This is a genomic window from Desulforamulus aeronauticus DSM 10349, from assembly GCF_900142375.1.
GTDB classification, from domain to species: domain Bacteria; phylum Bacillota; class Desulfotomaculia; order Desulfotomaculales; family Desulfotomaculaceae; genus Desulfotomaculum; species Desulfotomaculum aeronauticum.
The window spans coordinates 173,015-230,685 of record NZ_FRAR01000004.1; the positions used below are offsets into that span (position 1 = coordinate 173,015).

Annotated in this window: 54 protein-coding genes and 1 CRISPR repeat array (2 of these 55 running past the window's edge); of the genes, 7 read left to right on the forward strand and 47 right to left on the reverse strand. The window is 45.4% G+C overall.

The window, feature by feature from the left end:
* From BUA78_RS00805 to dapF, 20 genes are all read right to left on the reverse strand, one after another.
* Window positions 1–49, reverse strand: partial view of a peptidoglycan D,D-transpeptidase FtsI family protein gene (locus BUA78_RS00805; protein WP_072910377.1) — the 5' portion only. The gene continues 1,376 nt to the left of window position 1, outside the view; the window shows 49 of its 1,425 coding nt (coding positions 1–49); its start codon is at window positions 47–49; its stop codon lies beyond the left edge, outside the window.
* On the reverse strand, window positions 33–1,358 hold the full coding sequence (locus BUA78_RS00810; protein WP_072910378.1) for an FtsW/RodA/SpoVE family cell cycle protein: 1,326 nt from the start codon (window positions 1,356–1,358) through the stop codon (window positions 33–35). Before BUA78_RS00810 ends, BUA78_RS00805 begins: the two co-directional genes overlap by 17 nt.
* A 17-nt stretch (window positions 1,359–1,375) precedes the next feature.
* Entirely contained in the window at window positions 1,376–2,092 is a 717-nt protein-coding gene (locus tag BUA78_RS00815) for a Stp1/IreP family PP2C-type Ser/Thr phosphatase (RefSeq protein WP_072910379.1), read from the reverse strand.
* The gene (locus BUA78_RS00820) at window positions 2,070–2,564 is read right to left on the reverse strand and encodes an FHA domain-containing protein (RefSeq protein WP_072910380.1); all 495 of its coding nucleotides are present in this window, start codon (window positions 2,562–2,564) and stop codon (window positions 2,070–2,072) included. Before BUA78_RS00820 ends, BUA78_RS00815 begins: the two co-directional genes overlap by 23 nt.
* 1 nt (window position 2,565) lies before the next feature.
* A complete protein-coding gene (locus tag BUA78_RS00825; RefSeq protein ID WP_072910381.1) occupies window positions 2,566–3,357 on the reverse strand; it encodes an FhaA domain-containing protein in 792 nt (263 codons plus the stop codon).
* A 251-nt stretch (window positions 3,358–3,608) separates the two neighbouring features.
* On the reverse strand, window positions 3,609–4,670 hold the full coding sequence (gene rlmN, locus BUA78_RS00830) for a dual-specificity RNA methyltransferase RlmN (RefSeq protein ID WP_072910382.1): 1,062 nt from the start codon (window positions 4,668–4,670) through the stop codon (window positions 3,609–3,611).
* 2 nt (window positions 4,671–4,672) lie between these two features.
* Window positions 4,673–6,034 (reverse strand): 16S rRNA (cytosine(967)-C(5))-methyltransferase RsmB, encoded by a 1,362-nt coding sequence (gene rsmB, locus BUA78_RS00835; protein ID WP_072910383.1) that lies wholly within the window; start codon window positions 6,032–6,034, stop codon window positions 4,673–4,675.
* Entirely contained in the window at window positions 6,031–6,840 is an 810-nt protein-coding gene (locus tag BUA78_RS00840; RefSeq protein WP_072910384.1) for a DUF116 domain-containing protein, read from the reverse strand. The genes rsmB and BUA78_RS00840 overlap by 4 nt, the downstream gene beginning before the upstream one ends.
* Window positions 6,837–7,793, reverse strand: a complete 957-nt coding sequence (fmt, locus tag BUA78_RS00845; protein WP_072910385.1) for a methionyl-tRNA formyltransferase — start codon at window positions 7,791–7,793, stop codon at window positions 6,837–6,839. The genes BUA78_RS00840 and fmt overlap by 4 nt, the downstream gene beginning before the upstream one ends.
* Before the next feature lie 37 nt (window positions 7,794–7,830).
* The gene (def, locus tag BUA78_RS00850; RefSeq protein WP_072910386.1) at window positions 7,831–8,286 is read right to left on the reverse strand and encodes a peptide deformylase; all 456 of its coding nucleotides are present in this window, start codon (window positions 8,284–8,286) and stop codon (window positions 7,831–7,833) included.
* A gap of 97 nt (window positions 8,287–8,383) precedes the next feature.
* A complete protein-coding gene (gene priA, locus BUA78_RS00855; RefSeq protein ID WP_072910387.1) occupies window positions 8,384–10,576 on the reverse strand; it encodes a primosomal protein N' in 2,193 nt (730 codons plus the stop codon).
* A gap of 2 nt (window positions 10,577–10,578) precedes the next feature.
* Window positions 10,579–11,787: a bifunctional phosphopantothenoylcysteine decarboxylase/phosphopantothenate--cysteine ligase CoaBC gene (gene coaBC, locus BUA78_RS00860; RefSeq protein ID WP_072910479.1), complete on the reverse strand. Its 1,209-nt coding sequence runs from the start codon at window positions 11,785–11,787 to the stop codon at window positions 10,579–10,581.
* A gap of 16 nt (window positions 11,788–11,803) precedes the next feature.
* Window positions 11,804–12,013, reverse strand: a complete 210-nt coding sequence (gene rpoZ / locus BUA78_RS00865; protein ID WP_072910388.1) for a DNA-directed RNA polymerase subunit omega — start codon at window positions 12,011–12,013, stop codon at window positions 11,804–11,806.
* 14 nt (window positions 12,014–12,027) lie between these two features.
* Window positions 12,028–12,630: a guanylate kinase gene (gene gmk / locus BUA78_RS00870; RefSeq protein ID WP_072910389.1), complete on the reverse strand. Its 603-nt coding sequence runs from the start codon at window positions 12,628–12,630 to the stop codon at window positions 12,028–12,030.
* An 11-nt stretch (window positions 12,631–12,641) separates the two neighbouring features.
* A complete protein-coding gene (remA, locus tag BUA78_RS00875) occupies window positions 12,642–12,914 on the reverse strand; it encodes an extracellular matrix/biofilm regulator RemA (protein ID WP_072910390.1) in 273 nt (90 codons plus the stop codon).
* A gap of 20 nt (window positions 12,915–12,934) precedes the next feature.
* Entirely contained in the window at window positions 12,935–13,816 is an 882-nt protein-coding gene (locus BUA78_RS00880) for a YicC/YloC family endoribonuclease (protein WP_072910391.1), read from the reverse strand.
* A gap of 234 nt (window positions 13,817–14,050) precedes the next feature.
* Window positions 14,051–14,749 carry a TraR/DksA C4-type zinc finger protein gene (locus tag BUA78_RS00885; RefSeq protein WP_072910392.1) on the reverse strand — a complete coding sequence of 233 codons (699 nt, stop codon included), beginning with the start codon at window positions 14,747–14,749 and terminating at the stop codon, window positions 14,051–14,053.
* 343 nt (window positions 14,750–15,092) lie between these two features.
* Window positions 15,093–16,286 carry a pyridoxal phosphate-dependent aminotransferase gene (locus BUA78_RS00890; protein WP_072910393.1) on the reverse strand — a complete coding sequence of 398 codons (1,194 nt, stop codon included), beginning with the start codon at window positions 16,284–16,286 and terminating at the stop codon, window positions 15,093–15,095.
* Between the two features lie 97 nt (window positions 16,287–16,383).
* On the reverse strand, window positions 16,384–17,562 hold the full coding sequence (locus BUA78_RS00895) for an LL-diaminopimelate aminotransferase (RefSeq protein ID WP_072910394.1): 1,179 nt from the start codon (window positions 17,560–17,562) through the stop codon (window positions 16,384–16,386).
* Window positions 17,563–17,627: 65 nt separating this feature from the next.
* Window positions 17,628–18,473 carry a diaminopimelate epimerase gene (dapF, locus tag BUA78_RS00900; RefSeq protein ID WP_072910395.1) on the reverse strand — a complete coding sequence of 282 codons (846 nt, stop codon included), beginning with the start codon at window positions 18,471–18,473 and terminating at the stop codon, window positions 17,628–17,630.
* Window positions 18,474–18,752: 279 nt separating this feature from the next.
* Here dapF and BUA78_RS00905 point away from each other — a divergent pair, with 279 nt between their 5' ends.
* A complete protein-coding gene (locus BUA78_RS00905) occupies window positions 18,753–20,543 on the forward strand; it encodes a methyl-accepting chemotaxis protein (protein ID WP_072910396.1) in 1,791 nt (596 codons plus the stop codon).
* Window positions 20,544–21,048: 505 nt separating this feature from the next.
* Here BUA78_RS00905 and BUA78_RS00915 read toward each other — a convergent pair.
* The 5 genes from BUA78_RS00915 to BUA78_RS00935 form a co-directional block, all read right to left on the reverse strand.
* Window positions 21,049–21,525, reverse strand: a complete 477-nt coding sequence (locus BUA78_RS00915) for an SAM-dependent methyltransferase (protein WP_072910397.1) — start codon at window positions 21,523–21,525, stop codon at window positions 21,049–21,051.
* A gap of 108 nt (window positions 21,526–21,633) precedes the next feature.
* A complete protein-coding gene (locus BUA78_RS00920) occupies window positions 21,634–22,449 on the reverse strand; it encodes a MerR family transcriptional regulator (RefSeq protein WP_072910398.1) in 816 nt (271 codons plus the stop codon).
* A 214-nt stretch (window positions 22,450–22,663) separates the two neighbouring features.
* Window positions 22,664–23,137, reverse strand: coding sequence for a GNAT family N-acetyltransferase (locus BUA78_RS00925; RefSeq protein ID WP_072910399.1), 474 nt, complete (start codon window positions 23,135–23,137; stop codon window positions 22,664–22,666).
* Between the two features lie 371 nt (window positions 23,138–23,508).
* Entirely contained in the window at window positions 23,509–23,892 is a 384-nt protein-coding gene (locus BUA78_RS00930; RefSeq protein ID WP_072910400.1) for a DUF4275 family protein, read from the reverse strand.
* Window positions 23,893–24,170: 278 nt separating this feature from the next.
* Window positions 24,171–26,921 (reverse strand): calcium-translocating P-type ATPase, SERCA-type, encoded by a 2,751-nt coding sequence (locus tag BUA78_RS00935; protein WP_072910401.1) that lies wholly within the window; start codon window positions 26,919–26,921, stop codon window positions 24,171–24,173.
* A gap of 154 nt (window positions 26,922–27,075) precedes the next feature.
* Here BUA78_RS00935 and BUA78_RS00940 point away from each other — a divergent pair, with 154 nt between their 5' ends.
* Window positions 27,076–28,854 carry an Rqc2 family fibronectin-binding protein gene (locus BUA78_RS00940; RefSeq protein WP_072910402.1) on the forward strand — a complete coding sequence of 593 codons (1,779 nt, stop codon included), beginning with the start codon at window positions 27,076–27,078 and terminating at the stop codon, window positions 28,852–28,854.
* A gap of 62 nt (window positions 28,855–28,916) precedes the next feature.
* Window positions 28,917–30,542, forward strand: coding sequence for a DUF5050 domain-containing protein (locus BUA78_RS00945; protein ID WP_072910403.1), 1,626 nt, complete (start codon window positions 28,917–28,919; stop codon window positions 30,540–30,542).
* On the opposite strand, the gene BUA78_RS00950 is transcribed toward BUA78_RS00945, so the two are convergent.
* From BUA78_RS00950 to BUA78_RS01010, 13 genes are all read right to left on the reverse strand, one after another.
* Entirely contained in the window at window positions 30,523–31,989 is a 1,467-nt protein-coding gene (locus BUA78_RS00950) for an alkaline phosphatase family protein (RefSeq protein ID WP_072910404.1), read from the reverse strand. The genes BUA78_RS00945 and BUA78_RS00950 overlap by 20 nt on opposite strands.
* A 94-nt stretch (window positions 31,990–32,083) precedes the next feature.
* On the reverse strand, window positions 32,084–32,950 hold the full coding sequence (locus BUA78_RS00955; protein ID WP_072910405.1) for an SPL family radical SAM protein: 867 nt from the start codon (window positions 32,948–32,950) through the stop codon (window positions 32,084–32,086).
* A 265-nt stretch (window positions 32,951–33,215) separates the two neighbouring features.
* Window positions 33,216–33,978: direct repeats of the CRISPR family, unit length 32 nt; unit sequence ATTTCAATCCACGCACTCGTGCAGAGTGCGAC.
* A 230-nt stretch (window positions 33,979–34,208) separates the two neighbouring features.
* Window positions 34,209–34,787, reverse strand: a complete 579-nt coding sequence (gene pyrE, locus BUA78_RS00960; protein WP_072910406.1) for an orotate phosphoribosyltransferase — start codon at window positions 34,785–34,787, stop codon at window positions 34,209–34,211.
* Complete coding sequence (gene lspA, locus BUA78_RS00965; protein ID WP_072910407.1) at window positions 34,784–35,242, reverse strand: signal peptidase II; 459 nt, start codon at window positions 35,240–35,242, stop codon at window positions 34,784–34,786. Before lspA ends, pyrE begins: the two co-directional genes overlap by 4 nt.
* Window positions 35,243–35,244: 2 nt before the next feature.
* Window positions 35,245–35,982 carry an orotidine-5'-phosphate decarboxylase gene (gene pyrF, locus BUA78_RS00970; RefSeq protein ID WP_072910480.1) on the reverse strand — a complete coding sequence of 246 codons (738 nt, stop codon included), beginning with the start codon at window positions 35,980–35,982 and terminating at the stop codon, window positions 35,245–35,247.
* A gap of 11 nt (window positions 35,983–35,993) precedes the next feature.
* The gene (locus BUA78_RS00975; protein WP_072910408.1) at window positions 35,994–36,908 is read right to left on the reverse strand and encodes a dihydroorotate dehydrogenase; all 915 of its coding nucleotides are present in this window, start codon (window positions 36,906–36,908) and stop codon (window positions 35,994–35,996) included.
* A complete protein-coding gene (locus tag BUA78_RS00980; RefSeq protein ID WP_072910409.1) occupies window positions 36,905–37,693 on the reverse strand; it encodes a dihydroorotate dehydrogenase electron transfer subunit in 789 nt (262 codons plus the stop codon). The genes BUA78_RS00975 and BUA78_RS00980 overlap by 4 nt, the downstream gene beginning before the upstream one ends.
* 93 nt (window positions 37,694–37,786) lie before the next feature.
* The gene (gene carB / locus BUA78_RS00985) at window positions 37,787–40,993 is read right to left on the reverse strand and encodes a carbamoyl-phosphate synthase large subunit (RefSeq protein ID WP_072910410.1); all 3,207 of its coding nucleotides are present in this window, start codon (window positions 40,991–40,993) and stop codon (window positions 37,787–37,789) included.
* 10 nt (window positions 40,994–41,003) lie between these two features.
* A complete protein-coding gene (carA, locus tag BUA78_RS00990; protein WP_072910411.1) occupies window positions 41,004–42,086 on the reverse strand; it encodes a glutamine-hydrolyzing carbamoyl-phosphate synthase small subunit in 1,083 nt (360 codons plus the stop codon).
* Between the two features lie 79 nt (window positions 42,087–42,165).
* Window positions 42,166–43,455 carry a dihydroorotase gene (locus BUA78_RS00995; protein WP_072910412.1) on the reverse strand — a complete coding sequence of 430 codons (1,290 nt, stop codon included), beginning with the start codon at window positions 43,453–43,455 and terminating at the stop codon, window positions 42,166–42,168.
* Window positions 43,439–44,377 carry an aspartate carbamoyltransferase catalytic subunit gene (locus BUA78_RS01000; protein WP_072910413.1) on the reverse strand — a complete coding sequence of 313 codons (939 nt, stop codon included), beginning with the start codon at window positions 44,375–44,377 and terminating at the stop codon, window positions 43,439–43,441. Before BUA78_RS01000 ends, BUA78_RS00995 begins: the two co-directional genes overlap by 17 nt.
* Window positions 44,378–44,578: 201 nt before the next feature.
* A complete protein-coding gene (gene pyrR / locus BUA78_RS01005; protein ID WP_072910414.1) occupies window positions 44,579–45,136 on the reverse strand; it encodes a bifunctional pyr operon transcriptional regulator/uracil phosphoribosyltransferase PyrR in 558 nt (185 codons plus the stop codon).
* A 178-nt stretch (window positions 45,137–45,314) separates the two neighbouring features.
* The gene (locus tag BUA78_RS01010; RefSeq protein ID WP_072910415.1) at window positions 45,315–45,590 is read right to left on the reverse strand and encodes a YqhV family protein; all 276 of its coding nucleotides are present in this window, start codon (window positions 45,588–45,590) and stop codon (window positions 45,315–45,317) included.
* Window positions 45,591–45,813: 223 nt separating this feature from the next.
* Between BUA78_RS01010 and BUA78_RS01015 the strand changes: the two genes are divergently transcribed.
* The 3 genes from BUA78_RS01015 to BUA78_RS01025 all read left to right on the forward strand — a co-directional run bounded on the left by BUA78_RS01015 (window position 45,814) and on the right by BUA78_RS01025 (window position 48,857).
* Window positions 45,814–47,232, forward strand: coding sequence for an MFS transporter (locus BUA78_RS01015; RefSeq protein ID WP_072910416.1), 1,419 nt, complete (start codon window positions 45,814–45,816; stop codon window positions 47,230–47,232).
* Between the two features lie 137 nt (window positions 47,233–47,369).
* Window positions 47,370–48,179, forward strand: coding sequence for a phosphosulfolactate synthase (comA, locus tag BUA78_RS01020; protein WP_072910481.1), 810 nt, complete (start codon window positions 47,370–47,372; stop codon window positions 48,177–48,179).
* Between the two features lie 222 nt (window positions 48,180–48,401).
* Window positions 48,402–48,857, forward strand: a complete 456-nt coding sequence (locus tag BUA78_RS01025; protein WP_072910417.1) for a DUF441 domain-containing protein — start codon at window positions 48,402–48,404, stop codon at window positions 48,855–48,857.
* Between the two features lie 5 nt (window positions 48,858–48,862).
* Here BUA78_RS01025 and BUA78_RS01030 read toward each other — a convergent pair whose 3' ends face one another.
* A complete protein-coding gene (locus BUA78_RS01030; protein WP_072910418.1) occupies window positions 48,863–49,153 on the reverse strand; it encodes a DUF5665 domain-containing protein in 291 nt (96 codons plus the stop codon).
* A gap of 128 nt (window positions 49,154–49,281) precedes the next feature.
* Here BUA78_RS01030 and BUA78_RS01035 point away from each other — a divergent pair, with 128 nt between their 5' ends.
* On the forward strand, window positions 49,282–50,448 hold the full coding sequence (locus tag BUA78_RS01035; RefSeq protein WP_072910419.1) for an NAD(P)/FAD-dependent oxidoreductase: 1,167 nt from the start codon (window positions 49,282–49,284) through the stop codon (window positions 50,446–50,448).
* Here the strand turns inward: BUA78_RS01035 and BUA78_RS01040 are convergent.
* From BUA78_RS01040 to tgt, 8 genes are all read right to left on the reverse strand, one after another.
* A complete protein-coding gene (locus BUA78_RS01040) occupies window positions 50,440–51,354 on the reverse strand; it encodes an RluA family pseudouridine synthase (RefSeq protein WP_072910420.1) in 915 nt (304 codons plus the stop codon). The genes BUA78_RS01035 and BUA78_RS01040 overlap by 9 nt on opposite strands.
* 151 nt (window positions 51,355–51,505) lie before the next feature.
* Window positions 51,506–52,864 (reverse strand): PFL family protein, encoded by a 1,359-nt coding sequence (locus tag BUA78_RS01045; RefSeq protein WP_072910421.1) that lies wholly within the window; start codon window positions 52,862–52,864, stop codon window positions 51,506–51,508.
* Window positions 52,865–52,873: 9 nt separating this feature from the next.
* A complete protein-coding gene (locus tag BUA78_RS01050; RefSeq protein ID WP_072910422.1) occupies window positions 52,874–53,176 on the reverse strand; it encodes an ACT domain-containing protein in 303 nt (100 codons plus the stop codon).
* A gap of 163 nt (window positions 53,177–53,339) precedes the next feature.
* The gene (secF, locus tag BUA78_RS01055; protein WP_072910423.1) at window positions 53,340–54,218 is read right to left on the reverse strand and encodes a protein translocase subunit SecF; all 879 of its coding nucleotides are present in this window, start codon (window positions 54,216–54,218) and stop codon (window positions 53,340–53,342) included.
* A 15-nt stretch (window positions 54,219–54,233) separates the two neighbouring features.
* Complete coding sequence (gene secD / locus BUA78_RS01060) at window positions 54,234–55,466, reverse strand: protein translocase subunit SecD (RefSeq protein WP_072910482.1); 1,233 nt, start codon at window positions 55,464–55,466, stop codon at window positions 54,234–54,236.
* 90 nt (window positions 55,467–55,556) lie between these two features.
* Window positions 55,557–56,219 carry an HD domain-containing protein gene (locus BUA78_RS01065; RefSeq protein WP_072910424.1) on the reverse strand — a complete coding sequence of 221 codons (663 nt, stop codon included), beginning with the start codon at window positions 56,217–56,219 and terminating at the stop codon, window positions 55,557–55,559.
* Between the two features lie 59 nt (window positions 56,220–56,278).
* A complete protein-coding gene (gene yajC / locus BUA78_RS01070) occupies window positions 56,279–56,563 on the reverse strand; it encodes a preprotein translocase subunit YajC (protein WP_072910425.1) in 285 nt (94 codons plus the stop codon).
* 75 nt (window positions 56,564–56,638) lie between these two features.
* Window positions 56,639–57,671, reverse strand: the 3' portion of a protein-coding gene (tgt, locus tag BUA78_RS01075) for a tRNA guanosine(34) transglycosylase Tgt (RefSeq protein WP_072910426.1). 80 nt of this gene lie beyond the right edge of the window; the window shows 1,033 of its 1,113 coding nt (coding positions 81–1,113); the start codon falls outside the window, past its right edge; the stop codon is at window positions 56,639–56,641.

The following is a 57,671-nucleotide window of genomic DNA, read 5'->3' on the forward strand; positions in this document are numbered from 1 at the left end:
CAAAGGTTGATAATAGAAAGTAACTTAGCTTTTTAATATTCTGTTTCATTTCCTTGATTTACCTCGTGGGAAATGTTCAGCAGCATCCCTAATAATACAAAATTAGCCACCAGTGAGCTGCCGCCGTAACTAATAAAGGGTAGTGTTACCCCTGTCATGGGTAACAACTTAATAACACCCGAAATAATAATAAAGGTTTGTAAGCCCATCAGAGCTGTAAACCCCGTGGCCAGGAGTGCCGTAAAATCATTACGGGCAGTTAGGGCAATCATGAAACCCCGAAAAATAAAACACATGTACAAAACCAAAACGGCGCAGCCGCCTACCAAACCTAACTCTTCCACAATGGCGGAAAAAATAAAATCGGTGTGAACTGCCGGTATTAAGCCAGGAAGCCCTTGACCCAACCCACTGCCAAAAAGTCCTCCAGAACCAAGGGCAAACAATGACTGAACAATCTGGTACCCTTTGCCGCTACTATAAGCCCACGGATCCAACCAGATGTCAACCCTAGCTTGCACATGATCAAAAATATAGTAAGCTACGGTACCACCGAGAGAGAATAAGAGCAGTCCCGCCAGTACATAGAACATGCGAGCTGTTGCTGCATAAACCATCGCCAAAAATGTACAGAAATAAATAAGTGCTGTTCCTAAATCCTTTTGAAAAACCAGTATTAACAAAGAGATCCCCCACATGACAACCAAAGGGCCATATTCCCGGATACCAGGAATACTAATACCCAAAAGTTGATCACTACCGGCAGACAGCACTCTGCGGTTTTCGGATAGAAAACTGGCCAGAAACATCACCAGTAATAGTTTAACAAATTCAGAGGACTGCAGTTGAAACAACCCTAAGTCCAACCAACTACGGGCACCATATTGTTCTCTGCCAAAGAAGATGGGTAACACCAACAGAATCACACCAGCTGCCACATAAATATATTTATAGTCCTCTAACCAGTCCATTTTTCGGAGCAGCGTGGTGATGATAACCAGAGCCAAGAGGCCAAATAATAACCAGACAAATTGCCTCTCCGCATACTGCGGTCGTAGTCGAAATAAAAATATTAATCCCAGAGCCGTTAGCGATGCCGTAATAGGCATTAAGTATGGGTCACATTTAAAACCAGCAATCCGCCAGTAGGCACTAATTAGCCAAAAACCAGCCATTGTACCCATACTAAGGATCACCACAAACCACCAGAAGGGCAACTTATAGCCACTGCCTAACGCTAGTTCATAAACAGTATTAAATTCTGGTTGTCCTAAGTAAAGAACCAGTACACCCACCGCCAAAAAGGCTGTGATATAGTACAATAGACTGCGTTCTTCCTTACGCAGGTTTGCCAGCAAGTTGACACCTCCGAGAATTACTCTATCTCCACCATGACCATTGCAATATTATCTAACCCTCCCCGCCCCAGAGCGGTCTCTAATAAAACCTCCAAACATCTGTCCAACTCGGGTTGAGACTCAGCAATTAACCGAATTTCCTCCGGTCTCAGATGATTAGTCAAGCCGTCTGTACAAAGAAGGATTCTATCTCGGGGTTCTAATTGTAAATGATAAAAATCAAACTTCATGGTAGGAGCAGTACCCATAGCACGGGTTAAAATATTTCGTTGAGGATGGTTTAGCGCCTGTTCCTCGGTAATCCCACCCTGGCGAAGCATTTCACCCACCAGTGAATGATCATCCGTGAGTTGGCTAATAGCCTCTCCCCTTAGGAGATAGGCCCTGGAATCTCCTATATGTGCCAGGTAAAAATCTTTTTCAATAATGAGACCCGCTGTTACGGTAGTGCCCATTCCTTTGTACTCAGCAAACTCGGAAGACATCCGATAAATCCGGTAATTGGCTTCTTGCATAATCCGCTGTAAGGAGACCGCTACCTCAGAGTTGGTCTTTAGAGCATCTCTGAGGTTCTCTTCCAGGTAATTGAGAGCGGTGCTGCTGGCAATTTCGCCTGCTTTGTGACCACCCATCCCGTCCGCCACGGCAAATAGACCAATGTCCGGGCAGGCGCACATACTATCTTCATTGCCGGAACGAACCTTTCCGACATCAGTTATCTGACTCCATTTCATACGCCCACCTCACAAAACGAAAAATTACTTCCCCTATACGAAGTCGATCCCCGTTAGCCAAAACGATCTCCTTGGTAACAGGTACTTCGTTTAAGAATGTATGATTCAAACTTCCCAAATCCTCCAGCCAGTATTGTCCTTGTTTAAAGGTGATACGGGCATGCTCCTGGGAAGCATAATGACCGGATAGGTGAATATGATTTCCTCGCCCACGACCAATTTGGGTTATATCCCCTAGAGGGAAGGATTCCCCTGGGACAATAACTTCCTCACCGGAAGATATTACCTGTAAAGATGCACCGTCTCCGCCTGAAGAAAGAAGCCGTGTTTTAAGTAACCCCGGCTGCACTGGCTCTTCTTTGGCAGAAGCTTGCCGTAGCTGATCCAACATACTGACGGTTAATCGAAACAGAAATAGATATAGAAGTATTAAAAATAAACCCCGTAAAATTGACACTCCAAGCGCAAGCACACTAAAACTCCTTAAATATCAGAACTGTATTGCCCACCGTAATGACATCCCCTGTGCTGAGTTCCATCTTGTCAATGGGTAAACCATTGACAAAGGTTCCGTTGGTGCTGTTTAAATCGGTTAGCCAGTACCTTCCACCAATTTTTTCTACCTGAGCATGTCTTCGAGAAACACCTGTATCATTAATAATAATGTCACAGGTGTCCCTGCGTCCAAAGCTAGTACGGAAATCATTTAGGGGGAATTCCTTTCCGGCATCTGCCCCCTCCTCCACCACCAGACTGGCTGCAATTTTTTCTTTTATATTTGGCAGTGGAGCGGTATCGCTTAGGGCTTGATATCCCTTGGGTTGCTGTAAATCTAATTCAGGCTCCAGCGCTTCTTTGGTTGTTGATATTGCCACATCAGCATTTGGTTCCGGTATTTCGTAATTGCTTTCTATAACAAAGTCCCCCGGCTGCAGGTCCTCCTGCTGGGCAAATTCAATGCGAGGACGAGATACTAGAGTAAATTCTTTCTCTGCTGCCTTATTGATCAGGTAATCGGCTAATTCTTCTGCCAGTGGCTGAGTAATAGCTTTTAAACTTTCAAAATCCTCGGAGTTTAATAGCACTGTATAGCTGTTAGGCACATAAATATTAGCTACACTAACCCGCCGTTTGTCGCGCATCGAGCGAGCCAGCTTTTTAGCAATATCATGGGGCTGCACACGAGCCTGAGAACTGAATTTGTCCTTAAAAAACCCCTCGATGTATTTTTCCAAACTATTTTCCAGTCCTGAGAACAGACGCATAAGATCACCTCACTATGGCAGTAAGCCCGAGAATCTTTGATAGTATTGGCCATCCGTTGAAAAATTGGCCTTAATTCCTAGGCTATAGGCCTATGTAGAGTTAATTCTTAAGAGTACTTTGTTGGTACTTTATTACTGATAGATAAAGATAAATACTCAATGTTGCATAACAACAAATATTGCAATCTATGATAAACTTCTTTCTGATTTCCCCAAAAGCTAAAGGTCAATGGCTAATGATTTACAGCCAACTAGCAGGACCTGCGGTCTTCCTCATACCTCCGCCTTAGCTGTCCACAGGCGGCATCAATTTCTGCGCCTAATTCACGGCGTACGGTGACATTTAAACCACCTTTTTCTAGTATAATACGAAACTGTTCCACCCTTTCCGGGGGGGTTCTTGTAAAACCTCTTCCTTGTACGGGATTGGCTGGAATCAAATTAACGTGACACATCAGTCCCTTTACTAGGGAGACCAGCTCTCTTGCCTGATCTTCACCATCGTTCACCCCGGCCAGCAAGGCATATTCAAAGGTAATCCGACGACCAGTGATCTCTATATATTCTTTACAGGCAGATAACAATTCTTGTAAAGGATAACGTCGGTTAATAGGAACCAAATGATTGCGTAATTCATCGTTAGGTGCATGCAGAGATATGGCTAGGGTAATGGGTAGTTTCTTGAGCGCTAATTCCTTAATTTTGGGAACCAAGCCACAACTGGATAAAGTAATATGTCGATAACCTATGTTAAGACCGTATTCAGCATTGATGTTTTCCAGAAACCTTACCACATGATCATAGTTATCCAGGGGTTCGCCAGCCCCCATAATAACAATATGACTCACCCTTTCTCCGCTATCCTGCTGAATTCCCAAAACCTGATCGTACATTTCTCCAGGACTTAGGTTTCTTACTAATCCTTCCATGGTTGAGGCACAGAACATGCAACCCATTCGACATCCCACCTGGGTAGAAACACAGGCAGAGTTACCATAGGAATGCTTCATTAAGACACTTTCCACCCCATGACCATCCGTTAAACCAAAAAGATACTTGACGGTATCTCCTCGGGCAGATTGTTGTTTGGTTAAAATATTGGGGTGGCTTACGGTTGCCACCTCTGCTAAGCGGGACCTTAATTCTTTGGATAGATTACTCATTTGCTCAAAGGAGACAGCTCCTCTGGCAAAAATCCAGTTGGCTACCTGCTCAGCCCGAAAGGACTTCTCACCCAAGGTCTGGAAGAACTGTTTTAATTCCACGAGGTTTAGGTTTTTCAAATTTACTTTATCGTTGCTACTTCTACACATTTTTAATCAAATCCTTTTTTTCTTAAACGTGCAATGAAAAACCCATCCATCCCATGCACATGGGGTAAAAGCTGAAGATAACCCTTTTCCGCTGTGGACTCCTGATCTAACCCTGGGGGTAAGAACTGCCTGAGATCACCCATGATAAATTCCGGGTGTTCTGTTAGAAAGTCTTCTACCACACCAATATTTTCTTCATGGGTTATGGTACAGGTACTGTAAACCAGTACCCCTCCCGGCCTCAGACACTTGGCTGCGGATTGTAAGATCTCTTTTTGCAATCTCACAATACCCGGCAGTTGGCTGGGATCTTTACGCCACCGAGCATCCGGGCGTCTCCTTAATACCCCTAAACCAGAACAAGGGGCGTCTACCAGGACATAATCAGCCCACCCTTGGTATTCCTTATGTACGTCCCGGGCATCCGCTACCTCGACTCGAATGGAGGTAATACCCAGACGTTGGCAATTATCTATAATTAAATCCAGCTTATGGTTATATATATCGAAAGCAACAATTTCACCTGAATTTCTCATGAGTTGTGCAATATGAGTAGTTTTACCGCCAGGTGCCGCAGCCACATCCAATACCCGGGAACCGGTGGCTGGGTTTAATACGTGAGCAACCAACATAGAGCTTTCATCTTGAACCTGGTAAAGTCCTTCTTGAAAGGAAGTAAGAGAACGGTAGGATAAAAAGTTTTTTAGGTTTAACCCTTCCGGTACATACTGGGTTTCCCAAGCCTCCACACCCTCTTCCTTTAAGCGATCCATCAATTCTTCCCTCGAGATTTTCAGGGTATTGGTCCGTACCGTGTTGGGGGCTGGTCGATTGTTAGCCTGACAAAGGGCAACGGTACCATCAAAACCATACTCCTTTAACCACCGTTCCACTAGCCACGTAGGGTGAGAATATTTAAGAGCAATATGGTCAACCGGGTCCTCTTGGGGGTTCGGGTAATCTAAATTGTTCTGTTGTCTTGCCACATTACGCAGAACACCATTAACAAATTTAGCAGCTCCGGCATGGCCAAATTTTTTGGCCAAGTTTACGGATTCATTGCAGGCTGCGGAATCTGGTACCCTGGGCATAAACATGATTTGGTAGGTACCCATGCGTAGGATATTTCGAATCCAAACTGTTTGGGAAGCAAGGGGTTGCTTAAGAAAGTGTGCCAGTACCCAATCTAAAGTATTTAAATTGCGCAGCACCCCATAGACCAATTCCGTGGCAAAAGCCCGGTCTAATTTCCCGGGCTGATATTGTTCTAACACTTTGTTTAGAGCGAGGTTGGCATAAGCACCTTCTTCTTCAACCATTTTACCAACCAACAATGCCAGTTCCCTGGCGGATAGATTGCTCAATGTTTCGTTCCTTCTCCTCTCCCGTGGTTCTGGTTACCTAAGAAAAATTCTATCGCTTTGGTCACTCCCGGGGTAAATACCGCAGTATTAAAACAAGGGCCAAAGGGCCGATCATTTAACACTCCCAGGACCGGAATAGGACTGCAATCCTGAATACCGCTGGCCAAATCTCTTTCACAGGCGATGGCTACAATAGCTTTGGGCCGATATTCCTTGACCAGTTTTCGAGCCAAGGTTCCTCCGGTGGCTACTCCCACCCGAATACCATATTGATCCCGCATGGTTAGTAAATCTGATACCTGACATCTGCCACAACGGTGACAGTTATTAATATCATTGGTTACCTTATGGGGGCAGGTATTTTCTTGAATGCAATGAGGTGCCAACAACAGCACCTGGTCAGGACGTAACTCCAGTGGGTTCGTACGAACCAGTTCATTATTAACACTGATAAATGAATTTTTAATTCTATCAACATCAATATGAAAAATTCTCCCTAACCCTAGAGCAAAGGGAAAAAGTGAACTCATGGCCACTCGTATTAATGGCTGCAACGGCTTAATAGTTTGCGCCAACCAGATGGTTAATACAATACCACCAACACCGAAGGCAAATACCACGATCCCTATAATAATGAAAGCTACAGCGCTAATTAAAATGACTTGATGCATCAATGTAATAGGGTGATAAAGCAGATACCAAATGGTAAAAATTAGAAGACCTACAATAAATAAACTGGCAGCCAATAGACCCACAAATAACCGTTTACGAACGTGTGGCAAATGTGACTCTTCAGGACTAATCACAAGGCTTCAACTCCTTCTTGGCTACCCAGAATCGTCCCGGGGGTCAAGCTTTTTCCCCTGAGAAATTCTTTGACTTCCATTCTCTTGCTTCCCTGGAGTTGTAATTCTTGAACTAAAATCTGTCCCTGACCCGTTTGTATTAGTATACCAGAGGGAGCCTCTTCTAAAACTGTACCCGGTAGAGAATTTATTTCCCGAGCCTTGGGAAGCTCTGTACGCCATATTTTAAGTACTTTATTCTGCCAAAGGGTATAGGTTCCCGGCCAGGGGTCCATACCTCGAACATGATTGTGTATGTCTCCGGCTGCTCTATCCCAATGGATTAATTCGTGCTCTTTTTTCAGCATGGGTGCATAGGTAGCCAACCTGTGGTCCTGGGATGCTCTGGGAACCTCACCTTGTTCCAGTAAATCCATGGTTTCTATCAATAATTCTGCACCTAGCTTGGCTAAACGGTCATGCACCAAACCTACATTGTCCTGGGGGGCAATAGTAAGATATTTTTTTAGGATCATATCCCCGGTATCCATACCCTCATCCATGAACATGGTTGTTACACCGGTCTCCCTTTCGCCGTTCATAACAGACCAGTGAATAGGTGCGGATCCTCGATAATAAGGTAAAAGAGACGCATGAACATTGATACAACCTTTAGGGGGTAATTGCAATACGGCCTGAGGCAATATCTTACCATAGGCCACCACTACAATACATGTCGGTTGTAGCTCCCGTAAAGTTTGCAAAAAATCCTCAGTTTTGATCGTAGCCGGTTGTAGAACCGAGATATTATGTTGCAAAGCCAATACCTTTACGGGAGGTGCTTGTACCTGTTTCCCTCTTCCTTTGGGACGATCCGGCTGCGTAACCACCGCAACAACTTGATGTTTAGAGGCAATTAATGCTTGAAGAGAGGCCGCAGCAAAATCCGGCGTACCCATAAAAACTATTCGCATATCTTTCTCCTCTTACCTGCTCAATCACTTTTATAACCTATTCTGCTTTTCTTAAATTGGCTGCCCGGTCAACGAATACAACACCCTCTAAATGGTCAATTTCATGTTGAAAGGCTCGAGCTAACCATCCTTTAGCCTGGTAAGTCACAGCTTTCCCCTGACGATTGATACCTTTTACGACTAGTTTATCCGCTCTGGCCACTTCACCGATCATTCCGGGTACCGACAGACATCCCTCAGTATCTACAACATTGCCGGATGCCTCTACAATCTCAGGATTGATTAGTTCAACCAACCCCTCACCTACATCAATTACGATTACCCGCTTCGATACTCCAATCTGCGGTGCCGCTAAACCCACACCGTTGGCCTCGTACATAGTATCAGCCATGTTATCTAACAATTTGATAATATTGGGGGTAATTTCCTTGACGGGTTTTGCCTTTTCCCGTAACACTTCATCACCGATTTCGACGATTTTATAGACGGCCATCTTGAGTAACCCTCCCGTTTTTTTCCACTTTCAGAAAGTATAAGAAAAATTTCATCTCATGCAGAGTTTTAGCTGTATACTGATGGCCAAAACTCGTTTACATACTCACCGGGTCAACATCTATACTCACAGCCACCTGCTTAAATCTCAGGCCGGCCTGTTCCAACACTTGAGCTGCAACACTTCGAATCTCTTTACTGATACTACCTTTAATAATTAATTGCCAGCGGTAACGGTCTTTAATTTTAGGAATACCGGCCGGAGCTGGTCCTAGGATTTCTATCTTTTGAAAACCAGACGACTGCTTGGTAGTGGTCAATTGACCCTGCCACCAGTGGGCAGCTGCCAGCACGTCTGCTTCATTTATGCCACTAAACAATACCCTAATGAGATGGCTAAAGGGCGGGTATTGCAATGCTTGTCGGGTGATCATTTCTTTTTGGTAAAACTTGAGGTAATCATGTCTTTGAGCCGTTCGGATGCTAAAGTGTTCTGGATCATAGGTTTGTATAATCACCTCACCGGGGGTCTGACCCCGGCCTGCCCGACCGGCCACCTGGGTCAGTAACTGAAAGGTTCTTTCAGCAGCGCGGAAGTCTGGCATATGCAGTGTAACATCCGCACTGATCACTCCAACCAGAGTAACCTGAGGTATATCCAGACCTTTGGCAATCATTTGGGTCCCGATAAGCACCTGGGCGTCTCCATGGATAAAGGCTTCCAATAATTTCTTATGAGAGCCTTTACGAGTGGTGGTGTCTGCATCCATCCGTAACACTTTACAGGTAGGAAACAGTCGATTCATTTCCTCTTCTACCCGCTGGGTCCCCACACCAAAACTGCGGATGATGCGACTGGAACAATGCGGGCAGATCACCGGAGACCGGGTCTGGTAACTACAGTAGTGGCACTTCAACCAACCATCACTGTGCAAGGTCAGGGAAATATCACAATGAGGACATTTCATCACCTGACCGCATTGACGACATACCACAATGCTGGCCAACCCTCGTCGGTTAAGAAAAAGAATACACTTTTCCAGACGTTCTAACCGCCTGGTTAGCGCTCGCTGCAAGGTAAGGCTAAAAATACTGCGATTGCCTAGCCCTAACTCCTGGCGTAAATCGACAATTTGTATCTTGGGCAGTTCCCTGTCTTCTATCCGCTTAGTAAGGGTTAATAACGTATAAGGCCCTCCTGGTCTGGCCCGGCAAAAACTCTCCATGGCCGGAGTAGCACTCCCTAAGATCACTGCCGCGCCTGACTGGGCAGCTCTCTGTAAAGCCACCTCCCGGGCATGATACTTGGGTGTTTCATCCTGCTTATAGGAAGTCTCATGTTCTTCATCAATGATAACCAGCCCTAAATTGGGTACTGGGGCAAAAATAGCAGAACGGGCACCTAATACCACCGATGCTTCGCCAGATTTAATACGGTCTTTTTCGGCATATCTTTCCCCTTGCGAAAGGGCACTATGTAGCAAAGCAATTTTGCTGCCAAAGCGTGAGCGGAATCTTTCTACCATTTGGGGGGTTAATGAGATCTCCGGTACTAATACGATGGCCTGTCGCTGTTGCCGAAGAACCTCTTCAATCGTTCTCAGATACACCTCTGTTTTACCACTGCCAGTAACGCCATACAGCAGCCACGCCGAAGGTTGAGCAGATTGCAAAACTCTTCTTAGCTGCTGAACAGCATCTTCTTGTTCTTTGGTAAGGTTTGGCTTTTTAGCTTGAATTGGGGTAGCTTCGCTATCCTGGCTCTGGCATATTTCTTTCAGATAGCCCTTAGCCAACAGGGTATTAACCACCGACAAGGATACCCCTGCCAACTTTGCCAGTTCAGATTTACTAAGTCCCGGTTTCGCCAAGGCTACTTCGAGGGTTTCTTTTTGTTTGGGGGCTCTAACCAAACCCGTCAGTACATTCTGATCGACGGCGGCTACTAAAACCGACTCCTGGTATTTTTTTTTGCTGCCAGGGGGTCCTGCGATACACTGTAACGCATCGCCGATGCTGCATAAATACCTTTGGACCAGCCACTCCGCCGTTATCAACAGTTCTTCATTTAAGAAGGGTTCTTTTTCAATAACCCTTTTAATATCTTTGATTTTAGCGGTTGGCGGCGGCGGGCTAAAGCCAATCACAAAGCCTTGCACAACTCTGTTGGCAAAGGGTACTTCCACCCGCGAAAACCTGCTCAGTTCCTGCTGCAAAACTTCCGGTACCCGATAGTGAAAGGTTTGGTTTAAACGAACCGGAACTGTTACAGCAACCTCGGCATACAACATGTTCAATTTCCCCTTAACGGGTTAAACATTTTTACTACAATATTCAAAATTTCCCAAGCTACCTGTTGTTTATCTAACCGGGGTAGTGATGTAAGCTCTCCATTTTGGTCAAAAATACGTACGATGTTGGTATCATAATCAAATCCTGCCCCGGGTTGTGTAACATCGTTGGCCACCAATAAATCTACATTTTTACGCTTCAACTTACCGATGGCATTTTGTACCAAATCATTGGTCTCGGCTGCAAAGCCCACCAACAGTTGATGGGCCCCTTTCTGTCTGCCCAGTTCGGCCAAGATATCACGATTTTGTGTAAATTCAATGTTCATTTCCTGGCCCTGCTTCTTAATCTTTTGTTCTTTCGCATCCAAGGGGCGGTAGTCGGCCACCGCAGCAGCTTTGATGATGATTTGCGTTTTTTCAGCCCGCTTTATTACCTCTTGAAACATTTGCTCAGCCGTTTGGACTTGAATGATCTCTACACCGGGAGGTGACACTAAAGCTGTGGGTCCGCTAATCAAGGTAACCCTAGCCCCCCGTAGTGCCGCCGCTTTTGCCAGGGCATAACCCATTTTGCCAGAACTGCGATTCGACAAGTAGCGAACGGGATCTAAAGGTTCCCTGGTGGGACCTGCTGTAACAAGAACGTCTAACCCCGCCAGATCCTGGGGGGTTACTAATTTTTGCATCGTATAGATAATGCTATCGAGATCTGCCAGTCGGCCTTTGCCGCTGGTACCACAGGCTAACCGCCCCTCACCCGGCTCCACAAAGGGATAGCCTAATTCCTTTAATCTTTTCATGTTACTTTGCACCACCGGGTTATGGTACATCACCACATTCATGGCCGGACAAAAAAGAACCGGACAACGGGCAGCTAGGATGAGTGTGGAAACCATGTCATCCGCAATACCGTTGGCAGCCTTTCCTATTATATTAGCCGTGGCTGGAACAATCACTAGCAGATCGGCCTTTTGTGCCAAATCAATATGGAGCACTGCACCTTCGGGAGATTTTTCGAACAAATTGGTTTCCACCCGGTTGGCAGTCAGCACTTCAAAGGTTAAAGGGGTAATAAATTCCAGGGCCGAGGAGGTCATTGCCACATGTACTTCGGCCCCTAACTTCACAAGGGTACTAACCAATTCTGCAGCCTTGAAGGCAGCAATACCGCCGGTAACGCCGACGGTAATCCTCTTTCCTGCCAGTATCAAAAAAGCACCTCCGTTATTTTGAACCCGAACGGGTGCGACGATAGGTTACAGAGCCATTGGCTATTTCCTTCAAAGCAAAGGTTACCGGTTTGACTTTGATAGGCTGGTTTGTCTTCAATTCTTCTTCGGTTAGTACACGGGCCCTTTTGGCAGCGGCTACCACGAGTGAATACCGACTATCTACCTTGGTCATTAATTCGTCCAGAGAAGGCCTATTCATCATAGCTATACTCACTCCTAACTCTCTAAAAATTTTTTAATATCAAAACGGGAAGGTCGACATTTTTCAGCCATAATAATTGCTTCCACCTGACTCACTGCATTTCCCAGCTTATCGTTAACCACCAAATAATCGTATCTGGTTGTATTGGTCATTTCTTGACAAACACAATTGAGACGATTGTTAATACTCTCCTCTGAGTCAGTCCCGCGATCGGAAAGTCTTTGCTTAAGAAGAGATAAGGTAGGTGGCACGACAAAAATCAATACCCCTTTGGGGTATTTTTTCTTAATTTGCAAGGCGCCTTGAATATCAATCTCCAATACTACATCTTTGCCTGTATTTAGTTTTTCTTCTACATAACCTATCGGGGTACCATAGTAATTATCATAAACCTTAGCATATTCTAGTAGTTGATTATTGGTGATCATTTCTTCAAAGTCTCTTTTGGATACAAAGTAATAATTAACACCATGCTGTTCCCCGAACCTTGGTTGCCTGGTAGTACAGGAAATTGACAAGCAAATGTCTTTAGTTTTTTGTATAAGTTCCCGGCAAATGGTCCCTTTGCCGGCTCCAGAAGGACCTGATATGACGATAAGTAAACCTCGTTTAAGCATGCCACTCCACCCTAGTCTGTGGGTTCGTCCGCTTGTGCAGCTTCTTTGCTTACCAGACGGTTGGCAACTGTTTCCGGCTGTACTGCAGATAAAATTACATGATCGCTGTCAGTAATAATAACCGCTCTGGTACGCCGTCCATAGGTGGCATCAATTAACATACCCCGATCTCTGGCTTCAGTGATAATACGTTTAATGGGAGCAGATTCGGGACTAACGATGGCAATAATCCGATTAGCCGATACAATATTGCCAAAGCCAATGTTAATAAGCTTAATTTCCATGTTCGGTTCCCCCTATACTATTATTCAATATTTTGCACTTGTTCTCTAATTTTTTCTAGTTCACTTTTAGCATTTACCACCGCATTCGTAATCATTAAGTCGTTAGCTTTAGAGCCAATGGTATTGACTTCCCGGTTCATTTCTTGTACCAAGAAATCTAATTTGCGGCCCACCGCCCCACCTTCTGTAAGGATCTGCGCTAACTGTTCTAAATGGCTATGTAAGCGAACCAATTCTTCCGAAATATCTGCTCGATCGGTAAAGATGGCTACTTCCGCAGCTAAACGGTTTTCCTCTATGGTGCCGTTTTCCAGCCATTCAGCTAACCGTTGCATCAATTTTTCCCGATGCTCTTGTACCACCAACGGCGCACGTTCGGAGACTTGTCCCAAGATTAATTGCCGAATAATCTTGGCCCTTTCCAGAATATCGGTTTTAAGGCGTTGCCCTTCGTTTTCCCGCATAGACATAAGTCCTTCTAAGGCCTGATCGGTGGCTTTTTGAATCGCTTGGTACCAAGCTTCCACATCATCCTCAGTTTGTTCAAGGGAAATCACGTTAGGCAGAGATATTAGGTCTCTAATGGAGATTTTATCAGATATAGCCAAATCTGCCATTAGTTCCTCCATTGCCTTATGATAAGTCAGGGCTAATGCTTTGTCAACTTTTACTGCCGGGGTAACTTCTCCTGTTTCCTCAATGGTAATAAACCCATCAATACGCCCACGGGTAACCTTATTTTGGATTTGTCTTCTTATTTTATCTTCAAGCTGGGCTAATGACCTGGGTTGTCGCAAAATCACTTCACAATAGCGATTGTTCACTGATTTTAACTCTACAGTAAACCTGCGACCTTCAGCCTCTGCTTCCCCTCGGCCATAACCGGTCATGCTTTTTATCAAATTTTCACCACCTAGTTTTTTTAAATATAGTTTCTACCTAAAACTAGAATATCCTTTAAATTTGGCCAAAAAACTAGAGATTTAAAGAAAAAGAGCCATTCCGTAGCATAACCTTGTATCCTTCCTAGTTATGCCCGAACTGGCAAAATATTAGAACTATTTGATTAACACTTCGTGAATTTTTACGCATCTAAAACCGATAGACTTAAAAACCAATAACCTAGGGCTTATGGTCTAACGTTCATTTACTTCGTAGGGGGAGCTTTCATCATCTACTCCCCGAAAAGATTCATAGATGACTCCGTCTTCTCCGATCTCATAGGGAATACTATCGGGGTTTTGAGAGGGATATAAATGTTCTTCAATCATTTCTTCATCCCCATAGTAAGATCCCGCCTGAGAACGGTCAGTGTCTTCATTCCAACGGGCCACGATTTCCCAGGCATCCTCACCATCGAAGCCGTTATAGTCTTCACCGTCCTTCCAGGAACGGGCAAAGGGATTTGCCAACACATCTTCTTCGACCGGTCTCTCATGGTCTTTGGGTAAGTGCTCATCCCTTGCTTTGCAATCCACACACTGGGTGGTGTACGGTACTGCGTCCAGCCTCTCTGCAGATATTTCTTTACCACAAACTTCGCAAAGGCCATATTGCCCAGCTGCCAGCTTGCTCAAGGCATCATCTATGGCTCGGACAGTTAACATGGCATCTCCCTTAAGGGCCAGATCTTTACTTCGCTCAAACATCTCTGTACCCAGGTCTGCAGGATGATTGTCATAACTGGAAAGTTCCTCGATGGATTCACCCATGGAAAATCCCAGCCCACCCTTCCCAGTTTCATCTTTATTAATGGTCTGGATGCGATTTAGTATATTTCCCCTCATCTTTAGCAGGCGTTGTTGATAATCCTGGGTCTGTTGCTGTGTAATCAAGTTAAATCCTCCTTTAAAGCATCCTTAATAACTGTAGGGTTAGTATGGGTATGATGTTATCCACCGCTCGACTCCATATTCCACGTCGACAGCACTACGGCTCATTCCAGGCAAAATGAGGGTCGCCTCAACTCAACGTCCTGTTTCGGTTCGGCTGGCGCGCACATCCTGTACGCGCCACCCCCATTTCGCCTTACATTCGCCAAGTGCCATTACCGACGCTACACAAGTCGCTCGCTATGGATAACATCATACCCTGCTGCATTATCATTTTTTACCCTAAAAAAAGACCCGGGCAAAGTTAAATATAACTTGCCCAGGTCATTTTTAAATTACTCAATTTCTATTTGAGCTCCCCAAGGAATTTCTCGATCCGGTCAATTCCCTCTTTAATATTCTCCATGGAGGTAGCATAGGAAAGACGGATAAAATCATCTCCGCCAAAGGCAATCCCCGGCACCACAGCTACCTCGGCAATTTCTAGCAAAAGATTCGCTAAGTCGGTGGCATTATTCACAGACTTTCCTTGATAGGTCTTGCCAAAATAGGTGGCCACATTGGGATACAGATAGAAGGCTCCACCCGGTTTGGGGCAGGTAATGCCGGCAATGGCATTGAGCCGTCCCAACATGTAGTTCCGACGTTTTTCAAATTCCACAACCATAGCCTGCACCGGCTCCTGCGGTCCATTTAAGGCAGCTACACTGGCAGTCTGAGCCATGGAGGTGGGATTGGAAGTGGAGTGGGATTGTAGGTCCGCTATGGCCTTTGCCACCGGTGCCGGGGCTGCAGCATAGCCAATCCGCCAACCGGTCATGGCGTAGGCTTTGGATACACCATTGATCACCACGGTATTTTCCTTTAATTCTGGACTGATGGAAGCAATACTAACATGCTCCAAGCCGTCGTAAAGAAGTTTTTCGTAAATTTCATCGGAAATGATCGTGATGTTGTGCTGTAATAACACCTCTCCCAGGGCAGTAAGTTCTTCTTTGGTGTAAACTCCCCCGGTAGGATTGCTGGGGCTATTCAGCAGGAAGACCCGGGATTTAGGGGTAATCACTGCCTTTAATTGATCAACAGTTAGTTTAAAGCCGTTTTCTTGGTGAGTCTGTACCACCACTGCTTCGGCACCAGCTAATTTAATTTGCTCCAGGTAACTAACCCAATAGGGTGCCGGTAAAATTACTTCATCCCCAGGCTGACAAAGAACCTGAAAAGCGTTATAAAGGGAATGCTTGGCCCCTACGGAAACTACAATTTGATTGGTCTGATATTCCAGGCCGTTTTCCCGGCGGAATTTTTCTACGATGGCCTGCTTTAGCTTTAAAGTGCCTCCGGCAGGAGTGTACCGGGTATCTCCCTCTTGAATGGCAGTGATAGCAGCATCTTTGATATGCTGCGGTGTATCAAAGTCCGGTTCGCCTACTCCAAAGCTAATCACCTTAACGCCAGAGGCTTTCATTTGCTTGGCCTTGGCATCAATGGAAAGGGTCGGTGAAGGACTGATGCTGGTAGCCCGTTCTGCTAATCTCATGGTATTCTCTCCCGTTTTACAATTTATTTAAGGACCTGCCATTAACCTTTGGCTTTTTAGTTGTTAGCCAATGACTAAGGGCTAAAAACCAGGGCCATTAAAACTCAACTTTACCAATCGTCTTTTTCATACGTTCTAAAGCTTCCACTAGCCGCTCCTTAGGCATGGTAATAGAAATTCGGAAATATCCTTCCCCCTGATCACCATAGCCATTGCCAGGAGTAATTACCACACCTGCTTTTTCAATGACATACTCTGCAAAGGAAGCAGAGGTAAAACCCTTAGGAACTGGGGCCCAAATATAGAAGGTAGCCTTGGGTTTAGCCAAATGCCAACCCATGGCATTGAGGCCATCCACCACAATATCCCGACGCTCGCGGTAAATCTCGTTGTTTGCTGCAACCGTAGCCTGGGAACCGGTTAGGCCAACGCTAGCTGCATACTGAACAGCCTGGAACTGACCGGAATCAATATTGGTCTTGAAACGCCCCAAAGCTTCAACTACCGCCGCGTTACCGGCAGCCCAACCGATACGCCAACCGGTCATGTTATAGGCTTTGGAAACGGAATTAAATTCTATTCCCACTTCCTTTGCACCGGGGATCTGTAAAAAAGACAGCGGTTGGTAACCCTCATAGGCCACTTCGGAATAAGCGTTGTCATGGCAAACTAGGATTTCATATTTTTTGGCAAACTCTACGACAGCTTGATAAAAGTTTTCATCGGCAACGGCACCGGTGGGATTGTTGGGATAATTGATAAACATCATTTTTGCCCGTTGGGCAATGTCCTCTGGAATTGCTGCCAGGTCCGGCAGAAAACCATTTTCTAAGGTCAAAGGCATGTAATAGGGCTCTGCCCCGGCTAAAATTGCTCCACCGCTGTATACCGGGTAACCAGGGTCTGGCACCAGTACGATATCACCAGGGTTTAGATAACACCAAGAAATGTGGGCAATCCCTTCCTTAGATCCGATAAGGGAAACCACTTCTGTCTTGGGATCTAAGACAACTCCAAAGCGCTTGGCATAAAAATCAACCACCGCTTGACAGTAGGACAACAGTCCTACAGAAGAAGGATACTGATGGTTCTCTGGCACAGCCACCTGTTTCTGAGCTTCCTTAATGATGTGTTCAGGGGTTGGCATATCAGGGTCACCAATGCCCAAACTAATTACATCCACTCCCTCTTCTTTCTTCTGCGCAATCACCTTTTCGATACGGGCAAAGAGGTATGGTGGCAGGTTTTTTATCCGGTTAGCTTCTTCAAAGCGCAAACTAAAACCCCCTTTTTTAAGCTCGTGCAAAGTATAACAACTTAAACACAGGTTTTTCAACTACATTAGGATTTGTATACTGTATATTCACCATGGAATACTTCCCTTGCCGGACCCGTCATATATACCTTTCCGTTGTCGGCCCATTCAATCTGTAGAGGACCTCCCGGCAAGTGAACTGTCACTTTCTTCTCTGTTAAACCATTCAGTACCCCGGCTACCGCCACAGCGCAAGCTCCGGTACCGCAGGCCAGGGTGGGGCCAGCCCCTCTTTCCCAGACCACCATCCGGACTTCCTGCGGGTTTAAGACTTGGACAAACTCTACATTTGTTTTCTTTGGAAAGGCAGGATGGTATTCAATGCGTGGGCCAATCATGTGCAGGGGTATTGAGGCAATATCCTCGACAAATATGACGCAATGGGGATTCCCCATGGAAACTGCGGTGATATAGAATTTCTGACCATCTACCTCTAAAGTATCATTAACAACCTGTCCTGCCTCACCTACCATGGGAATCTCTGCTCGTTGCAGCCTTGGTTCTCCCATATCGACTTTAATGGCTTCTACCATACCATTCTTTAGAATCACCTGGGGCACTATAATACCTGCTAAGGTCTCTACCTTAATTTGTTCTTTTCTTACAATATTGTGTTCATATAAATATTGGGCAACACAGCGAATAGCGTTGCCGCACATTTCTGCTTCAGTACCATCGGAGTTAATGATCCTCATTCGCACGTCGGCCACACCGGAGTCCAATAGCAGTACTAGGCCATCAGCGCCTATCCCAAATTTCCGGTCGCACATTTCCTTGGCCAGCGTGGCATAATCATCCGGGAATCTTTCTCCAATTCCGGCATTAACTAAAATAAAATCGTTTCCTAAACCATGTACTTTGGTAAATAGCAACTGGGCCACCTCACTTGAAGTTTTGTCTTTCCTAATATTCAGCTTTTATCATAGTGTAGTATGTCCTTTCATTGGATGAATTTCTACCTAGGATAAAGAATTCCTTCACAACTCCGTTTTGTACACTGTATTCCTTTTATCTACAGTTTATCTACAGTATACTTTCTATTTTGACAATTTAATGACAAATCATATAGACGAATACCGGTAAAATTTGTTAAAATATTCCCAAGTAAATTCTACCTATTTAAAAAAATTTTTCCATTAAGGAGGCTAATCGTGAACAACTGCTGGGAATACCTTAAATGTCCAGAAGAAAGGCAGCAAAATTGCCCCGCCTACACACTCCAACAGGGTAAAGATTGCTGGAAAGTTCCGGGTACCCTATGCCGTGGTGAAAAACAAGGTACCGTTGCTCAAAAAATACCCTTTTGTCGGGATTGCCAATTCTTTACGAAAACCGTCTCTATCAATAAATTTCCTATTAAAAGAAAGCTACTGGCAGGTTTTGGGGTTATTTTAAGTTTATTGTTGATTGTTGGCCTCTTTTCTTATTATGAAATAAATCAAATTAGCAATCGTTATGATCAATTATTTGGCGAGCAGCTAGTAATTATTAATCAAACAAATGATTCCTTAATCCTGATCGAAAAATCAGCACTTAATCTGCGTAACTACTTAATAACCGGCGATAAATCCTACTTGGACAAGCATGTCAGCGAAATTGCCGAAACCAACAGGGCTATGTCTAAGCTTAGAGCTTCTTTAAAAAACGATCAGGCACTAAAAATCTATAATGACTATAATAAAGAGTACGCCAAATACATTCTATATGCGAGCAATTTAACTAACCTTCGCCAGCTTTCTAGCGACAACGCCACTCCCGATCAACAAGAGCTGAATATGCTAAGGAAAATCCAAGAACAAACTTTAGCCGATAAAGGAACCGTTAACGGTACTATCGATGCTGGACGTAAACTTATTACTTTCGTTGATCAACTAGTAGATGCAGAGCATGCTGCAGCCCAGAAAAATGTTAACCAGCTTGTTACTATGATTTTTATTATTATTATAATTGCCCTGGCGGCGGGATTGGCCGTGGCTCTCTATGTTTCTAACCTAATTGCCAACCCCATTCGCAAATTGGAGCAAGCAGCGGCCAAAATAGCCGCGGGCGATTTGGCTTCTGAAGAGCTCAAGGTAAGCAATCAGGACGAAGTGGGTACATTGGCCCTCGCCTTTAATCAGATGAGCATCTCCCTCAAGGATTTGGTCCTGCATATTAATGAAAAAGCCCAAACGGTATCTGCTGCCAGTGAAGAACTTACCGCCACCGCCCAGCAATCTTCAGCCTCTGCCAGTGAGTCCTCTAGCACCTTAATGGAACTGGCCGCTTCGGTGGAACGGGTCTCGGAAAATACCAGTCTAGTTTCTTCCTCTTCTCAAGCTGCCAGCCAATCGGCAGAACAGGGTCATCAAGGTTTGGCGCAGGTTGAAGGACAGATGGAAATCATTAAAGATTCCACTGAGCGGGTTTCTAAAGTTATTAACGAATTAAATCAGGCCTCTGGTCAAATCAGCCAGATTGTAGAAATGATTACCCAGATTGCTGAACAAACAAATCTGCTGGCCCTTAATGCAGCCATTGAAGCCGCCCGGGCAGGAGAACAGGGCCGTGGTTTTGCTGTGGTAGCTGAAGAGGTGCGCAAGCTGGCAGAACAAAGTGCCACTGCAGCCAACAGAATTAAAGATCTAATCTATACCATTCAGGATGAAACCGCCCGAGCTGTGACCACCATGTCTGAAGGAGTTCAAGAGGTTGACAAGGGAACCCAGGTCGTCCATGGGGTGGCCCAGTCCTTCCAACAGATTTTAGCGGCTATTCAGGAGGTAAGTACGCAGGTCCAAGATGTGGCCGCCTCCGGCCAGCAAATTTCTGCAGGTGTACAGACGGTAGCAGGTACCGCTCAAGAGCAAACGGCTATGATGGAAGAGTTATCTGCCTCCAGTGAAGCCCTCGCCGAAATGGCTGAGGAACTAAAAAACACCTCCGCCCGGTTTAAGATATAAAGTCATGAAATGAAGAAGAACCAGTGTCAGCGGAACTCCCTTGACACTGGTTCTTTTATTTGTTGAAATTCACGTGTATCGTCCAATTTTTCGGCTACTATAAAATAGTATCGTTTATTTCGGTGCTTCAATACACCTTTCTGTTATCCAACGTTTATAACATTAAGGATGCTCATTTTTTCGATTCCTTGTTGGTGAAACCACTGCGATAAAGGTGGTCAGGATTGTGGCCGAAATTATAACAAGCAAAACCACAAGAGGCGGCTGCCAAGGCTCTCCCCAATTGGATGTAATCAACATTTCAAAGAAGAAACGGTGCAGGAGAAGCCTTAAAATACCGACTGTTAGACTATCGGATATGGCGTAGGCAGCGGAGAAAAATAATCAATCATTAGCCGAAAATAAGTATCCGAAACAACTGAACACCCCACTCCCATCTGCCAGTCAGACTTCGGGTGAGGGTGTTCAATTTCCATCAAATTATATAAAATTTACCGACCTCCCCTTAAAAATTAAACTCTTTTTCCCATGCAAAGGAAGCGGCTTCTTCTGTGCTTTTCGGCCAATGGCTGCACCATGTAGGAACGCCGGACTTTTCCACTCTATCAAGGCTTGGAGTGTACGGCTTGATGTCGAGTACAGGGCTATTATCATTAGAGTCGATAAACGCAATCTGTATAATACCTTTTTCATTGTCAATGTGAATAACCTCTGACGTAGTCAAAGCAATCGGGTTTGGACGCATTGGCGATCTTGTGGCAAAAATCCCCATCACATCGGGGGCGCCTTTATATGGCTGTTCTGTTTGTAGGACAGAACGGGACTGTTCATCATCAAAATCGCTAAACCACCAAATAACGTTGATGTGGCTAAATCCCTCCAACGCTTGCAGGGCAGGAATGTATTTTTCCTCGACTTTAATAAATGTTCCGTTCTCATTGCTGTGAACCTTTCCGATAGGATGTACCATAAATTTACTCATGTTTTTTCCTCCATTTCACTGATTTCAAGTAGATCATAGACCCTCACATCATGTGAGAGTCAAGGGAATAAAAAAGCGTCCTGCAAAAATGCAAGACACTACGCCTGATTATATAAGTTCCACTGGTATTTGAAGTTCTATTAAATATTTTTCGGGGTTACTTTCATTAAACGGCCCACGATGTACAATTTGCCGATTTAGCCCGGACATTCTATACTGACTATTTTTTTGCAGCCATTCTGCAAAGGCTAAATATGCTCCTGCAATATTCGTAAAGGCTCCATATACCATTGTACAAGCCATAATCGGTACTGGTGCGGTGTTCCGGTAGACAAAATCCCCTACACTCTTTTCTAGTTTTTTTACAGGTGCACATAACTCAACATCAACATTCGTTTCTTTATATTCGACATCATGATAGATAGCAAAAACTTTGCTTGATATCTCTATTTGATGTTGCACTGCAAAAGTAGATATTTCCTGATATAATTCACCTTCGGCATAGTAGTCTGGAATTATTCTACGCAAGGAAAGAACTTGATAACTTGGAATGGTTCGGATTGAAATATTATAGTGCATTTCGCTTTTTTGGTTTACGATTTCATTTTTGGCAAACTCTATTTTCTTCAATTTTTTCTGTTCAGCTTGAATTACTTTCTCTACCTCTAAATATTTCACGTCAAGCTGTTCCACAAGGGAGTGATCATCTTTTATAGTAAGGGCTACCGCAATTTCTGAAACATTGAATCCACTATCACGAAGATAGATTATTTTGTTTAGAATGGGTATTTGCTCGACGGAATACATACGATACCCCGTCCCTGGGTCAATCTCTGCTGGCTTCAAAAGCCCTACCTCATCATAGTATCGGAGCATTCGGATTGTTATCTGTGTCAGTTTTGAAAATTCTCCTATTCGAAACATCAGCATAGCTCCCTTCCAAACCGCAATAGGTCGTCATATGAAATTGACTTATTGGGAAGCCATTTCATATAAAAATACTGCTTTGGCGGGAGATTATTTTGCATATCCCGCATTAGAATCCGGCTCTGTTATTTTTTTCGTGTGCTTTTCTCACTATAATGATCTCTTCAGATTATAAATTCCCGCAAAGCTCATCCTTGCGAGAGATTATTTTTCATAATTTATAGTTGTGTATTTTCATCTTGATTCCATTGCGTTCAAAGCTATCTTCTTGGGAAATAAATTTAAAACCAAAGCGCTTAAGGATTTTTTCGCTGGCAATGTTATCTACGACTACATCGGCAAAGAAGGTAATATCACCATATTTTTCTCTCATATACCGTAACAGCCATTTGGTTGCTGCTGTTGCGTAGCCCTGTCCCCAACTTGATTTACAAAACTGATAAAATAATCCGTATCGAGATTTTGCTTTATCAATGCAAGGGCATCCGACAATCCCAATCAAGCCATTTGCATTGCTAACAACAAATACATCAAAATCCTTTAAAACTCTGATCTTATCTTTAACTTCTTCTAATGTACATGACTCTTTTATATTGGTGAACCGGATGACGTCTACATCAGACCAAATGGACAGTAAACCATTTGCATGAGAGTCATCAAGCGGTGTATATGTCAATTCCTCCATTTAGTTACCCCTAGCAATTTACAGTATAATTCAAACTCGCTTTAGTGGAGAAAAAGCCCCTACCAAGCGAAATGCTCATAATAGATTGTCTGTCATCCATGTTTCGACGATTGCCTTATCGTGTGCATCCATAAATGGATGTTCGCTGTTTTCAACAACAGTAAGACGGCAGTTGAAGCTGTCTACAAAAGCATTGATAACCCTTCTGCTCTGGAGATTGTCCTTGGCTCCATATAAAATATGGGTAGGAGCAGTCCACTTATCAACTTAATCTCCCAAAGCACTGGCGTTTTTTCCTATCTCGACATTTGATAACATGTCGAAATATAGCAAATTGCTTATATTCTCACCGATAAATTTGAATTTGCCCTTTACTCTATTTCTTTTTCACAAAAATAAGGGCCACATTGTTCTTCGTGTGTATGAACATATGTCCACCTAAAGTTCCTGTCCACAACATACACATCGTCTGTTTCCTCCAATTTACTGGCATCGATTTTTTCTATTAAATCCAATTTATCAATTTGAGGAACCCCATTCCGTGAATATCCATTGCAAAACATGATTGCACTTTTATATTTCTGCTTATCAAACGCTGCCCTTGCCTCATCTCCAGCTAGACACGCAACCTTACCCCATGTAAAAATATGCCACAAGAAATTACAATCTCCCAACACATGATTATCCAAAACATCATTTGGAATATTTCTTGCAAACGAAGAAAGCCAGTTTTCTACTATCTCAATTTCATTCATCAATCTTCTCCTGTAAATTTTTATTTATCAACGTTTATATAAATTTCACTTATCTTTCACAGCACCTGGAGGTAAAAGACATGAAGCTCTTAACAGAATTATAGATAAAATTCCCAATGATAACAAGCAAATTGCTTTTTATCAAAACGGACTACGTAATCGAATGGCAGATGGTATGAAAAAATAGGTTTAGGATTGGCACAGTGGTTTAGAATGTAGCATCAAGAGAAATGAAGAAGAACCAGTGTCAACGGAACTCCCTTGACACTGGTTCTTTTTTATGCTCGGATATACATAATCCTTTCCTTCGCCCTATCCTTCACAGCCTTCACCAAAATACCTAGCAGTTGCGGTACAATGGCAATGGTCAGCACCACAACCCAATGTTTCAGTTCCATCGGTACCGTCTTAAAGATAGGCTGCAGAAAATGAATGTAATTTACTGCCAACTGCAGAGCAGTGGAAATAGCTACTGCCAACAGCAATTGTGGGTTGCCCCATAGTCCAATTTCCAGAATCGAATGTCTTTCAGAACGGCAGGAGAAAACAAAGGTCAACTGGTAAAATACCAGGGTATTAAAAGCCATGGTTCTGGCTAAATCCACCTGCCCCATCATTAAACCAATGGCAAAGGCCAACAAGGTACCCAGCGCAAATAAAGTTCCGGTACTGGCAATCCGCCATCCTAAGCCGTGGGAAAAGACACTCTCCTGAGGATCTCTGGGTCTTCGATACATGATATCTCTCTCCGCAGGGTCAACACCCAGTGCCATGGCAGGCAGTCCATCGGTGACCAGGTTCATCCATAATATTTGGATTGGCAACAAAGGTAACGGCATCCCCATTAAAACCGCCAAAAACATGGTTAGAACTTCCCCTACGTTGCAAGACAGCAAGTAACGAATAAACTTCCGAATATTATCGTAAATGGCCCGGCCCTCTTCAATGGCTGCGGCAATGGTTGTAAAATTGTCGTCCGCCAGCACCATGGCAGAGGCTTCTTTGGTAACATCCGTTCCAGATTTACCCATGGCAATGCCAATATCTGCTTCCTTTACAGCCGGTGCATCATTAACCCCGTCCCCGGTCATTGCCACCACATGTCCGTTCCGTTTGAGAGCCCGCACGATACGTAGTTTGTGTTTAGGACTAACCCGCGCATAAACAGCTGTTGCTTCTGCTTCCCGTTGTAATTCATCATCGGAAAGACGGTCTATCTCCCTACCCGACAACACCTGAGCCCCTTTGGCTAATAACCCTAGTTCCTTGCCCACAGCTTGGGCTGTCAATTGGTGATCACCGGTGATCATAACCGTCCGTATACCGGCTCGCCGACAAGCTTGAATGGCTTGTATGGCCGAGGGACGTGGCGGATCAATCATACCGGCTAAACCCAGGAAGGTTAATCCCTGTTCTATTCTTTCCTCGGTAAATTCATCCTCTGTTTGAAATCCTTCCAGATTCCGATAAGCCAGGGCCAGCACCCGTAAAGCCTCTTTCGCCATATGGGAGTTATACTTCAGCATTTCTGCTTTCATACTTTCACTGAAAGGAATAATACGACCATCCTTGTAAATATGGCTGCATAAATCTAACATCACATCCGGTGCACCCTTAACATAAGCTGTGACCTTGCCAGATCTGTCTTTGTATACCACCGACATTCTTTTACGAGTACTATCAAAGGGAAGTTCCGCTAACCGGATATCTTCCCGCTCCAAATCCTTACGCCAAATCTTGCCTTTGGCAGCCATTACCATTAAAGCCCCTTCAGTAGGATCCCCTGCCACTCCCCAAACACGAGCTAGTTTACCTGCCTGTAGGTTACGGAGTAACCCCGTCACAGAGAGTTCTCCTTTGCTTAGTTGGGCATTGTTGCACAGTGCCGCACATTTTAGGAATAGATTAAATTCGGGCCCTTTGGGTCCTTGAAAATCAAATCCTCCTTTAGGATCGTAACCCTCACCACTTACTTTTACCTGGGTACTACCCAGCCAAGCCTGGCGAACCGTCATCTGGTTTTCCGTTAAAGTGCCTGTTTTATCACTGCAAATAACTGTGGCACAACCCAAGGTTTCTACCGCTGGCAACCGCCTAATAATGGCGTTGCGTTTAATCATTCGCTGCACTCCGATAGCCAAAGCAATGGTTACAATGGCAGGTAAACCTTCTGGAATAGCAGCCACAGCCAAGCTAACGCCAGCCAGAAACATGTTATAGAGCGGTTCCCCACGCCATACACCCAACACCACCACCAGGGTACAAACCAGCAGACAAAAAGCAACCAGAATCTTTCCTAGCTGTTCCAAGCGTCTTTGTAAAGGAGTTACATCTTCCTCGGCCTCCTGAATCATCCGGGTGATATGCCCCATCTCCGTATGCATGCCCGTATTCACTACCACACCGGAGCCTCGTCCCCGCACCACAACGGTCCCCATATAGGCCATATTACGGGTATCCCCCAGGGAAACTTCCTCCTGCCCGGCCATGTTGGCTACCCGTTTTTTTACAGGATGTGATTCACCTGTCAGAGCGGATTCTTCCACCTCCAGATTGGCAATAGACAACAGCCGCAGGTCGGCGGGTATTTTATCCCCGGTATCAATCAATACAATGTCACCAGGAACCAGTTCCGCAGCAGGTAACTTTCTTTCCAGGCCTTCCCGAATCACCTTAGCTTCCGGTGCTGTCATGGCCTTAAGTGCCTCCATGGATTTTTCTGCCCGAAATTCTTGGACAAATCCCAGTACAGCATTCACTACCACAATAATCATGATGGTAACGGCATCGGCCCATTCGCCAAGAAACCCAGAAATCACAGTGGCAGCAATTAATACTAAGACCATAAAATCCTTAAATTGATTTAAAAACATTTGCCAGGGTGGGGTCTTCCTGGCACTTATTAACTTGTTGGGCCCAAATTGTTCCATTCTCTCCTTAGCCTGCTGCTCGTCCAACCCTTTTTCGCTGCAGGTAGCCAATTGCTCCAATACCTCTTGTCGCTTCATGGCAAACCACCGCGTGGTCATTGTGTCACACCTCCAAACAGGTTTGTCCTTTACTCTTTTAAAATCTATTCAGCCTGTCCGAAAAAAAGACCCATATTTTGGTTATGACTGATAAACCTGGTGACACCATTCATAGGGTCCGCTACAATAGAGGGGTAGGAAGGAGAAGATATTGATGGCTTTTGATGGTTTAGTAATGGCTGCCGTAGCACAAGAACTGGCAGATTTATTGATAGGAGGACGGCTGGAAAAAATCCAACAACCCAGCGCCAACGAAATTATCTTGGTCATTCATACTCGGGCAAGGGGTAAGCTGCGACTGCTGCTCTCAGCCAACGCCCAAGATGCCCGCATTCATGTAACATTTGGTTCCTTTGTAAATCCCCTTGCTCCTCCGATTTTCTGCATGGTACTGCGCAAACACCTGGAGGGCGGACGCGTTCGCTCAGTGGAGCAAGTCGGGCTGGAGCGAGTCCTCAAAATTGCTGTGGATTCAAGGGATGAGTTGGGACGACCCGCAGAAAAAATTCTTATCTGTGAAGTGATGGGGAAACACAGCAATGTTCTACTGGTAGACCCGGATAGCAACACCATTGTTGATGGTATTCACCGCTATTCCCATTCAGTATCACGCTATCGGGAAGTGTTACCCAATCGCCCCTATCTGCCGCCGCCGGCACAGGGTAAAATTGACCCGAGACAACTTACGGAGGATGCTTTTAAATCCCTGTTATTACAAAGTAATCTGGACTCTCCGGTGGCTAGTACCTTATTGCAAAAAATTGCCGGGTTAGGTCCCCAAACCTGCCGAGAATTGGTGGCAAGGACTGGTTTACCCGTGGATTATGCCTTGGAACATTGTGGCGATTATGAGCTAACTAAACTGTGGGAGCAACTGAAATGGATTTGCACCTTATTGAATGAAAGCACCTTTGAACCTACGCTACTCTTAGATCGGCGGGGGTTGCCGCTGGATTTTGCCGCCATAAACTTATCGTACCTGCCGGCCAGTAAACGAGAAACCGCCAGCATTAGTACAATTTTAGACCAATACTATAGCCAAATTACACAGGTACGTTTGCTTGAAAGTGAACGCCAATCCTTGGCGCAAATTGTGCGTAAAGAAGTCAGCCGCTTACGGAAAAAGCGGAATTTACACCGTGAGTCCCTAGAGAACGCCGAAAGGGCCGACAAATACCGTATTTACGGAGAACTTTTGACAGCTAACCTTTATCAAATTGAACAGGGGCCGGAAGCAGTGGTGGAAAATTTTTACCATCCCGCAGCTGAAAAAATGGTGATTCAAATGGACTCCTCCCTTACCCCGTCCCAAAATGCCCAGGCCTTTTTTAAAAAATATCTCAAGGCCAAGCATACCCGGGATGCGGTAATTAGTCATTTAGAACAGGCAGAATCAGAGCTTACTTACTTAGAGGCTGTAGAAAATGCTGTTCTACAGGCAGAGGACTTGGAATCTTTAGCCGAAATACGCAGTGAATTAGAGGAACAGGCTTACCTGAAGCCGCGCGTTCTACAAGGGAGAGGAAGAACGAAAAAAGAACAGGTTCGTCCTGAGCCCCTGTCCTTTATTTCTTCAGAAGGTTTTTCCATTCTGGTTGGTAAAAATAACAAACAAAACGATTACCTTACCCTTAAACTGGCTGCCGATCAAGATATCTGGCTGCACACCAAAGATATTCCCGGTTCCCATGTGATTATCCGTAGTAGCCAAAGTGAAGGTGTATCCGAGCAAACCCTTCTGGAAGCCGCCACCTTGGCTGCCTGGTTTAGTAAAGCACGGCAATCCGGTAAAGTTCCGGTGGACTATACCTTACGACGTCATGTGAGAAAACCTCGAGGGGCCAAGCCTGGAATGGTTATTTATGATCATCAGCAAACCCTCATGGTGTCTCCCACTGAGGAACTGGTAGAACAACTTGTTAGTAAAACGTAGCTTGTTTACTACCATTGAACAGTACCCCAGATATGATAGTAGAGGTATGGAGGGTGAAGAAAATGAGGAGAACACTTCAAGCATTATCGTTGGCGTTTCTGCTTGTGCTGATGGTATCGGGGGCTGCTTACGGAGCACAGGCCGAAAAAAATGTAACGGTAACGATACCGGTCAACGGTATTACCGTTAATGGAGTTAAGATTGATAACAGTCACATCCAATATCCCTTTATCGTATATAACGACATTACCTATTTCCCCATGACCTATAACGACTGCCGGTTTCTAGGGCTGGAAACCGAATGGAAGGGAAATACGGCGGGCCTCGCCGTTGAAAAAACGGGCATTACAGCAGCTTATAAGCCCCAGAAAGCTTCCGCAAAGAACGGGGGCCGCTATCCAGCATCCGTACCCGACTTTCCGGTCAAGGTCAATGGGAAAACCCTGGACAACAGCAAAGAACAATACCCCTTGCTGTCCTTCCGGAACGTCACCTATTTTCCGCTGACCTGGGAGTTCGGTGTAAAGGAATTCGGCTGGGACTACAGCTTTGACGGCCAGAACGGACTCACCATCCGTTCGACCAATCTCGTACTGGAACAAAAGCCAATCGCCAATGGCAGCATCAAAAAGGCGTATGACGACATTGACAATGTGACAGTGACTGATCAATATGCTTACTATGAGGACAGCAAAGGCCGCATCATCCAGGCTCCCCTGGCAAACCTGTCCAGGACAAAAACCGTTTACCAGCTTCCCGTCGAGAGCTACGGCGATGGACAACCTGTTTATTATACCAGGTTGTACGTGGACAAAGGGGTGGCGTATCTGTTCTACCACATCGGTGGTGCGGTTATGGGCGCGGATTTTCTGATCCGCTTGAATGACGATGGCACCACTTCGCAACTACAGAATAGCTATACGCGGGTCAAGACCTTTGGTGATAAGAGCTTCTCCTACTGGACGGGCGGAGCGCCGGGAGCAGGAAACCTCTTTATGAAGTCCGGTCAGGGTGAACCGAAGCCATTGGGAGACCCAGATTACCTTTATGGCTGGGCCTGGAGAACAGATGTTAACGGCAGCGGTGGCAGCGGAACGGATGATGTCTATCTGGTCGGGGACGATCTGTATATCCTGGCCTTTCCAATGATGAAACAAGGTAACGGGACGACTGGGATCTACAAAGTGAATATCAATACCAATGAAGTAACCAGGATCAGCCAGCGAGAAGCGCTCGCCTTTCAGAAGGAAGGGGATTTCCTATACTATCAGAATGAGGGCGACCTGTATCGTATCTCCCTTACGGACGGAAGGGAAGAGCTAGTTCAGCAACTGAGCAAAAATCCGAGCTCTGTCAGAAATTTTGCCATTCTGAACAGCAGAGTTTACTGGCAAGATGATACAAATAACATCCTTTACAATGCCGCCGGCGAGAATGTAAATCCTGGGGCAGAGCTGGATGATCTGAAACTGGCGGGAGACAATGATGAATATCTTGTCTGTACCTTTAAAGAAACGGAGCTTTCAAAGTACAGAATCATGATTTTCGACAAGTCTGGTAAGGTGGTTTTCAAGACCTCGGATAAAGCCTACGGCAGAAATATTTTCATCAAGGCCAACACGGTTTATTTCTATAACATCACCGCCGGTACGATCTGCGTCGGAACGCTCAATGAAACAGTGACTTAATAAAGGGAACTACATCAGTAATGCGGGGCTTCTCCATGGTAGTAGAAGCCCCGCTGATGATGAGAGGCACCAGCGAGTCTTCGCGATAAAGGGAACCGTGACTTCCTTTTCCCGGCCAGGGGGGAGCACCAGCGCCAGCTAAAAGATACCCTGGTTTTGCCGTGACAACCAGTTCCCCGGCATTCGGGTTATCTAAACAATGGAAAATACGTTCCAACGCATTAGGATAAGTATTGTAGTGAATCACATTCCCCTCTATTTTCATATCTAAAATCTCTGGTTCCCCCGTAATTTCCCAACAGTTTCCATACGAATCCTGCAAATTACCCTTTTTACGAAAAGATAATTTGCCCTTGGAGGTTACTACATAATAGCAAGTTTGATCTTGCCAAATAACTTGATCAACATTTGGTTCCTTGATCAAACATTCTGCTATACTTCTTCGCATACCCGGACGGTATCTAAGTATGTAAATATAGGCCAACCGCTCATTGGAACAGATGGCAATATCTTTTTCTTCCACTGGGTTTTCACCAATCCTAGCCTGGGAATAGAAATTCAGTAACTTATCGATCCTAACGAGACTTTTTCTGCCCTGTATGGTGGATTGTCCATGATCTCCCACCACGATAAAAATACACTCTTCCAGAGCTTTCTGCCAGGAAGGAAAGCCATTGAGCAACTCTTGTAGCCTCTTATCCACCTTGGTCAGACAGGGGTTACAACAATCCGCATCCTTTTTATGTGCCTGTTTGTCGGTATCCGGGAAGTAAACAGTTAACAAATCCGGTTTTGGCTTTTGCTGCAAAAACCACTGGGCCGCTCGGGCGGAAAATCTGTCATTAACAGCAAAACGAGGCCAATAGCGAATATCTGTTACACTTTGCCTTAATTCACCTGGCGGTTGGTAAAATTTACCTAGCAAAAAACCTTTTGGCCCATAGATTTTCCTATCATCCACCTGAAACAGGGTAACTAACTTGATTAACAACGGAATTTGAGCTAAATATTCTTTATTTCCTCGATATATAATGGGATTGGAGGCAGCTGTGAAATATCCCTTGGACTCTAAATCTTCATAAATGGTTCTTACTTGCCACCCTAAATGCTTGTGGTTGAGGTTAAACAGATATTCTTGAGCAGCCTGAACCAGTCCATTTCTTAAAATGGAATACCAATTAGAACCATAATCAATTATTCTTCTTTCCCCTCGGTGATACCAAACTATACCGGGTATTCCATGTAAAGACGGCGGTGCCCCGGTGGTCAGGGATGCTGTACAGGCAGGTGTTACGGTGGGAAAACCGGAGATACAATCAGGATAAAGTCGGCCGTTTTCAATTAGAAAAGAGAAAGCCGGCAAAAGTCCTTGCTCTATACCGTGTTCCAATGCCCTAGGGTGGAAAGAATCAATAACCATGTAAATCACTTTCTTACGAACAGGCATCGTCCCACCCCCAGCTCAAATAAAAAAACTCCCCCTTATCTTGCACCATAATGGGGAGTTTTACGCTAAGGGAATACCCTTATACTACTTTTCATTACTCAAACAACGACAGCTGCTCCTGTGGTCTGTCCAGTTGGTTCAGATAATCGAACACCGTCTGGGTGCCGCAAAGGATGTCGTTTTGCTTGCAAAACTCCTTCACCAGCTTGCCCAATGTCTTTCCATTTGGGCTTTTGATACCGTAGGCTGTGCCAAAAGCACGCATATACCGCTGCTTCATCCCCGGAAAATGCTCATCTAATTTTTGATAGAAATATTCTCGGTTGCCGCTACGCAGCGTCATACCGATGCCAAAGGTGAGAATACCCCGTACACCAGCTTCACCGCAATAGCTAAGAAGCTCTTGGATATTTTCCTCGGTATCGTTAAGAAAAGGCAGGATAGGTGTTAGCCAAACCACCGTGGGAATGCCTGCACTTTGCAGTTCCTTTAGTACTTCAAACCGACGGCGTGTGGTGGCCACATTAGGCTCTAAAATGCGGCAAAGCGCCTCATCATAGGTGGTCAGCGTCATCTGCACCACGCATTTCGCCTTGTGGTGGATACTTTGCAAAAGGTCCATGTCCCGCAAAACCAAATCCGACTTGGTAATCACCGAAAACCCAAAGCCGTAGCGGTCGATGATTTCTAAACAATGGCGGGTGAGCCTCTCGCTCTTCTCAAGGGGCAGATAGGGGTCGCTCATCGCCCCGGTGGCAATCATAGAGCGCCCGCGCTTTTTTCGCAGGGCGTCCTCCAAAAGCTGCGGGGCATTTTGCTTGACCTCCACATCTTCAAAGGTGTAGGTCATGCCGTAGCACTCACTGCGGGAATCGCAGTAGATGCAACCATGGGTGCAACCCCGGTAGGGATTCATCCCGTTTTTAGAAGACAGAATGGATTTTGCGTCTTTGTAGTGCACGGCCTAACCTTCCTTTCCTACCATTAAATCCTACCATTAAATCGCAGGGTGAGACTGCGGCGGTCAAACTCATTGTGTACTCCCAAAAACACAGGGACAGGGATTATGTTTCTGAAACAATCTCGCTGTCCCTGTGTTTGTATATGAAAGCAAATTTAATAAGTACTGAACCCTACCGCGATGGGTATTATCAATTGGCAATATGTTATCCATGCACTCTGTAGAGTGCGACACCCCGCTCAATGGCTGCTATAGCCTTGCTTTGATTTCAATCCACGCACTCGTGCAGAGTGCGACCTTAAAACAAGAAGAAGTTGTTCATCACATAAATATTTCAATCCACGCACTCGTGCAGAGTGCGACTGCAAAGGTGGTAAGCCAGTATTTTATGATCCACCGATTTCAATCCACGCACTCGTGCAGAGTGCGACTCCCTGCTGATATGACTTACAAGGAATGGTATCAATTTCAATCCACGCACTCGTGCAGAGTGCGACCGCAGTAACAGCAGTAATGCCAACAACCGCAATAATTTCAATCCACGCACTCGTGCAGAGTGCGACGATTTAGGTCATGGCATAAGCGTTTACGGGTATTGATTTCAATCCACGCACTCGTGCAGAGTGCGACGTCTTATTACCAAACACTAACAAACGCTATTATATAATTTCAATCCACGCACTCGTGCAGAGTGCGACTGATCACAATACTGAATGATAAAGATTTTATTGAAATTTCAATCCACGCACTCGTGCAGAGTGCGACGTCAGTGATTTGGTAGGATGGGATACATCGAACCTATTTCAATCCACGCACTCGTGCAGAGTGCGACCGTTAGCGGTGATCCTGAGGCTATAAATCAGGGATTTCAATCCACGCACTCGTGCAGAGTGCGACTTCACGGCAATACTTTTTAATAAAATCTTGAGAATTTCAATCCACGCACTCGTGCAGAGTGCGACCCCCAACAGCGAACAGCGATGGCACTGTAGAACTATTTCAATCCACGCACTCGTGCAGAGTGCGACGGCGGCATATTGGAATGCCTGATACTAAAGCTTGGAACAGCTTTGTTGTGCGAACCCTATTTTTTAAGGGATCTTTTATAGACACATTCGGGCAATAAAGGCGCTCAAGCCTTTATTTTACGATGGTGCGAACCTCCCAGGAAATCGATGTTTACTTAGGGTTCGCACCAATCATAGACTTCCTTCAAGATTATAAGTTTCTTTGGCTCCGCCGACTTTATGGGTTAATCTCACTTCTCAACGGTACGGCTGCCAGGCTTCACAGCAGGTATTCCCTGAGCGCAGAGGGGACATTGCTCTGGTTCATAGGTTTCTACGGTTACGCTCAGTAACGCTTCGGTACGCACCCCTAAATCTGCCTGACCATTGCTGCGATCCACCAGAACGCCTACTCCAACCACTTCACCGCCCAGGCTACGAACTACTTTGATGACCTCAGCCACTGAACCACCGGTGGTGATCACATCTTCCACCACCAACACCTTTTCTCCCGGTGCAATGGTAAAATTCCGCCGCAGAGCCATGCTGCCGTTTTCCCTTTCGGTAAACAAACTACGAACGCCCAGTGCCCGGGCCACTTCATGGGATACCAAGATTCCTCCCATGGCCGGTCCAATCACAGTTTCTACTCCAAGGCCGGCAAAACGCCCTGCCAATTCCCGGCATAGTTTCTCGGTATGTTGCGGATGCTGTAGGACCTGAGCACATTGAAAGTAACGATTGCTATGTTTGCCAGAGGTTAAGCGAAAATGGCCGCTTAACATGGCACTGGTTTTTTCAAATATTTGAATGATTTCTTCTCGTGTCATGCCATATCTCCCTTTCCTTTTTTCAAATCCCTTAGGGCATCCAGCAAGATCAGCGCCACACCAATACAAATGGCAGTATCTGCCAGATTGAACACTGGCCAAATCCGAAAATCTAGAAAATCGATCACTTTGGTGTAGACAATGCGATCCCTTAAATTGCCGATAGCTCCTCCAGCCACCAAACCCAGGGCCACTTGATAAAGGACACCGGCCTTGTTAATCCAACGGTAGCTAACAGCCAATCCCAGCAAAACTAAGGATGTGATAACAACAAAGAACCAGGTTTTACCAGCCAGCATGCCAAAGGCTGCACCGGGATTTTGGATATAGGTAAAATGAAAAATGTTTGTCCAGATGGGAATGGACTCTCCCAGCACCATTTTGTTCATAACAATAAATTTAGAATATAAATCAAGGGCCACTGTAACGAGAAGTATCACTAGGAAACGAAACATTTTTAAAGTACCTCAGCCATTTCTTGGAGTATTTTTTGCGCAGCAGCAGGTGGGTTGTCCGAGCCTGTAATAGGACGGCCCACCACCAAATAACTGGCACCTTGGCCTATGGCCTCGGCCGGTGTCATGATCCGTTTTTGATCCCCTGAGACCGACCAAGCGGGCCTGATACCAGGAGTAATAATGGCAAACTCCTTACCGCAAGCTTGGCGAATGATCGAGGTTTCCCGTGGGGAAGCCACCACTCCATCCAGCCCTGCCTCCTTGGTAAGTATGGCCCAGGTTTTAACCCTATCTTCAATTTCCCCGGCGAGACCCATTTCTTGATGAAAAATCCTTTGGTCCACACTGGTGAGAACTGTCACTGCAATCATCAGAGGTGCCGGAATACCCAGGGCAGCGGCTCGTTCCTTGACAGCCTGAGCTCCCGCCTGCATCATAGCAGTGCCACCGGCGGCATGTACATTGATAATATCTGCTCCCAGGCCAGCCAAGACTTTGGCTGCCTGACCAACGGTGTTGGGAATATCATGCAGCTTTAGATCAAGAAATACCTTGACTCCCTGTTCTTTAATTTGACGTACCACTTCAGGGCCGGCACTATAAAACAACTGCATGCCCACTTTAAACACACCCGCATAGGGTGCTAATTGACGTGTTAACACCAAGGCTTCTGCAGCAGAGGCCACATCTAAGGCAACAATCAGTTTTTCTCTGGCTGCTTGTATTTTATTTTCCATAGTTCCTCCACTCATGGCTGGGCAGCCCCCACCAATTGATTGATATCGGCAATGCCATTGGCCATTAAATACCGCTCAATTCCCTCCAGCACTTCAAGAGTCGCCCGGGGGTTTGTAAAACTGGCGGTTCCCACCGCCACAGCCGTGGCCCCGGCCAGAATAAATTCCAGGGCATCCTCGGCAGCCATGATACCACCCATGCCGATAATGGGTATGCTAACCGCTTGATACACCTGCCAGACGGCCCTTATTGCCACCGGCTTCACCGCCGGCCCGGACAACCCACCCACAATATTGCCCAGCAGGGGTTTTTTCTGGCGGATATCAATGGCCATCCCCAGTAAGGTGTTGATGACAGAAAGAGCATCCGCTCCGGCCCCTGCTACTTCCCGGGCAATGGCAGCTATATCCGAAACATTGGGAGAAAGCTTGACAATGACCGGCTTGGAGGTAGCATTTTTTACCGCTTGGGTCACTTCTGCCGCGGCAGCGGGATCACTGCCAAAGGCCATGCCACCCTTTTTTACGTTAGGACAAGAGATATTGACTTCCAGCGCTGCAATGCCTTGCACCGGGTCTAATTTAGCCGCCAGTTGAGCATATTCTTCTACGGTATTGCCCGCAATATTAACAATAACGTTGGTCTTTAGTTCCCGAAAGTAAGGCGCATAGTGTTCGATTAAATAATCTGCGCCGGGATTCTGCAAACCAATGGAGTTTAAGATTCCCGCCGGAGTCTCCACCAGCCGGGGAGTTGGATTACCCTCCCTTGGTTCCAGCGTAGTTCCCTTTACAGTAATGGCTCCCAATTGATCGATATTCACATAGGGAGCGTATTCCGGGCCAAAACCAAAGGTCCCGGAGGCTGTGGTCACCGGATTGGCCATCAGCATGCTGCCAATGTGTACTTGTAAGTTCGGTTTCAATCCCACACCACCTGCCAAGAAGGAAATACCGGCCCGTCGGCACAAGCCCGTTTGTTAGTAACCTTCCCATGATGGGAAATTTTCACAGCACAGGACAGACAAGCCCCAACACCGCAACCCATATGTTCTTCCAAGGATACTTCTCCAGGCACATCCGCTTCTGCCAACAAGGCGGCAACTCCCTGCATCATCGGTTTGGGTCCACATACATAGGTCATAGCGGTTCTCCGCCAATCCATATGACGCCCCATAAAATCCGTTACATTTCCCTGCCAGCCCAGAGAGCCATCATCGGTGGCAATGACCACTTCGGCGTCCATCTGCTCGAACTGTCCATCACAAAGCACACTCTTTTTATCCTTGGCACCCAAATACACCGTAATCTGACATTTCATGTTAGCCAATTCCTGTACCAGAAAAACCAGTGGAGCTGCCCCAATACCGCCAGCGGCCACTGCCACTCGAGAACCAGGCAACGGTAAGGTAAAGCCCCTCCCTAAGGGACCCATAAGATTCACCAGATCCCCAGGCTGCCGCTGAGCTAACATTTCGGTACCCTTGCCAATCACCCGAAACAACAGGGCCAGTACACCTTTCGGGCGGCTAACCATGTGGATCGACAGGGGGCGGCGCAGTAACGGTTCTTGTGTTTCACTGCAGCGCACGTGCACAAATTGGCCCGGCACCGCTAGCCGGGCAATATCAGGAGCTTCCAATTCCATATAATAGGTTTCCGGTGCCACCTGGTAGACTGCCAGTACCTTTGCATCCAGCACCTTTGACATCCATATTCCCCCCACAACTGTATTCCAAAGTTCTGCATGATGCCTTAAGTTTACCCTTTTTATGCCACTTTAGGCAATATGATAGCTATATAATTAGGCATAGTTCTGAAGAGGAATTACATCGGGCACTTCTCCTTCTTGAATGCCATAGAGCACTTCCAGCATCACCCAGGCAGTGTCCATCGAGGTTAGGCAAGGAATGCCGTGTTCCACCGCGGATCGACGGATCTTAAAGCCATCCCTTTGGGGCTCTTTGCCCCGGCTGATGGTGTTAATTACCAGATTGATGCGATTGGCCTTGATAAGGTCAACAATGGTTTCTTTACCCTCACCTACTTTATTTACAGCCATCACCTGAATACCATGTTTTTGCAGAAATGCTGCGGTTCCCTTGGTGGCACAAACCTGATAGCCCAATTCCACCAGTCCTTCTATAATTGGCAGAGCTTCCACCTTATCCCGATCGGCAATGGTGGCAAGAACTGTGCCCTGTTTAGGAAATTGAGTGCCCGCAGCCAACAGTGCTTTGTAAAGTGCCACTGAGAAATCCTTATCCACTCCCAACACTTCACCAGTGGATTTCATTTCTGGCCCCAGGGAGACATCCACATCCAGCAGTTTGCCAAAAGAAAACACCGGAGCCTTGACAGCTACTAAACCAGCAGTGGGTAATAAGCCACCCTGATAACCCAGTTCTGCCAGGGATTTACCCAGAGCACATTTGGTGGCCAGGTTAACCATGGGGACCCCGGTAACCTTACTCAGATAAGGTACCGTACGGCTGGAGCGAGGATTTACTTCGATTACATAAACCTGTCCTTCGTGCAAAACATATTGGATATTGACTAACCCTTTAACACCCAACGCCAAAGCCAGTCTCTGGGTATAATCCACCATTTGCTCCGTCTGCTCCTGGGTCAAAGTTTGGGCCGGATAGACAGCGATACTATCCCCGGAATGAACACCAGCCCGTTCAACATGCTCCATAATGCCGGGAATTAATACCTCAGACCCATCACAAATGGCATCCACCTCAAATTCCTGTCCTACCAGGTAACGATCCACCAGCACCGGGTGTTCCGGTGTGATCTGAACAGCCCGTTGCATATAAGAAAGCAGTTCCTCTTGGGAGTAAACAATCTCCATCGCCCGTCCACCTAAAACATAGGAAGGACGTACCAGAACCGGAAAACCTACCTCCGTAGCAATGGCTGCTGCTGCTTCCACCGAAAAGGCGGTGCGACCCGGTGGTTTGGGAATCTGTAATTTGGTCAGTAATTTATCAAAGCGTTCCCTGTCCTCGGCTACATCAATTGCATCTACCGAAGTGCCAATAATGTGAAACCCGGCTTGCTCCAGGGGCTTGGCTAAGTTAATAGCTGTTTGGCCGCCAAACTGCACGATCACTCCTTGGGGTTGTTCCTTCTCTAGAATGTTGAGAACATCTTCTACCACCAATGGTTCAAAGTACAATCGGTCGGCGGTATCAAAATCAGTGCTGACGGTTTCCGGGTTGTTGTTGATCGTTATGGCTTCAATTCCCTCCTGCCGCAGGGCCCATACGGAATGTACCGAACAGTAATCAAATTCTATGCCCTGGCCGATGCGGATCGGGCCTGATCCTAACACTACCACCTTGGTTCGCTGGGTGTAAGCAGCTTCGTTCTCTTGTTCATAGCTGGAATAGAAATACGGGGTAACTGCCTCAAATTCGGCAGCACAGGTATCGACCATCTTGTAGACCGGTTCGATGCCCAAGGACTGTCTATAGGCTCTTAGCTCTTGCTCGGTCATCTTCATTAACTCGGCCAGATAGCGATCCGCGAAACCGAGTTGTTTGACCTGCCGCAGCAGTTCAACGGGAGGCTTGCCAGTGATTTCTTTGAGTTTGTTTTCTAACTCCACTAATTTAAGAATTTTATCTAAGAAGAATAAATCTATTTTCGTTAGATTATGAACCTCTTCAACGCTACCGCCACGCCTAAAATATTCGGCTATAGCAAACATTCTCTGATCCGAAGGTTGAATAAGTTGCTGTGTTAACTCCGCTGGGGAAAGCTCGGTCAACTCCGGCAGATGTAAACCGAAAAGACCCACCTCTAACGAACGAATAGCCTTCATTAAGGCACCTTCCAATGTGCGATCGATGGACATTACTTCGCCAGTGGCCTTCATCTGAGTTCCTAGGCTGCGGTCTGCTCCGGTAAATTTATCAAAGGGCCAGCGGGGGAATTTTACTACCACATAATCCAGGGTTGGTTCAAAACAGGCATAGGTTTTGCCCGTTACTGAGTTGCGAATTTCATCTAAAGTAAGGCCAATGGCAATCTTTGCTGCCACTTTGGCAATGGGGTAGCCAGTGGCCTTAGAAGCTAGGGCAGAAGAGCGGGATACCCTGGGATTTACTTCAATTACAATATATTTGAAACTCAGAGGATCTAAGGCATATTGCACATTACAGCCACCCTCAATGCCCAAGGCCCGGATAATCTTGAGGGAGGCACTGCGCAACATTTGGTATTCCCGGTCGCTGAGGGTTTGCGAAGGAGCGACCACAATGCTGTCGCCGGTGTGTACCCCCACTGGATCGATATTTTCCATGTTACAAACGGTGATACAATTATCCGCACCGTCTCGTATCACTTCGTATTCGATTTCCTTCCAGCCGGCCACACTGCGCTCCACCAGAATTTGCCCGATGAGACTATGTTTTAGTCCCCGGATGGCTACCGCTTGAAGTTCTTCAGCATTCTGAGCGATACCACCTCCGGTACCGCCCATGGTATAGGCCGGGCGTACAATCACCGGATAGCCGATTTCGTTAGCAAAATCCACCGCTTCTTGTACGGAACAAACAATGATACTCTCCGGCACCGGCTCCCCGATCTGTTCCATCATTAACTTAAACATTTCCCTGTCTTCGGCCTTACGGATGGCATCCAGGGGTGTCCCCAACAGGGTGACCCCTTCTTCATCCAAAATTCCTTGTTCAGCCAACTGCAGGGCGATATTTAAACCAACCTGTCCGCCCAAGGTAGGCAACAGGCCATCAGGTTTTTCTTGACGAATTATCCTCGTGACAAACTGTGGTGTTAATGGCTCGATATAGACTTTATCCGCCATATTGGCATCAGTCATGATGGTGGCAGGGTTGGAGTTCACCAAAACCACTTCCAGACCTTCCTCCCGGAGTGCTCGACAAGCCTGGGTGCCGGCGTAATCAAACTCCGCCGCCTGCCCAATGATAATGGGTCCCGAACCAATTACCAGTACTTTTTTAATCCCCAGCTTTTTAGGCATGGAAACCTCCTTATGATTGTGTTACATATTGTTTCATGTTCTCTAAGAAGCGGTCAAACAGATATTCTGAATCCATCGGACCGGGGGCTGCCTCAGGGTGATACTGTACGGAAAAGACCGGTAATGTTTTATGATGCAAGCCCTCTACGGTGTTGTCATTTAGATTAATATGGGAAACTTCAATATCTGCAGGCAAGGAGTTCCGGTCCACGGTAAAGCCATGATTCTGTGAAGTAATATAAACCCTGCCGCTTTGTAAATCCTTTACCGGATGGTTGGCACCCCGGTGACCGAACTTTAACTTGTAAGTCTGCCCACCCACTGCCAGGCCAAGAATCTGGTGGCCTAAGCAGATGCCAAAAACAGGATATTGTCCGATCAGTTCACGCACGGTCTTAATGGCATAGGGCACATTGGTGGGATCTCCAGGTCCGTTAGACAACATAATCCCCTCAGGGCGTAACGCTTTAATTTCTTCTACAGAAGTGGTGGGCGGCACAACAACCACTTCACAGCCACGTTGATTAAGACAGCGTACTATGTTAGCTTTAGCACCAAAATCCAGGAGCACCACTCGCTGACCGCTGCCGGATACCGTGAAGATTTCCTTGGTGGCCACGGTGGGAACCAATTCCTGACCAGAAATCTGTGGGCATTGTTTGGCTTTTTCCACCAGGTCACGGGGTTCCAGAACCTCGGTACTGATGATCCCACGCATGGTTCCATGATTCCGTATGAGCTTGGTTAAGGCCCGGGTGTCTATGCCCGAGATACCAATAACCCCTTCCCGGGCCAGAAATTCGTTTATTTTATTGCTGACTCGCCAATTACTGGGACGGTCGCATTCTTCCTTCACCACAAATCCCCGGACAAAGGAGTTTTTGGCTTCAAAATCGTCTTTGTTAATACCATAATTACCGATTAACGGGTAGGTCATGACGACAATTTGCCCACAATAGGAGGGATCTGTTAAAACTTCTTGATAACCTGTCATACCGGTGTTAAAAACCACTTCTCCCCACTCTTCTCCAGTGGCCCCAAAGGCCTTACCAGTAAAAATGGTTCCATCTTCCAGTGCTAAATAAGCTTGCATTATCTGAAGACACCTCCGCCAATTAGTTTCGTCATAATGTATAATTATACACCAAATTGTATAATTATCTATAGTGTATTTATCTAAGGAGTCTTCTTTTCTGCATTACTGGCTTGCCAGCAACCATCGTCAGCACCGGCAAACCCGTTAGTTTCCAGCGGATGAAAGGGGTGTTTTTACTTTTGCTTTGCAGTTTGGCCGGATCCACCACCTCACTGAGATTAGGATCAATGATGGTAATATCCGCTACGCCGCCCTTTGCTAATTTACCCCCTGATAGATGCAAAATCTGCCGGGGATTACTGGCGAGTTTTGCGATAGCCTGAGGAACTGATAAAATTCCTGGCTGCACCAACTGGCTAAAAACAAGTCCCACTGCAGTTTCTAGACCGATAAGACCATTAGCTGCATATTGGAACTCTACATCCTTTTCATGATAAGCATGGGGAGCGTGATCGGTAGCAATCACGTCAATGGTACCATCTTTAAGTCCTTCTTTCACCGCCTCGACATCTTCCTGCCGCCGTAAGGGGGGGTTAACCTTGGCGTTGGTGTTATAACCCTGCACGGCTTCCTCCGTTAGGGTAAAATGGTGGGGCGTTGCTTCGGCAGTCACTTTCACCCCTCTACTCTTAGCCTGACGAATCAGACGCACACTACCGGCGGTACTGATATGAGCCAGGTGTAAAGGGCAGCCTGTGTTTTCAGCCAACAAAATATCCCTGGCTACCATCACTTCTTCGGCAGCATTGGGAATCCCCTTAAGCCCCAGCATCGTGGAGACAGCTCCTTCATTCATCAGACCTCCCGCAGTCAGACTTAGATCTTCACTGTGGGAGACCACCGTTAGTCCCAGCATCCCGGCATATTGCATAACCCGCTGCATCATACCGGCATCCATTACCGGTTGACCATCGTCGGACAGGGCCACTGCTCCGGCAGCCTGCAAATCTGCCATCTCTGTTAACTCTTTGCCCTGGGAACCTTTGGTTAGCGCTCCGATGGGGTGTACCCTGGTCACTCCTACTCTGGCTGCTCTCTCCAAAATATGATTGATGACAGCGGCGTTATCGGCCACCGGGTTGGTGTTCGGCATACAGGCTACGGCAGTAAACCCTCCCATAGCGGCAGCTCTGGTACCACTTTCAATATCCTCTTTGTATTCGTAACCTGGTTCCCGTAGGTGAACATGCATATCAAGCAAGCCCGGACAAACATAGCAACCCTTGGCATCAATGATTTCCGCTTCCGGTGCCGTAAGATCCTTAGCCATTTCTACGATGCTACCGTTATCCACCAGAACATCCAGCTCCGTCAAGGTCTCATCGATAGGGTCTACAACAATACCATTTTTAATGAGATATGGCATCGTATTCACCTCCTGTTAACAGATATAAAAGGGCCATTCTGACAGCAACACCGTTAGTCACCTGCTCGTTTATGACGGAACGGCTGCCGTAGGCCACCTGGGGGTCAATTTCTATGCCCCGGTTCATGGGCCCTGGATGCAGCACCAAGGCATCCGGTTTGGTTAGTTCCAGTCTAGCCTGATTAAGGCCAAACAACCTGCTGTACTCCCGTAGGGAAGGAAACAGACCTTGCTGCTGCCGCTCCATTTGAATACGTAGTACGTTAACCACATCTACACCCTCCAAAGCTGGCGTAAGTTCTGTATATACCTTAGCTCCCATCTGTTCAATATCGAGAGGCATTAAGGTGGCGGGCCCTACTACCCGGACTTCTGCTCCCAGCTTGGTCAAGCCCCAAATATTCGAGCGCGCCACCCGGCTATGCAAAATATCTCCTACGATGCATACCTTTAAACCTGTGATACTGCCCTTTTTCTCCCGGATGGTAAACATGTCCAGTAACCCTTGGGTAGGATGTTCATGCGTACCATCCCCGGCATTGATGACAGCCGCCGGAATATACTTGGCCAGGTATTCTGCGGCACCACTGGCAGGGTGGCGAATCACCACAACATCCACTCCCATCGCATTAAGGGTCAGACCGGTATCTCTGAGACTTTCTCCTTTGGCTACCGAACTACTGGCAGCAGCTACACCAATGGTATCCGCACTAAGAAATTTTGCCGCAAGATCAAAGGATGATCTGGTTCTAGTGCTGTTTTCGTAAAACAAGGTAACCATACTGCGTCCCCGTAGGGTCGGTGTCTTCTTAATCTTCCTGCCGATAATCTCCTTCATGGGAATAGCCGTGTCCAGGATCAAGTTGATCTCTTCAACTGACAGGTACTTCAGCCCTAAAAGGTCTTTTCTTTGCCAAAACATGATCCAGCCTCCTGCTCCAAATTAGAATACCCATACTTTATCAATTAAAAAGAAAGGCCTCAACCAGATTAAATCTGATTGAGGCCGGCAATTTGGCTACGTCTGCCCAACTACACGCGGGCATCAATTTTGCCTTATATCCCACTCCGGGGATAACCTTGCCGGCCTCTCTGGACCGTTATTAAAGGTGTTTCAGCAAACCTATTCAGTTCCTTCTAAAATAATCACGCGTTCTTCTTTGTCGATTTCTGTTAATTTAACGGAGATTACTTCCTTACGGGAGGTAGGAACATTTTTACCCACATAATCGGCTCGAATGGGAATCTCCCTGTGTCCTCGATCAATTAAAACTGCCAGTTGAACCACTTCGGGTCTACCTAGATCCATAATGGCATCCAAAGCTGCCCTGACGGTTCTACCAGTATATAAGACATCATCCACCAGTACCAATTTTTTATCGGTTACCGAAAAACTGACTTCTGTTTGGTGTACCTGAGGTTGGTTGGCTAGGGTAGTCAAGTCGTCTCGATAAAGGGTAATATCAAGAATTCCCACTGGTACAGTGGTACCCTCTATCTCGCTGATATACTTAGCGAGACGCTGAGCCAACGGCACACCCCGCCTACGAACACCAATTAAAGCAACATTTTCTACGCCTTTATTCCGTTCAATAATTTCATGGGCAATCCGCACCATAGCTCGTCTCATACCCTTATCATCCAATATCTGAGCCTTTTCTTTCATGTCCAACTCGTTCATCAAGGCACCTCCAAAAACTCACCATAATTAAAAATGCCTACCCATATGGTAAGCAAACATAGTTTATCACATAAAACAATACTCTATGTTCCTTACCGGCCTCTCAGGACCAAATTAAAGGTTAATTATTACAGTAAGTTTACCATTCCAAACAGCCACTGTCAATTTCAATTTGTCTTTAGGGTCTGCTGATACCATAAAAAATGAGAACTACTCCCGAGAAAATAAAGCCCATTTTACTAATAGAAACCTTGCCTGCCAGTCCAACCAGACCTAAGGTGGTCACCAATATCATTATGGTTGGACCCACCAAGGCCAATACGGCATTTATTTTTAAGGCGGTTTCTACTTTGCCATAACGCAACATCAGCATAGCAGCACTTAGTTCAATACAGGAGGAAAAACACCGCAGCATGGCCATGGCAAAAACAATTTTATTGGCTACTAAAAACATTTTATCCCTCCGCTACCAGATTTCCCTATATTCACTTTTGGGAAATTATAAAAATTCTATTGATAAAAGTATAAGAAAAACTAAGGCTTCCGCCGGCGTCTAAAGACTCGGCACAAGCCAAGTTTTTCTAATAAATATGCTGACCCAGTGGATGAAATGCATACCTTCATGGGGGAAGAGACAAAATAGATGTTGCCGAACATTTATAAAGGACGTGATATTTTTGTCGCAAGCAGCTGCTGCAGGCAATAAGAACAATGTAAATAAATTTTCTCTGACAGCTTTAGCCGGTGTTCCTTTAATTATGGTGCTGGGTAATTCCATGTTAATTCCGGTGCTGCCGGAAATGGCTAAGGCTTTAAAGGTATCTCAAATGCAGATAAGTTTAATTATTACCCTGTTCTCCGTTCCTGCCGGATTAGTAATTCCTTTTGCAGGATTCTTATCCGATCGTTTTGGCCGAAAAAAAATTATCATCCCGGGATTGATACTCTATGCTTTGGGGGGTCTACTGGCCGGTGCCGCAGCTCTTTTTTTTAAGGAGAATGCCTTTCCCTGGATTCTAGGTGGTCGGGTTATTCAAGGAATCGGTGCTGCAGGAACCGCTCCCATTGCCATGGCCTTTTGCGGAGATCTCTGGAAAGGGAAAGAACGGGCAAAATCCCTTGGGATCATTGAAGCTTCCAACGGTATGGGAAAGGTAACCAGTCCTATTCTCGGTGCCTTAGTGGGCCTAATTGCCTGGTGGGCAATTTTCTTCTTTTTTCCCATTGTTATTACCATCGTTATTCTCGGTGTGTGGTTCCTTACCAAAGAGCCCGATGCCAAGAAAGAGCCTAAACAAGTCGGCGAATATGTTGGGTCCATCAAGAAAATTTTTAAAAACAAGTCCCCTCTGTTACTCAGCAGCTTTTTTGCCGGTTCTGCAGCACTGTTAATTCTGTTTGGCGTCTTATTTTATTTATCGGATTTCTTAGAAAAAAAATATGGTTTAGATGGTGTGATCAAAGGAGCCGCTTTGGCCATTCCTGTGCTTTTCATGAGCACCACTTCTTACATTACAGGAGCCATCATTAAAAAAATGGTGGGTTTAATGAAATGGCTGGTGGTAATCGGTCACGGTATCATTGCCGTATCTCTGGTAACACTGCCTCTCTTTAACAACGTGTACGCCTTTTTTGCCGGTATTTCTCTGGCTGGCATAGGAACCGGTCTGGTATTACCCTGTCTAAACACCCTGATTACCAGTTCCACCGATAAGGATGAACGGGGCCTGGTAACCTCTCTCTACGGTAGCGTCCGCTTTCTTGGGGTTGCGGCAGGCCCCCCTCTCTTTGGTTGGCTGGTGGGCATCAGTCCATCTGTTATGTTTTGGGCTTCCGCCGGTCTGGCTGGGGTTGCTGCCGGTCTGGCCTTTATCTTTATTAAAGTAAAAGCCATTCAAGCCTCCCAGAATAAGGAAGATAAAGAAAAACAAAAGCCTAAGCAAAGAATTGTTAAACCGGTAGCTCAGCCTGCCTTTATTTATCACAGTCTGGCTTGGTGGCCAAAACTACCCCCGCTGGTCAGGAAACCCTTGCCTGGCCAGGATAGGTTAATTGAGGATGGAAAAGTAAATAATGGGGATAGGCAAAATCAGTGACCGCTTATTTAGCATTCGCATAAATTAAACGAAAGTCACAACATTACCATCTCCGACATAGGGATGACATGGCAGGGAGGTGTCAGACGGGTGAGCCGGCAAGTATGCCGGCCCCTGTGAAAGGAGATGTTAGCTTAATGACCACAGGTGGGGCAAAAAAAACCTGGCAAGAACTGATAACCTTTCCCCTGGGAAATCGAATGGAAAAACCACGCACCTCAGGATTAACCATGCTAATCGATAAGGGGCTAGGCCTAGGTGAAATTCGCGACCTGTTGAACCTGGCAGGAGATTATATTGATTTCGTAAAACTTGGCTTTGGTACTTCGGCACTGTATAGCAATCATGTTTTAGAAGAAAAAATTCATTTAGTAACGTCCCACGGTATTGATATCTATCCCGGTGGTACTTTTTTAGAAGTAGCAATTCTCCAGGACAAGCTTAGGGAATATTTGGCAATGGCTCGGGATTTTGGCTTTACCGCCGTTGAAGTATCGGATGGCACCATTGATTTAAGCCTGGAAGCAAGGGCAGAGGCCATCAATTTAGCTGCTGATATGGGCTTTAAGGTTCTTTCCGAAGTAGGCAAAAAAGACCCCAATGATGAGTTTGAAATCAAAGATATTGTTCAGTTAGTTAACCAAGACCTGGCAAATGGTTCCTCTCATGTTATCGTTGAGGGTCGTGAGTCGGGCAAGTCCGTAGGATTGTATGACCAACATGGCAACATTATCATGTCTGACTTAGAGGAACTGGTCTATAGCCTGCCCAATGCCAGTTCCTTAATCTGGGAGGCCCCTATAAAGGAGCAGCAACAGGAGTTAATTATTCGTTTTGGCCCCAATGTCAATATCGGTAATGTCAACCCCCATGAAGTGTTGGCTTTAGAATCCCTGCGAGTGGGCTTGCGGGCAGATACGTTAAAGACGGTATTACCCAGAAAATAATAGGGCTATGGGCCATATTTAAAAAGTGAGAGTCGCAAAAAAATAATTTTGCGACTCTCACTTTTTTGCTATCAGCTTTTTGGCCCTCAGCCATCGGCTAATACACGGCATCGGTTCATTGTTCAACAAACCTTTTTGCTTTATCCCACCTGTTTGTCCTAGCCCTAAGGTATGCGGCATATATTGTACTAAAAGCTGTCCACTGAAAAGGAGCAATTTTTTATGCACTCCGGTGAAATCACTATGGTTATCATTCTTTTAATAGGACTTGCTGCACGTTCCAACCTAATTGCCAACTGTGCCTGCATTCTACTGATACTGCAATTTAGTAAATTGGAACTGCTATTTCCCTATCTGGAAACACACGGTTTAGAATTGGGCTTGCTGTTTTTATTGTTATCAATCCTTGTTCCCGTGGCCACGGATAAAATTACTACCCGGGAATTATTTTATAATGTCTCTTCCTTACCCGGCATCTTAGCCATTATAGGAGGAGCACTGGCCACTCACTTAAACAGTGAAGGTCTTAAATTAATGCAAATTGATCCCGGTATTATTTTTGGGTTAATTGTTGGATCGGTGATTGGTATTATTTTTTTTAACGGTCAACCGGTGGGGCCTCTCATGGCCGCAGGGGTAGCTGCTCTTTTTTTAGAAGTACTCAGTTGGTTCCAATAAAGCAATTAATACATTTTTATCTGCACCATTTGTACTATCTGAGCAATAAATCCGCCAATCACTGGCAGGTTTAGCATAACTAACTTTTTCATAAAGAAAAGAATGACAGCACCTAAAATGGTAAATCCAATGGCAATGCCTAAACCTCTAGCAATGCCCGAAATAAAATTTACCCAAAGTAGCCTTTTGGTGTCACCCAAAAGTTCCACATATTCTGCCAACTTCATTTTCTCCATATTTTTTGCCAGTACATCAATTCTATCCTGCAAGGAATAACTTCTTTTGGCGTCTTCCATTTCATTACCTCCCCTACCTATTCTTCCCACTGAAATACTTTTTAATGTTAATTAAGTTACACTTCCTTCATGATGAGCAACTTTTCCGGTAAAAATAAGGCAAAGAGTTAAACAAGGGGGTATACTCAGTGTCAAAAAATATTGTAGTTCTAGGAGCAGGTTACGGAGGACTAAAGGCTGCACAAAAACTAAGCGATTATCTGAAGAAGACTAAAGAACATCCCATTATACTAATCAATAAACATAATTTTCATATGCTAATGACTTTATTACACGAAAGTGCAACTGGTACCAGTAATTTTAATGATGTGTCAATCCCCATTGATAAGGTTTTGGACGGTAAGAATATTGAATTTATGAAAGGCTGGGTGGATCAAATTGACTTAGCTAACCGAATTATTACGATCAACCAGGGTACACAGAAGGTCTCTTTTCAATATTTAATTATTGCCCTGGGTAGTGAACCAGAATACTATAACATACCCGGTCTGCAGGAGAATAGCATGAGCTTACGCAGTTTGTATAGCTCGATTGAAATTCGACGGCGAATCCATACTATTTTAGCCAAACGTAAACAATCATTAACCTTTGTAATAGGTGGAGGCGGCCTTACCGGAGTAGAATTAGCAGGAGAATTAGCGCATCAACTGCAAAGAATTAAAGAACTGTATGGAATCGCTCCCAATGAATGCAAAATAATCATGGTAGAAGGAGCTAAGGAATTACTCCCAGGCTTGTCTACTGAGATGGGGCGGTATAGCCGCCAAACTTTAGAAGATATGGGCGTAGAAGTGATTACAGAGGATTTTGTGCAAAGAGTTACTGCAGAAACGATTTATCTGTCTTCAGGTAACCAAATCCATTATTCTTTGTTTATTTGGGCAGGCGGTATCAAAGGCAACCGGGTATTAGAAAAATCGGGATTGAAAACTGAAGCCAGGGGCAGAGTACCTGTAACTCAGTATTTACAATATGTGGACAACCCTACTGTTTATCTGGTGGGGGATAATGTCTTAGTCCAAGATCCCAAAACCGGCAAGCCAGTTCTTCCCACTGCCCAAACTGCTCTTCAGCAGGCAGAAATAGCGGCCCATAATATCTATGCAGATATTATGGGCCTGGAGAAAAAAGTCTATGTACCCAGCAGCATCGGTACAGTGATATCCATCGGACGTGGCAAAGCCTTCGGCGAAGTAAAATCATTTAAATTTAAAGGTCCCGCAGCCACCTGGCTTAAGGAACTCATACCTGTTAAGTACCGTTACTCCCTGGGTGGGTTAAAACTGTTAAGTTAGTTTTAGTAGATTTAAGACCCTTTGAAACACCTCTGGTATAGGGGCTGAAAACTCCAGGTAGGACCCGCTGGACGGGTGCTGAAAACCTAGAACCATAGCATGAAGTAGCTGACCATCCAAATCAAAGTGGGATTTCTTTGGGCCGTATTTAGGATCCCCGACCAAAGGGTAACCGATATAAGTCATATGAACTCTAATTTGGTGGGTACGGCCTGTTTCCAACTGACACTCTATTAAGGTGTAGTTGCCAAACCTCTCTAAAACGCGAAAGTGTGTAACAGCGGGTTTAGAATTTCGTTCTGTAACAGTCATTTTTTGTCTGTCTTTGGGATCCCTGCCAATGGGTGCATTGATTGTTCCTTGTACTTCTTTTATATTATGGTGTACCAATGCACGGTAACATCGGGTAACGGTCCGTTCTTTAAGCTGATGAGCCAGGGACTGATGAGCTTGGTCGTTTTTAGCTACCATAATCAGACCGGAAGTATCTTTATCCAACCGATGCACAATTCCGGGACGTAACACCCCATTAATACCGGAGAGATCTTTACAATGATGCAATAGAGCATTCACCAAGGTACCGGAGGTATTGCCTTCCGCGGGGTGCACTACCATCCCCCTGGGCTTATTCACAACAATGACATCCTTATCTTCAAAGTAGACATCCAAAGGAATGTCTTCAGGATTAACCATTAGTTCTTCAGCAGGCGGAATTTCGATGGTTACTTCATCCCCCACACGCAGTTTATAGTTTGCTTTGGTGGGTTGCCCATTGATCGTTACCAAACCTTCTTCAATTAATTTTTGTACATAGGAACGGCTTAATTCCGGGCAGTGAATAGTTGAGAAAACATCCACCCTGGTTTTAGCCTGTTGCTGTTCTATGTTGAAAGAGTAAGTTTCCACGGATATTTCTCCTAGCAATTACTTTTGTGCCAAATTATAGCATGTTTTGAGACTCAGAACAAAGGCCACTGTTTTTTGGCCCTTGGTTACGGCCAAAAAGGTCTATGGTAGCTTCAATAAGCACCATAGACCTTCTAAGCGTAACAAATACTTAGTTCTTCAAGCTTTGTATCGGTGCCGGGATGCGTCCTCCCCGGGAAACGAAATCTACTGCCTTGGCTTCTTTTATCGGTATAATGGGAGCATGACCCAGTAGCCCGCCAAATACTACGTTATCCCCAACCTTTTTACCCGGTGCAGGGATAATCCTAACAGCAGTGGTTTTAAAGTTAACCATTCCGATGGCCATTTCGTCTGCGATAATCGCTGCTATCGTCTCGGCCGTAGTGTCCCCGGGAATGGCAATCATATCAAGGCCCACGGAGCAAACACAGGTCATAGCCTCTAGCTTCTCCAACGTGAGAATTCCTTGCTCAGCAGCACGAATCATACCGGCGTCTTCACTGAGGGGAATAAATGCTCCAGAAAGACCTCCCACATAGGATGAAGCCATAGCTCCACCTTTCTTGACAGCATCATTTAATAATGCCAAAGCGGCAGTGGTACCATGGGTGCCGCAGGTCTCCAGACCCATAGCTTCCAATACTTCTGCAACACTATCCCCCACTGCAGGTGTAGGTGCCAAAGATAAATCAATAATACCAAAGGGTACACCTAGCTTGGCAGCTGCTGCCCGGCCCACGAGTTCGCCCATCCGAGTAATCTTAAAGGCTGTCTTTTTTACCGTTTCGGCCAGGGTCCCAAAATCACTACCCTTTACCTTTTCCACAGCATTTTTTACCACACCAGGCCCACTCACGCCTACGTTAATAACACATTCCGGTTCTCCAATACCATGAAAAGCCCCGGCCATGAAAGGATTATCTTCAGGAACATTACAGAACACCACTAATTTAGCGCAGGCTAAGCCATCTTGGCTAGCGGTGCGCGCAGCACATTCTTTAATAATTTTACCCATCCGGTATACCGCATCCATATTAATGCCATCCTTGGTGGAAGCAACATTAACCGAAGAACAAACCCTCTCTGTCGTGGAGAGTGCTTCAGGAATGGAATCAATTAAAATACGATCACCTTTCGTAAAACCCTTATGTACCAAAGCAGAAAAACCACCGATAAAATTAACGCCTACCTCTTTAGCTGCCCTATCTAAGGCCTTCGCAAAATCAGTATAGTTTTGGACATCACTACTCTCGGCCACCAATGAAATAGGGGTCACAGAAATCCGTTTGTTAATAATTGGAATGCCGTATTCTTTTTCGATTTCCTCACCTGACTTTACCAAATTAGCAGCCGTGCGGGTAATTTTATCATAGATTTTCTGGCAGGCTTTTTTATGGTCTGCATCAGCACAATCCCGTAAGCTAATGCCCATCGTGATGGTACGAATATCTAAATTTTCTTCCTGAACCATGCGAATGGTTTCTAGAACTTCGTTTATACTGTACATAGTTTCCTCCTAAATACGGTGCATGTACCGAAATACATCCTCATGCTGGGCCTCAATTTTAACACCCAGGTCTTGACCCGCCTGGTTAAGTGTTTCTTTCAGCAGATCTAATTCAATGGGGCTTTTTTCCATATCGGCAACCAAAACCATAGCAAAGAATTCCTGCAGAATAGTTTGACTGATATCTAATATGTTCACTTGGTTTTCTGCCAAGATAGTGGATACCTTGGCGATAATGCCAACCCGATCCTGTCCAATAACGGATACGATGATTCTTTTACCAGATTGGCCAATTTTCATTTGATTTTGCATATCTTTCCTCCTATTTTCAGGTTAGAAAAACTTGGCTTGCGCCAAGTCTTTAGACGTCGGCGAAGCCTTAGTTTTTCTTATACTTTCGTCAATAGATATTGTATATTTCAGAAAGTGTAAAAAATTAGCGCGAGGGATTTGTCCCCGCGCCTATATTTTCGTCTTAGGCAGCAGCTTTACCAGCACGCTTGCGGTCTTTCTGTATTCTTCGTAAATCATACCAGCCAGGACCGGAGATGAAAATAGAAGAGTAAGCCCCACAAACAATACCGATTAGAAGTAGGGTTACAAAGTTACTAATGGTATTACCACCAAAGAAGAGCAGAGCCAGCAAAACAAAGACAACAGTTAAAACGGTGTTAATGGAACGAGCCATCGTTTGCCAAAGAGACTTGTTGACCAATTCCCCTAAATCCTCTTTACGGTTCATCCTTAGATTCTCACGAATCCGGTCAAAGATAACAATGGTATCATTAATAGAATAACCTACGATCGTTAAAACTGCCGCCACAAAGGTACTGTCGATTTGAATTTGCAGCAGCGAGGCTATCCCCGTCATGATCAAAACGTCGTGCAACAATCCTCCAATGGCCGCAATAGCTTGTAAAAATTCAAAGCGCCAAGTGATGTAAAGACTCATTAGCACGGAGGCAATAACTAAAGCCAGAATTGCTTGCCTGGTTAGTTCCTTCCCAATCACAGGACCTACCAATTCATTGCGCAGCAGGGTGGCTCCACCCAGCTTTTCGCTAATTCCCTGAATGGCCTGTTCACTTTCTGTCTGGGACAACACCCTAGTACGAATCAAGAAAGTATTGTCACCACCGCTCTGTAACTGACTATCCTCTAGCTTGTAAGCCTCTAAGGAACCGCGTACGTCCTGTACAGTTACAGCGTTTTTAAACTTTAGTTCCACAATGTTACCACCTGTGAAATCAATGCCCAGGTTTAGACCACGAGTTAGTAAGGAACCCAAACCTAGAATTATGATGGCCAGGGAGATCATGTAGAAAATTTTACGTGTTTTAATAATATGAAACATCGTTTTCTTCCTCCCTTATGCCCCATATAACTTGGTATTTTTAATACCAGTGTCAGCGGTATTGTGCAACATCCAGCGGGTAAAGGTAATGGCCGTAAACATACTGGTTACAATACCCACGCCCAATGCCACAGCAAAACTCTTGATGGGACCTGAACCGAAGTAGAAGAGTACGGCAACAGCAATTAAGGTTGTTACGTTAGAGTCCAATACTGCCACAAAGGCACGATTGAAACCGGAATTAATCGCTGAACGTAAGGTTTTACCTTCCTTCAGTTCTTCCTTCAAGCGTTCAAAAATAATTACGTTAGCATCCACCGCCATCCCCATGGACAATAGGAAAGCTGCAATACCCGGCAGAGTCAGCACCACATGCAGACCGGAGAAAATTGCCAATACAATGATTGTGTAAACTAACAGAGCAAAGTTAGCTATCAAACCGGGCAAGCGGTAGTACAAGAGCATGAAAGCAAAGATAGCAATCACACCAATGATACCAGCCTTAACAGACTTATTCAAGGAATCCGCTCCCAAAGAGGGGCCTACGGTGCGTTTTTCAATAACCTCTGTTTGCAAAGGCAGTGCACCGGATTTTAGCAGAAGTGCAATGGTATGGGCTTCTTCCAGGCTACTGTAGCCAGTAATTCTTGCCTTACCATTGGGAATCGGTTCATTGACTGTTGGGTTTTGTAAAACTTGTCCATCTAACATAATCGCAATACGCTTATTTACGTTGGCAGCAGTTGCTTCGGCAAACTTTTTGGTGCCGGCTTCGTTAAATTCCAGAGTCACTTCTACTTGTCCAGACATAGGGTCCTTTGACTCGGTGGCATTTTTCAAGTCTGCACCAGTAATAATGGTTTTACCATCTTCTGTCTTAAATTCTAAAAAGGCAGTTTTGATAATCTCATTGACTGCTTTCTCCGGATCCTGAATACCAGCCAGCTCTACAATAATGCGGTTTTTACCCTCTTGCTGAATCAGCGGCTCGGAAACACCAAAGGCATTTACCCGGCGCTCAATAGTTTCCTTCAATTGACTCATGGTATCATTATTGACTTTGCCTACTGCAGTATCCTTAGCTTCCAGGGTAACATGCACGCCGCCCCGTAAATCGAGCCCCAAGGATACTCCTTTGGTCAGCGGAAGCCATTTCACATTAGGAAAGATAGGCTGTATGCTCAAAACAGCAATGACAGCTACAGCAATAACAACTGCGACCAGTCTAGTGACGCTGCCCCATTTCATCTCCAAATTTTTCCCCCTTTATATGCTACAAATAAACAAAATTAATTATATACCTGCAAAAAACTCCTGTCAATTAACCTATTTCTTGGTTTAGAGCAGTTTTGCACCATTGATTACTAATTCAAAATTACAGCCCAGGTAGTTAGCTGCCCGCCGACAAAGCATCATCCTGTTAAGAAATATTTCAAAATACTCCATTACTGGGCATATCTCAATATCAATATTTAACTCCATAGTTATGGTACGTTGGTCATCATTAACATAGACAAAAGCATGGGAGGCAGCGTAATTAACTCGGTCATGTATATCAAAGGTAGCAAAATCCTGATTCCGCACCCGTGAACGATGCACATCTGACTTATCTGCCAAGATTAGGGCAGCAGCCACGGGATTTACCGGGTAACCATATTGCTCCTCATGATTGGCAATGGACGAGGTAACCATACAGACTTCTTCCGGTGACATTCCCATATTCAGTAATAAATTGAAGGCAATATTGGCACCAGAGATACCATGATCATTCCGACTGATAACATTACCAATATCGTGGAGGTAGCCGGCAATAGCTGCCAACTCACATTCCCGTTGGCTTTTCCCCAGTTTTTCCAAAATATTGCGGGATATGCTGGAAACCAAATTGATATGCCTGTAACTGTGCTCGGTGAATCCCATGACACCTAAATACTCATTTCCCTTGCGAATACAAGCATCCACAATGGGGTTTGCCTTCACATCCTCCAAGGTTATAGCCACACAACCACCCTCCGAAAACAGTTTTTATTAAAATAGAGTAGGACGAGCCTACTCTACTGTTACTCAAAATCTTTTTTCTCTGTCACTTGGGCAATGGCATTTTTTAAAAGTTCAACGTTGACCTTGTCCGCCACTCTGACAATAACAGTGGTGTCTTTAATCTTAACAACTGACCCCATGAGACCCCCAACCGTGACGATACCGTCTCCAACGTTGAGTGATTTCACCATTGCAGCATGTTGTTTCTGTCTCTTTTGCTGGGGCCTGATCATTAAAAAATACAGAATGGCAAACAATGCTACAATATAAATAATAGAAGCAGTTTGTGGACCACCAAAATTCAATGTATAACCTCCTTTCTTTGATCTATCTTTAAAAATTCTTCCCATGACAGTATTTCCCTGCCATTGGATGAAAATTTAACCAGCATTAAAATGGCTAAAAAATTCTTCACGATATTCCAGTAGTCTATCCTGACGAATGGCTTCTTTTATAGTACCCATTAAATGCTGCAGAAAATGCAGATTATGGATAGTAGTTAGGCGAATACCCAAAATTTCATCCGTTTTTATGAGATGCCGAATATAAGCCCTGCTATAGTTTTGGCAGGCATAGCAATCACATTGCTCATCCATTGGCCGGAAATCCCTTGCATATTCTGCATTTCTCACTGTAAGCTTGCCTTTATGGGTAAATACCGTACCATTACGGGCAATGCGGGTAGGTAGAACACAATCAAACATATCTACGCCCCGAATAACTCCTTCAATGAGGCAATCCGGAGAGCCAACGCCCATAAGATACCGGGGCTTATCTTTGGGCATAATCGGTATTAAATGATCCAGCACCTCATACATCAGTTCCTTTGGTTCACCCACGGAAAGTCCGCCTATACCGTAGCCTGGGAAATCCATAGCAATTAACTCCTTGGCGCTGCGTTCTCTCAGATCCGTAAACACACCCCCTTGAATGATGCCAAACAGGGCTTGATCTTTCCTCTGATGAGCTTTTTTACAACGTTCTGCCCAACGAGTGGTACGTTCTAAAGCAGCCACAGCATATTCCTTCTCACAGGGATAAGGAGCACATTCATCAAAAGCCATAGCAATATCTGCACCGAGAGCTTGTTCTATTTCCATTACTTTTTCCGGCGTAAAAAAATGCTTAGAGCCATCGATGTGTGATCGAAATTCCACCCCATCTTCCGTAATGGTTCGCAAGGGACCCAAACTAAAAACCTGAAATCCCCCGCTATCGGTCAAGATGGGGCCGTGCCAATTCATAAACTTATGTAAACCGCCTGCTTCCTTGACTAAATCATGACCAGGCCTTAGGTACAGGTGATAGGTATTGCTTAAGATTAGTCTACCGCCAGTTTGGTAAACCTCTTCCGGAGTCATGGTCTTTACGGTGGCTTGGGTTCCCACCGGCATAAAAATAGGTGTTTCTACC

Excerpts from the sequence above, each read along its gene's own strand:
- BUA78_RS00815 (WP_072910379.1), bottom strand. The coding sequence starts at position 2,092 with ATGAAATGGAGTCAGATAACTGATGTCGGAAAGGTTCGTTCCGGCAAT.
- BUA78_RS00825 (WP_072910381.1), bottom strand. The coding sequence starts at position 3,357 with ATGCGTCTGTTCTCAGGACTGGAAAATAGTTTGGAAAAATACATCGAG.
- rlmN (WP_072910382.1), bottom strand. The coding sequence starts at position 4,670 with ATGTGTAGAAGTAGCAACGATAAAGTAAATTTGAAAAACCTAAACCTC.
- fmt (WP_072910385.1), bottom strand. The coding sequence starts at position 7,793 with ATGCGAATAGTTTTTATGGGTACGCCGGATTTTGCTGCGGCCTCTCTT.
- def (WP_072910386.1), bottom strand. The coding sequence starts at position 8,286 with ATGGCCGTCTATAAAATCGTCGAAATCGGTGATGAAGTGTTACGGGAA.
- priA (WP_072910387.1), bottom strand. The coding sequence starts at position 10,576 with ATGTTGTATGCCGAGGTTGCTGTAACAGTTCCGGTTCGTTTAAACCAA.
- rpoZ (WP_072910388.1), bottom strand. The coding sequence starts at position 12,013 with ATGATGAATAGGCCTTCTCTGGACGAATTAATGACCAAGGTAGATAGT.
- gmk (WP_072910389.1), bottom strand. The coding sequence starts at position 12,630 with ATGCTTAAACGAGGTTTACTTATCGTCATATCAGGTCCTTCTGGAGCC.
- remA (WP_072910390.1), bottom strand. The coding sequence starts at position 12,914 with ATGGAAATTAAGCTTATTAACATTGGCTTTGGCAATATTGTATCGGCT.
- BUA78_RS00890 (WP_072910393.1), bottom strand. The coding sequence starts at position 16,286 with ATGAGATTAGCAGAACGGGCTACCAGCATCAGTCCTTCACCGACCCTT.
- BUA78_RS00915 (WP_072910397.1), bottom strand. The coding sequence starts at position 21,525 with ATGAGTAAATTTATGGTACATCCTATCGGAAAGGTTCACAGCAATGAG.
- BUA78_RS00920 (WP_072910398.1), bottom strand. The coding sequence starts at position 22,449 with ATGTTTCGAATAGGAGAATTTTCAAAACTGACACAGATAACAATCCGA.
- BUA78_RS00925 (WP_072910399.1), bottom strand. The coding sequence starts at position 23,137 with ATGGAGGAATTGACATATACACCGCTTGATGACTCTCATGCAAATGGT.
- BUA78_RS00930 (WP_072910400.1), bottom strand. The coding sequence starts at position 23,892 with ATGAATGAAATTGAGATAGTAGAAAACTGGCTTTCTTCGTTTGCAAGA.
- BUA78_RS00935 (WP_072910401.1), bottom strand. The coding sequence starts at position 26,921 with ATGACCACGCGGTGGTTTGCCATGAAGCGACAAGAGGTATTGGAGCAA.
- BUA78_RS00940 (WP_072910402.1), top strand. The coding sequence starts at position 27,076 with ATGGCTTTTGATGGTTTAGTAATGGCTGCCGTAGCACAAGAACTGGCA.
- BUA78_RS00945 (WP_072910403.1), top strand. The coding sequence starts at position 28,917 with ATGAGGAGAACACTTCAAGCATTATCGTTGGCGTTTCTGCTTGTGCTG.
- BUA78_RS00950 (WP_072910404.1), bottom strand. The coding sequence starts at position 31,989 with ATGCCTGTTCGTAAGAAAGTGATTTACATGGTTATTGATTCTTTCCAC.
- pyrE (WP_072910406.1), bottom strand. The coding sequence starts at position 34,787 with ATGACACGAGAAGAAATCATTCAAATATTTGAAAAAACCAGTGCCATG.
- lspA (WP_072910407.1), bottom strand. The coding sequence starts at position 35,242 with ATGTTTCGTTTCCTAGTGATACTTCTCGTTACAGTGGCCCTTGATTTA.
- pyrF (WP_072910480.1), bottom strand. The coding sequence starts at position 35,982 with ATGGAAAATAAAATACAAGCAGCCAGAGAAAAACTGATTGTTGCCTTA.
- BUA78_RS00980 (WP_072910409.1), bottom strand. The coding sequence starts at position 37,693 with ATGTCAAAGGTGCTGGATGCAAAGGTACTGGCAGTCTACCAGGTGGCA.
- carB (WP_072910410.1), bottom strand. The coding sequence starts at position 40,993 with ATGCCTAAAAAGCTGGGGATTAAAAAAGTACTGGTAATTGGTTCGGGA.
- carA (WP_072910411.1), bottom strand. The coding sequence starts at position 42,086 with ATGCAAGCTTATTTAGCACTGGAAGATGGAACCATTTTTACTGGTAAG.
- BUA78_RS00995 (WP_072910412.1), bottom strand. The coding sequence starts at position 43,455 with ATGCCATATCTCATTAAAAATGGTATTGTTGTAGACCCTATCGATGAG.
- BUA78_RS01000 (WP_072910413.1), bottom strand. The coding sequence starts at position 44,377 with ATGTTTTGGCAAAGAAAAGACCTTTTAGGGCTGAAGTACCTGTCAGTT.
- pyrR (WP_072910414.1), bottom strand. The coding sequence starts at position 45,136 with ATGAACGAGTTGGACATGAAAGAAAAGGCTCAGATATTGGATGATAAG.
- BUA78_RS01010 (WP_072910415.1), bottom strand. The coding sequence starts at position 45,590 with ATGTTTTTAGTAGCCAATAAAATTGTTTTTGCCATGGCCATGCTGCGG.
- comA (WP_072910481.1), top strand. The coding sequence starts at position 47,370 with ATGACCACAGGTGGGGCAAAAAAAACCTGGCAAGAACTGATAACCTTT.
- BUA78_RS01025 (WP_072910417.1), top strand. The coding sequence starts at position 48,402 with ATGCACTCCGGTGAAATCACTATGGTTATCATTCTTTTAATAGGACTT.
- BUA78_RS01030 (WP_072910418.1), bottom strand. The coding sequence starts at position 49,153 with ATGGAAGACGCCAAAAGAAGTTATTCCTTGCAGGATAGAATTGATGTA.
- BUA78_RS01045 (WP_072910421.1), bottom strand. The coding sequence starts at position 52,864 with ATGTACAGTATAAACGAAGTTCTAGAAACCATTCGCATGGTTCAGGAA.
- BUA78_RS01050 (WP_072910422.1), bottom strand. The coding sequence starts at position 53,176 with ATGCAAAATCAAATGAAAATTGGCCAATCTGGTAAAAGAATCATCGTA.
- secF (WP_072910423.1), bottom strand. The coding sequence starts at position 54,218 with ATGTTTCATATTATTAAAACACGTAAAATTTTCTACATGATCTCCCTG.
- secD (WP_072910482.1), bottom strand. The coding sequence starts at position 55,466 with ATGAAATGGGGCAGCGTCACTAGACTGGTCGCAGTTGTTATTGCTGTA.